The 57479-nt window shown below is 69.3% G+C and carries 51 protein-coding genes and 3 tRNA genes (2 of these 54 running past the window's edge); 14 read left to right on the forward strand and 40 right to left on the reverse strand.

Annotation, left to right across the window (positions count from 1 at the left end; all coding sequences use genetic code 11):
• The 11 genes from ABD708_RS18560 to ABD708_RS18610 form a co-directional block, all read right to left on the reverse strand.
• On the reverse strand, positions 1–362 hold the start of the coding sequence (locus ABD708_RS18560) for a MetQ/NlpA family ABC transporter substrate-binding protein (protein ID WP_344757277.1). The gene continues 619 nt to the left of window position 1, outside the view; the window shows 362 of its 981 coding nt (coding positions 1–362); the start codon lies at positions 360–362; the stop codon falls past the left edge of the window.
• Between the two features lie 126 nt (positions 363–488).
• On the reverse strand, positions 489–1616 hold the full coding sequence (locus tag ABD708_RS18565) for an LLM class flavin-dependent oxidoreductase (protein ID WP_344757279.1): 1128 nt from the start codon (positions 1614–1616) through the stop codon (positions 489–491).
• Positions 1613–3277, reverse strand: a complete 1665-nt coding sequence (locus ABD708_RS18570; protein WP_344757281.1) for a dipeptide ABC transporter ATP-binding protein — start codon at positions 3275–3277, stop codon at positions 1613–1615. Before ABD708_RS18570 ends, ABD708_RS18565 begins: the two co-directional genes overlap by 4 nt.
• Positions 3274–4095, reverse strand: a complete 822-nt coding sequence (locus tag ABD708_RS18575; RefSeq protein ID WP_344757404.1) for an ABC transporter permease — start codon at positions 4093–4095, stop codon at positions 3274–3276. The genes ABD708_RS18570 and ABD708_RS18575 overlap by 4 nt, the downstream gene beginning before the upstream one ends.
• 114 nt (positions 4096–4209) lie before the next feature.
• Positions 4210–5163, reverse strand: coding sequence for an ABC transporter permease (locus ABD708_RS18580; RefSeq protein WP_344757283.1), 954 nt, complete (start codon positions 5161–5163; stop codon positions 4210–4212).
• Between the two features lie 24 nt (positions 5164–5187).
• On the reverse strand, positions 5188–6807 hold the full coding sequence (locus tag ABD708_RS18585) for an ABC transporter substrate-binding protein (protein WP_344757285.1): 1620 nt from the start codon (positions 6805–6807) through the stop codon (positions 5188–5190).
• Between the two features lie 98 nt (positions 6808–6905).
• Complete coding sequence (locus ABD708_RS18590) at positions 6906–8303, reverse strand: NtaA/DmoA family FMN-dependent monooxygenase (RefSeq protein ID WP_344757287.1); 1398 nt, start codon at positions 8301–8303, stop codon at positions 6906–6908.
• The gene (locus tag ABD708_RS18595; protein WP_344757289.1) at positions 8303–9556 is read right to left on the reverse strand and encodes an LLM class flavin-dependent oxidoreductase; all 1254 of its coding nucleotides are present in this window, start codon (positions 9554–9556) and stop codon (positions 8303–8305) included. Before ABD708_RS18595 ends, ABD708_RS18590 begins: the two co-directional genes overlap by 1 nt.
• A 169-nt stretch (positions 9557–9725) precedes the next feature.
• Entirely contained in the window at positions 9726–10232 is a 507-nt protein-coding gene (locus ABD708_RS18600) for a GNAT family N-acetyltransferase (protein ID WP_344757291.1), read from the reverse strand.
• Positions 10229–11233, reverse strand: coding sequence for an ATP-grasp domain-containing protein (locus tag ABD708_RS18605; RefSeq protein ID WP_344757293.1), 1005 nt, complete (start codon positions 11231–11233; stop codon positions 10229–10231). The genes ABD708_RS18600 and ABD708_RS18605 overlap by 4 nt, the downstream gene beginning before the upstream one ends.
• Positions 11230–12579 carry a M20 family metallopeptidase gene (locus ABD708_RS18610; RefSeq protein WP_344757295.1) on the reverse strand — a complete coding sequence of 450 codons (1350 nt, stop codon included), beginning with the start codon at positions 12577–12579 and terminating at the stop codon, positions 11230–11232. Before ABD708_RS18610 ends, ABD708_RS18605 begins: the two co-directional genes overlap by 4 nt.
• Positions 12580–12688: 109 nt before the next feature.
• Between ABD708_RS18610 and ABD708_RS18615 the strand changes: the two genes are divergently transcribed.
• The 3 genes from ABD708_RS18615 (at position 12689) to ABD708_RS18625 (ending at position 14939) form a co-directional block, all read left to right on the forward strand.
• On the forward strand, positions 12689–13213 hold the full coding sequence (locus ABD708_RS18615) for a GNAT family N-acetyltransferase (protein WP_344757297.1): 525 nt from the start codon (positions 12689–12691) through the stop codon (positions 13211–13213).
• A 109-nt stretch (positions 13214–13322) separates the two neighbouring features.
• Positions 13323–14693 carry an HNH endonuclease signature motif containing protein gene (locus ABD708_RS18620; RefSeq protein WP_344757299.1) on the forward strand — a complete coding sequence of 457 codons (1371 nt, stop codon included), beginning with the start codon at positions 13323–13325 and terminating at the stop codon, positions 14691–14693.
• A gap of 75 nt (positions 14694–14768) precedes the next feature.
• A complete protein-coding gene (locus tag ABD708_RS18625) occupies positions 14769–14939 on the forward strand; it encodes a hypothetical protein (RefSeq protein WP_344757301.1) in 171 nt (56 codons plus the stop codon).
• 19 nt (positions 14940–14958) lie between these two features.
• On the opposite strand, the gene ABD708_RS18630 is transcribed toward ABD708_RS18625, so the two are convergent.
• The 3 genes from ABD708_RS18630 to ABD708_RS18640 form a co-directional block, all read right to left on the reverse strand.
• On the reverse strand, positions 14959–15453 hold the full coding sequence (locus ABD708_RS18630; RefSeq protein ID WP_344757303.1) for a Dps family protein: 495 nt from the start codon (positions 15451–15453) through the stop codon (positions 14959–14961).
• 24 nt (positions 15454–15477) lie between these two features.
• A complete protein-coding gene (locus ABD708_RS18635) occupies positions 15478–15936 on the reverse strand; it encodes an SIP domain-containing protein (RefSeq protein ID WP_344757305.1) in 459 nt (152 codons plus the stop codon).
• A gap of 61 nt (positions 15937–15997) precedes the next feature.
• Complete coding sequence (locus ABD708_RS18640) at positions 15998–16954, reverse strand: NADP-dependent oxidoreductase (RefSeq protein WP_344757307.1); 957 nt, start codon at positions 16952–16954, stop codon at positions 15998–16000.
• A gap of 96 nt (positions 16955–17050) precedes the next feature.
• Between ABD708_RS18640 and ABD708_RS18645 the strand changes: the two genes are divergently transcribed.
• The gene (locus ABD708_RS18645) at positions 17051–17620 is read left to right on the forward strand and encodes a TetR/AcrR family transcriptional regulator (RefSeq protein ID WP_344757309.1); all 570 of its coding nucleotides are present in this window, start codon (positions 17051–17053) and stop codon (positions 17618–17620) included.
• A gap of 16 nt (positions 17621–17636) precedes the next feature.
• On the opposite strand, the gene ABD708_RS18650 is transcribed toward ABD708_RS18645, so the two are convergent.
• From ABD708_RS18650 to ABD708_RS18680, 7 genes are read right to left on the reverse strand one after another with little or no spacing between them, the layout of a single operon-like run.
• Positions 17637–18893 (reverse strand): hypothetical protein, encoded by a 1257-nt coding sequence (locus ABD708_RS18650; RefSeq protein ID WP_344757311.1) that lies wholly within the window; start codon positions 18891–18893, stop codon positions 17637–17639.
• Positions 18883–20046, reverse strand: coding sequence for an acetylornithine deacetylase (argE, locus tag ABD708_RS18655; protein ID WP_344757313.1), 1164 nt, complete (start codon positions 20044–20046; stop codon positions 18883–18885). The genes ABD708_RS18650 and argE overlap by 11 nt, the downstream gene beginning before the upstream one ends.
• Complete coding sequence (locus tag ABD708_RS18660; RefSeq protein ID WP_344757315.1) at positions 20043–20408, reverse strand: RidA family protein; 366 nt, start codon at positions 20406–20408, stop codon at positions 20043–20045. Before ABD708_RS18660 ends, argE begins: the two co-directional genes overlap by 4 nt.
• A 5-nt stretch (positions 20409–20413) precedes the next feature.
• Positions 20414–21511 (reverse strand): alpha-hydroxy acid oxidase, encoded by a 1098-nt coding sequence (locus ABD708_RS18665; RefSeq protein WP_344757317.1) that lies wholly within the window; start codon positions 21509–21511, stop codon positions 20414–20416.
• Positions 21508–22311 carry an ABC transporter ATP-binding protein gene (locus tag ABD708_RS18670; RefSeq protein ID WP_344757319.1) on the reverse strand — a complete coding sequence of 268 codons (804 nt, stop codon included), beginning with the start codon at positions 22309–22311 and terminating at the stop codon, positions 21508–21510. Before ABD708_RS18670 ends, ABD708_RS18665 begins: the two co-directional genes overlap by 4 nt.
• Positions 22311–23243 carry an ABC transporter permease gene (locus ABD708_RS18675; protein WP_344757321.1) on the reverse strand — a complete coding sequence of 311 codons (933 nt, stop codon included), beginning with the start codon at positions 23241–23243 and terminating at the stop codon, positions 22311–22313. Before ABD708_RS18675 ends, ABD708_RS18670 begins: the two co-directional genes overlap by 1 nt.
• The gene (locus tag ABD708_RS18680) at positions 23243–24265 is read right to left on the reverse strand and encodes an ABC transporter substrate-binding protein (RefSeq protein WP_344757323.1); all 1023 of its coding nucleotides are present in this window, start codon (positions 24263–24265) and stop codon (positions 23243–23245) included. Before ABD708_RS18680 ends, ABD708_RS18675 begins: the two co-directional genes overlap by 1 nt.
• Before the next feature lie 151 nt (positions 24266–24416).
• On the opposite strand from ABD708_RS18680, the gene ABD708_RS18685 reads away from it, so the two are divergent.
• Complete coding sequence (locus ABD708_RS18685; protein ID WP_344757325.1) at positions 24417–25052, forward strand: TetR/AcrR family transcriptional regulator; 636 nt, start codon at positions 24417–24419, stop codon at positions 25050–25052.
• 24 nt (positions 25053–25076) lie between these two features.
• Here ABD708_RS18685 and ABD708_RS18690 read toward each other — a convergent pair whose 3' ends face one another.
• From ABD708_RS18690 to ABD708_RS18710, 5 genes are all read right to left on the reverse strand, one after another.
• On the reverse strand, positions 25077–26567 hold the full coding sequence (locus tag ABD708_RS18690; protein WP_344757327.1) for a glycoside hydrolase family 43 protein: 1491 nt from the start codon (positions 26565–26567) through the stop codon (positions 25077–25079).
• A 78-nt stretch (positions 26568–26645) separates the two neighbouring features.
• The gene (locus ABD708_RS18695; protein ID WP_344757329.1) at positions 26646–27662 is read right to left on the reverse strand and encodes a LacI family DNA-binding transcriptional regulator; all 1017 of its coding nucleotides are present in this window, start codon (positions 27660–27662) and stop codon (positions 26646–26648) included.
• 86 nt (positions 27663–27748) lie between these two features.
• The gene (locus tag ABD708_RS18700; protein WP_344757331.1) at positions 27749–28657 is read right to left on the reverse strand and encodes a carbohydrate ABC transporter permease; all 909 of its coding nucleotides are present in this window, start codon (positions 28655–28657) and stop codon (positions 27749–27751) included.
• A complete protein-coding gene (locus tag ABD708_RS18705) occupies positions 28657–29601 on the reverse strand; it encodes a carbohydrate ABC transporter permease (protein ID WP_344757333.1) in 945 nt (314 codons plus the stop codon). Before ABD708_RS18705 ends, ABD708_RS18700 begins: the two co-directional genes overlap by 1 nt.
• Positions 29602–29663: 62 nt before the next feature.
• Complete coding sequence (locus ABD708_RS18710; protein ID WP_344757335.1) at positions 29664–30938, reverse strand: ABC transporter substrate-binding protein; 1275 nt, start codon at positions 30936–30938, stop codon at positions 29664–29666.
• A 272-nt stretch (positions 30939–31210) separates the two neighbouring features.
• On the opposite strand from ABD708_RS18710, the gene ABD708_RS18715 reads away from it, so the two are divergent.
• The 6 genes from ABD708_RS18715 to ABD708_RS18740 all read left to right on the forward strand — a co-directional run bounded on the left by ABD708_RS18715 (position 31211) and on the right by ABD708_RS18740 (position 38774).
• Complete coding sequence (locus ABD708_RS18715) at positions 31211–32227, forward strand: glycoside hydrolase family 43 protein (protein WP_344757337.1); 1017 nt, start codon at positions 31211–31213, stop codon at positions 32225–32227.
• Positions 32227–34032: a beta-L-arabinofuranosidase domain-containing protein gene (locus ABD708_RS18720; RefSeq protein ID WP_344757406.1), complete on the forward strand. Its 1806-nt coding sequence runs from the start codon at positions 32227–32229 to the stop codon at positions 34030–34032. The genes ABD708_RS18715 and ABD708_RS18720 overlap by 1 nt, the downstream gene beginning before the upstream one ends.
• The gene (locus tag ABD708_RS18725; protein ID WP_344757339.1) at positions 34029–36458 is read left to right on the forward strand and encodes a glycosyl hydrolase family 95 catalytic domain-containing protein; all 2430 of its coding nucleotides are present in this window, start codon (positions 34029–34031) and stop codon (positions 36456–36458) included. Before ABD708_RS18720 ends, ABD708_RS18725 begins: the two co-directional genes overlap by 4 nt.
• A complete protein-coding gene (locus tag ABD708_RS18730; RefSeq protein ID WP_344757341.1) occupies positions 36455–37753 on the forward strand; it encodes a glycoside hydrolase family 27 protein in 1299 nt (432 codons plus the stop codon). Before ABD708_RS18725 ends, ABD708_RS18730 begins: the two co-directional genes overlap by 4 nt.
• 292 nt (positions 37754–38045) lie before the next feature.
• Positions 38046–38507, forward strand: coding sequence for a hypothetical protein (locus tag ABD708_RS18735; protein WP_344757343.1), 462 nt, complete (start codon positions 38046–38048; stop codon positions 38505–38507).
• Positions 38508–38510: 3 nt separating this feature from the next.
• Complete coding sequence (locus tag ABD708_RS18740; protein ID WP_344757345.1) at positions 38511–38774, forward strand: hypothetical protein; 264 nt, start codon at positions 38511–38513, stop codon at positions 38772–38774.
• Between the two features lie 16 nt (positions 38775–38790).
• Here ABD708_RS18740 and ABD708_RS18745 read toward each other — a convergent pair whose 3' ends face one another.
• The 3 genes from ABD708_RS18745 to ABD708_RS18755 form a co-directional block, all read right to left on the reverse strand.
• Positions 38791–40011 (reverse strand): Fic family protein, encoded by a 1221-nt coding sequence (locus tag ABD708_RS18745; protein ID WP_344757347.1) that lies wholly within the window; start codon positions 40009–40011, stop codon positions 38791–38793.
• 204 nt (positions 40012–40215) lie between these two features.
• Positions 40216–40289, reverse strand: a tRNA-Met gene (locus tag ABD708_RS18750).
• A gap of 13 nt (positions 40290–40302) precedes the next feature.
• A tRNA-Thr gene (locus ABD708_RS18755) sits at positions 40303–40374 on the reverse strand.
• A 161-nt stretch (positions 40375–40535) separates the two neighbouring features.
• Here ABD708_RS18755 and ABD708_RS18760 point away from each other — a divergent pair.
• Complete coding sequence (locus ABD708_RS18760; RefSeq protein ID WP_344757349.1) at positions 40536–42197, forward strand: glycoside hydrolase family 13 protein; 1662 nt, start codon at positions 40536–40538, stop codon at positions 42195–42197.
• A gap of 6 nt (positions 42198–42203) precedes the next feature.
• On the opposite strand, the gene ABD708_RS18765 is transcribed toward ABD708_RS18760, so the two are convergent.
• From ABD708_RS18765 to ABD708_RS18795, 7 genes are all read right to left on the reverse strand, one after another.
• A complete protein-coding gene (locus tag ABD708_RS18765) occupies positions 42204–43547 on the reverse strand; it encodes an MBL fold metallo-hydrolase (protein ID WP_344757350.1) in 1344 nt (447 codons plus the stop codon).
• Positions 43544–44374 carry a carbohydrate ABC transporter permease gene (locus ABD708_RS18770; RefSeq protein ID WP_344757351.1) on the reverse strand — a complete coding sequence of 277 codons (831 nt, stop codon included), beginning with the start codon at positions 44372–44374 and terminating at the stop codon, positions 43544–43546. The genes ABD708_RS18765 and ABD708_RS18770 overlap by 4 nt, the downstream gene beginning before the upstream one ends.
• A 21-nt stretch (positions 44375–44395) precedes the next feature.
• Complete coding sequence (locus ABD708_RS18775; protein ID WP_344757352.1) at positions 44396–45721, reverse strand: ABC transporter substrate-binding protein; 1326 nt, start codon at positions 45719–45721, stop codon at positions 44396–44398.
• On the reverse strand, positions 45718–46662 hold the full coding sequence (locus tag ABD708_RS18780) for a carbohydrate ABC transporter permease (RefSeq protein ID WP_344757353.1): 945 nt from the start codon (positions 46660–46662) through the stop codon (positions 45718–45720). Before ABD708_RS18780 ends, ABD708_RS18775 begins: the two co-directional genes overlap by 4 nt.
• 142 nt (positions 46663–46804) lie before the next feature.
• Positions 46805–47707 carry a M23 family metallopeptidase gene (locus ABD708_RS18785; RefSeq protein ID WP_344757354.1) on the reverse strand — a complete coding sequence of 301 codons (903 nt, stop codon included), beginning with the start codon at positions 47705–47707 and terminating at the stop codon, positions 46805–46807.
• Positions 47708–47831: 124 nt separating this feature from the next.
• Complete coding sequence (locus ABD708_RS18790; protein ID WP_344757355.1) at positions 47832–48647, reverse strand: inositol monophosphatase family protein; 816 nt, start codon at positions 48645–48647, stop codon at positions 47832–47834.
• 41 nt (positions 48648–48688) lie between these two features.
• Positions 48689–51904: a lamin tail domain-containing protein gene (locus tag ABD708_RS18795; RefSeq protein WP_344757356.1), complete on the reverse strand. Its 3216-nt coding sequence runs from the start codon at positions 51902–51904 to the stop codon at positions 48689–48691.
• A gap of 394 nt (positions 51905–52298) precedes the next feature.
• On the opposite strand from ABD708_RS18795, the gene ABD708_RS18800 reads away from it, so the two are divergent.
• Positions 52299–52799 carry a DUF805 domain-containing protein gene (locus tag ABD708_RS18800; RefSeq protein WP_344757357.1) on the forward strand — a complete coding sequence of 167 codons (501 nt, stop codon included), beginning with the start codon at positions 52299–52301 and terminating at the stop codon, positions 52797–52799.
• A gap of 53 nt (positions 52800–52852) precedes the next feature.
• On the opposite strand, the gene ABD708_RS18805 is transcribed toward ABD708_RS18800, so the two are convergent.
• The 3 genes from ABD708_RS18805 to ABD708_RS18815 form a co-directional block, all read right to left on the reverse strand.
• A complete protein-coding gene (locus ABD708_RS18805) occupies positions 52853–54649 on the reverse strand; it encodes a cell wall-binding repeat-containing protein (protein WP_344757359.1) in 1797 nt (598 codons plus the stop codon).
• A 187-nt stretch (positions 54650–54836) separates the two neighbouring features.
• Positions 54837–54918 (reverse strand) — tRNA-Tyr (locus ABD708_RS18810).
• 87 nt (positions 54919–55005) lie between these two features.
• On the reverse strand, positions 55006–55521 hold the full coding sequence (locus tag ABD708_RS18815) for a DUF805 domain-containing protein (protein ID WP_344757361.1): 516 nt from the start codon (positions 55519–55521) through the stop codon (positions 55006–55008).
• 88 nt (positions 55522–55609) lie between these two features.
• Between ABD708_RS18815 and ABD708_RS18820 the strand changes: the two genes are divergently transcribed.
• Positions 55610–56098: a YajQ family cyclic di-GMP-binding protein gene (locus tag ABD708_RS18820; protein WP_344757363.1), complete on the forward strand. Its 489-nt coding sequence runs from the start codon at positions 55610–55612 to the stop codon at positions 56096–56098.
• Positions 56099–56195: 97 nt separating this feature from the next.
• Here the strand turns inward: ABD708_RS18820 and ABD708_RS18825 are convergent, their stop codons facing one another.
• Positions 56196–57479: the 3' portion of an FAD-dependent oxidoreductase gene (locus tag ABD708_RS18825; protein ID WP_344757365.1), read on the reverse strand. 90 nt of this gene lie beyond the right edge of the window; the window shows 1284 of its 1374 coding nt (coding positions 91–1374); the start codon falls outside the window, past its right edge — the gene reads right to left on this strand; its stop codon occupies positions 56196–56198.

Here is a 57479-nt window from a genome sequence, read left to right on the forward strand (position 1 = left end):
ATGTGCTGGAACTCGTTGAGGTCGAGCTGCTTCTGCCTGAGCGCCGGATTCGGCTGGCTGTAATCGGAGAAGTTCACGAGCTTGACCGTGACGTTGTACTTCTTCTTCGCGAGGTCGGAGTAGATCTTCCAGTACGGCTGCGAGGCATCCGTCACCCCGATCGAGACGGTCTGCGGCTTGCTCGCCGCTGCGCCGCTCGCACCGCCGGAGGCCGCGTCATCGGCCTTTGGCTTCGCGACATTGACGACGATCAGGACGACCGCGACGATGACGACGACGGCTGCGATCACGATGCCCGTGATCAATCCGGTGCGACGTGTGGGCTTCTCGGGAAGCCGCGGAGGCAATGACGGCTCGGACATGGGTGCTCCTTCTCCTCGTGGGGTGAGCGTCCATCGTCACGGGCCGTCGGCGGGTGGGCCAATTCATGTTGCGCCGCGTTGAGCGATGTGACGTCACACTGCGACAGGGCAGGGGTCGGGGCCGGCTCAGGCGACGGCGACGGATTCCCGAGCCGGGGTGCGCGTGATGGCGAGCGTCGGCTCGGGCCACTCTGGGTCGGGGATCGACACGCGCAGCTCAGGCAGCACCTCGGCGGCGAACAGCTCGAGGCTCTCGCGCAGCGCGCTCTGCCCCAGCTCGCCGCCGTGCCCGCTGATGTGGATCACGGTGTTGCCGAACGCCTCGTGATAGCGGTGGATCTTGTCGAGCACCTCCTGCGGGCTGCCGACGAGGGCCGAGCTCTGGGCGAGGTACTCGTCGTAGTCCGCGTAGTTCGTGAAGGTGCCGGGCAGCTGGTGGCCGCCGGTCTCGCGCAGCGAGGCGGCGAGCTTCTCGTAGGACGGACGGAACGCCGCCCGCGCGTCCTGCGAGTTGGGTCGCACGACGAGCGCGATGTGGCCGGCGCCGACCGTCGCGTCCCTCGGGTCGCGGCCGAACTCCTCCCACTTCCGGCGGTAGTGGTCGATCAGCCGGCCGTAGTGCTCGAGCGGGTTGAAGCCGTTCGCCGAGAAGATCGGATCGCCGTGCTCCGCCGCGAGCTCGACAGAGCGCTCGGCAGAGGCCGAGCCGTGCCAGATGCGGACCTTCGGCTGCAGCGGGCGCGGCCAGATCTCGGCATCGCGCAGGGGCGCCGTTCTGATGCTGGGCACACCGGCCGGGGCATCCCACGTCACCTTCTGCTCGCTCCAGATGCGGCGCAGCAGCAGGTAGTTCTCGCGGATCGTGCCCCACGCGTCGAGCCGCCCGATGCCGAACAGCTCGGCCTGCTCAGGCCCGTTGCCCTTGCCGATGATGAGCTCGAGGCGGCCGCCCGAGAGGTTGTCGACGGTCGCGTAGTCCTCGGCGACACGCACCGGGTCGAGCACCGAGAGCAGCGTCACACCGGTGAAGAGGCGGATGCGCCGGGTGAGGGCGGCGAGGTGACTCAGCACCACGGGTGGCGCGCTCGACAGGAACGGCGGGTGGTGCCGCTCCCCCACCGCGAAGCCGTCGAAGCCGAGCTCCTCGAAGAGGATCGCGCTGTCGACGGTCTGCGTGAGGCGCTCGGCGGGCGTCGGGACGCGCCCCGAGGCATCCGGCGTGTTCGGGATGATGTCGAGGCCGATGACCTTCACTGCGCGCTGCTTTCTGGCGTGGTGGTGAACTCACGGCCCGGGATCGCCTCGAGCAGGCGGCGGGTGTACGCGTCGCTCGGGGATTCGAGGATGCCTGCCGCCGCGCCCGTCTCGACGAGGCAGCCGCCCTGCATCACGCCGACGCGGTCGGCGACCTGGCGCACGACGGCGAGGTCGTGCGTGATGAAGAGGTAGGCGAGCCCGAGCTCCGCCTGCAGGTCGGTGAGCAGCTGCAGGATCTGCGCCTGCACCGACACGTCGAGGGCCGAGACGGCCTCGTCGAGGATCAGCAGCTCGGGTTCGAGGGCGAGCGCGCGGGCGATGGCGACGCGCTGGCGCTGCCCACCGGAGAGCTCAGCGGGGCGGCGGCTCGCGAACGAGGCAGGCAGCGCGACGAGGTCGATGAGCTCGGTGACGCGCCGCGCGCGCTCGACCCGCGGGCGGCCGAAGGCGCGCAGCGGCTCGTCGACGGCATCGGCGACCGTGAAGCGCGGGTCGAGCGAGGCGTACGGATTCTGGTAGACGAGCTGCAGCCGGCGGCGCAGCTGCCGCAGCCGCTCGCCGCGGGCGTGCGTGTAGTCCTGCCCGTCGAGCACCACGGTGCCGTCGCTCGCCGTCTCGAGGCGCGCGACCAGCCGGGCGGTCGTGCTCTTGCCGGAGCCGGATTCCCCGACGAGGGCGAAGGTCTCGCCGCGGGCGATCTCGAAGCTCACGGCGTCGACGGCGCGCAGGCGGTCGCGGCCAGAGCCGAAGTCCTTCGTGAGGTTCGTAGCAGTCAACAGCGGCGGGCGTGGGGTCCGCGGTGCGGCATCCGTCTCGATCCGCTCCCTGACGCTCGCCGAGGGCTGGAGCCGGCCGCTCGCGAGCGCGGGAGCCGCGGCGACCAGGGCGCGGGTGTACGGATGCCGTGGCGAGCCCAGCACCTGGGCGGCAGCGCCCTGCTCGACGATCTCACCGCCCTGCATCACGAGGATGCGGTCGGCGCGGTCGGCGGCCACGGCGAGATCGTGAGTGATGAGCAGCACGGCGGTGCCGCGCTCGCGCACGAGGTTCTCGAGGTGATCCAGGATCTGCTTCTGCACCGTCACGTCGAGGGCGCTCGTGGGCTCGTCGGCGATGATCAGCTCGGGCTCAGGGGCGAGCGCCGCCGCGATGAGCGCGCGCTGCTTCATGCCGCCGGAGAGCTGGTGCGGGAACTGCTTCGCGCGCAGCGCCGGCTGCGAGAGCCCGGCGAGCTCGAGCAGGGCGACAGCCCGCTCCCCAGCGGCGCGCCGGCTCGCCAGCTTGTGCACGCGCAGCGCCTCGGCGACCTGCTCGCCGATCTTCTTCACGGGGTCGAGCGAGACGACCGGGTCCTGCGGGATGAGCCCGATGCGCGCGCCGCGCACCTCGCGCCACTGCCCGCGGCTGAGCTTCGTCAGCTCGATGCCGTCGAAGGCGAGCTCGTCGGCGCCGACCCGCGCGGTCGGGTCGAGCAGGTGGATGACCGCCTGCGCCGTCGTCGTCTTGCCACTGCCGGACTCGCCGACGATGGCGACGACCTCGCCGCGGGCCACCTCGAAGTCGACACCCCGCACCGCCTCGACGCGGCGGCCTGCGGCTTCGTAGGCGACGCGGAGGTTCTTGACGCGCAGAAGGGCGTCTGAGGCATCCGTCGTCATCGTGCTGCTCCGTTCTTCTCGAACGCGCGGCTGACCCGGTTCGCAGCCAGCACGACCGCGACGATGATCAGGCCGGGGAAGGTCGTGAGCCACCACGAGGTCGCGAGGTAGTTGCGGCCCTCTGAGATGAGGGCGCCCCATTCCGGCGCGGGCGGCGGCGCCCCGAAGCCGAGGAAGCTCAAGCTCGAGATCGCGAGCACGGCGGTGCCGAACTCGAGCGCCGAGAGCGAGAGCACCGGGCCGAGCGAGTTCGGCAGCACGTGTCGGCGCAGCACCGTGTACCAGCGCACGCCCGAGGCACGGGCGGCCTCGACGTAGAGCGCGGTCGAGATCGTGATGACCTCGGAGCGCATGACGCGCGCGAAGCTCGCGGCGCTCGCGAAGCCGACCGCGATCGCGACGTTCACGGTGCCGAAGCCGAGCGCCGTGATGATCGCGAGCGAGAGCAGCACGGTGGGGATGGCGAGCACGACGTCCATCACGCGCATGATGACGTCGTCGACCCAGCCGCGCAGGAAGCCGGCGAGCAGGCCGAGCACCGACCCGACGACGAGGGCGAGCACGACCGCGAGGAACGTCGCGGCGAGGGACTGCGCCGAGCCGTAGACGACGCGCGCCCAGAGGTCGCGGCCGAGGTTGTCCGTGCCGAAGATGTGCCGTGCGCTCGGCGCCTGCAGGCGGTCGGTGACGTTGCCGACGAGCGGGTCCTGGTGGGTGAACAGGCTGGGCGCGAGCGCCCACACGATGACGAGGGCGATCACGAGCACCGAGATGACGAGGCCCGGTCGCTTGCCGGCCGCGATGAAGAAGCGGGTCACGGATGCCGGGCGCCGGCGCGCCTCGCCGGTCGGCTCGCCCTCGTGGCGGGTCTCGGCCTCCGGGCCGCTGTCGGTGAACCGTTCGTTCAGGATGAGCTCTGACACGGTGACCCCCTAGGCGGTTGCGGCGGCGCGGCCGAGCACGATGCGCCGGTCGATGAGCGGGTAGACGAGGTCGACGGCGAGGCTGGAGACGACGAAGACCAGGGCGGCGAAGACCACCACGACCTGCACGACCGGAAGGTCGCGGTCGCCGACGGCCTGCACGACGAGCCGGCCGACGCCGGTGCGCGAGAACACCGTCTCGGTGACGACCGTGCCGGCGAGCAGATTGCCGATCAGCACGCCGACCATGGTCAGCGTCGGCAGCACCGCGTTGCGCAGCGCGTGTGCGAAGTGCACCCGCGCCTCGCCTGCGCCCTTGGCGCGCACCTGCTCGATGTAGGGCCGGCCGAGAGTGAGGCGCAGGCTGCGCGAGAGCAGTTGCGCGATGTAGGCGCCCGTCGGCACGGCGAGCGTGACGGCGGGGAGCACCAGGCTGCGGAATCCTTGGTCCCCCAATGACGGGAACCAGCGCAGGTGGAAGGAGAACCACTGCAGCAGCAGCAGGCCGATCCAGAACACCGGCACCGCGGCGCCGAGCGGCGGCAGCGCGCCGAGCGCCTGCCGCAGCCACGACGCGCGCGGGAAGGTGCTCGCGATCGCGAGCAGGAAGCCCACCACGACCGCGAGCACCAGCGCCGATGCGGCGAGGCCGAGGGTGTTCGGCAGCACCTGGGTGACCTCGTGCAGCGCGGGCTGCCCGGTCTGCGGGTTGCTGCCGAAGTCGCCGCGCAGGGCTTTGCCGAGCGCGTGCAGGTACTGCAGCCAGAGCGGCTGGTCGAGGCCGTATTCGTGGCGCAGCTGCTCGACGAGCTTCGGGTCGACCGTGCTGGTGTCACCGCCCCCGGCGGCCGCGACCGTGGCCGCGTCGCCGGGGAGGGTGAACAGGATCAGGAACGACAGCGTGTACGCAGCCCAGAGCACGAACACGCCTTGCAGCAGCCGTCTGGCCAGGTATCTGAGCATCGCCGATCCGTTCGCCTGAGTCGCCTACTTGCTGAGCCAGGCGTCGTAGAAGTCGAGACGGCTGGAGGCCTCGAACTTCAGATCGTGCACCTTCTCAGAAGCCGCGATCGTGGTCGAGAGCTGGAACACCGGGATGGACCAGGCCTCCTTGATCAGGGTCTGCACGGCCTGGTCGACGAGCTTCTGACGCGTCGCCTTGTCGGTCGTGGCGGCCTGCTGGTCGAGGACGTCGTCGACCGGCTCCACCGCTCGGTGGTTGTTGTTCTGCGTGCCGCGGGCCGAGAACACGGTGCGCACCACATCGGGGTCGGCGCGGGTCAGGTTGCCCCACGACAGCGCCTGGGTGCCGTTGTTGGTCGCAGTCGCGTCGGCGATCGTCGTCTGCTTGAGCTGCAGGTCGATGCCGACCGCCTTGAGCTCCTGCTGCACCAGCTGCAGCTGGTCGTTCGTGTTCTGCCAGTAGACGAGCTTGAACGACAGCTTCTGCCCGTCCTTCTCGCGGATGCCGTCGCTGCCGACCTTCCATCCGTCGTCGTCGAGCAGCTTCTTGGCACCCGAGACGTCCTGCGTGAGCAGACTCGACTGGTCGCTCCAGTACGGCGTGGAGGACGACAGCACGCTCTTCGCCGGCTTGTCCCACTTGGTGAGCAGCTTCGTCACGGCGCTGCGGTCGATGGCCTTCGAGATCGCCTGGCGAACGCTCTCGTCCGCCAGAATCGGGTTCTTCGCATTGGGGTAGAGGTTGTACACGACGCCCGGGTTGGTGCGGTTCTGCACCCAGAATCCGTTGCCTTCGAACTGCGACAGGTCGGTGACCTGCACGTCGGCCGACGCGTCGACCTGCCCGCTGGACAGTGAGCCGGTCAGCGTCGACGCCTCTGGGACGACCTTGAAGGTCACGCTGTCGAGGTACGCCTCACCGGTGTGCGCGTTCGTCGACGGGCCCCAGTTGTAGCCGTCCCGCTTGACGAGCACCGCCTGCTGGGCCGGGGTGAAGCTCTTCACCGTGAACGGGCCCGAGCCGACGAACTTGCCCGCGCAGCGATCGGCGACGGAGAGCTTCGTGCTCGCGTCGGAGACGAGGCCCAGGGTGAAGGTCGAGGTCGCCTGCAGGAACTGCGCGCTCGGGCCGTTGAAGTCGACCTCGACCGTCTGCGGGTCGATGACCTTGACGTCCTTGAGGCCGCTCAGATACGTCGAGCCGAGCGACGCCTTGGCGCCGAGGGCCTGGATGCCCGCGAAGTTCTCCTTGACGGATTCCGCGTCGATCGGCGTGCCGTCGGCGTAGCTCGCGCCCTTGCGCAGCGTGAAGGTGAAGCTCGACGCGTCGGCGTTGACCTTCCACGAAGAGGCGAGCCACGGCTTGATCTCGCCGGTCTTCGGGTCCTGCGAGGTGAGCGAGGCGACGGTCTGGCGCGCAATGGCGATGTCGTCATTGTTGCCGACCTGCTGCGGGTCGATGCAGCCGTTCTCACTGGAGATGGCGAAGGTCAGGTTGCCGCCGGAGACGGGCTTGTCGCTGCTCGCGGCCGAGCCGGTCGAGCCGGTCGCGTTGGAGCCGCCCGAGCAGCCGGCGAGCGCGAACGCGAGCGCGGCGGCCCCGGCGACGAGCACGGCGAGGCGCGCGCTGGTGCGTGTGGTCACTGTGAGATCTCCTGGTCGAGGGGGTCGAAATGGGGTGTGCTTCGACGCTAGGCACGGGCCGAGCGGCCCGCCCGCGTATGAACTAGTGGGTCCCTGCGTTACGAAGATGACGTCACGAGGTCCGCGGCCTGTGCGACCGGCGGCTTGACGCCGAGCAGTTCGCGCAGCGTCGCACCCTCGGGGTATTCGGTGCGGAACACGCCGCGCTCCTGCAGCTCGGGGATCACCCGATCGGCGAACTCGTCGAGCCCCGTGGGGCTCAGGTGCCCGACGACGACGAACCCGTCGGAGGCATCCCCCTGCACATAGCGGTTGATCTCCTCCGCGACGTGCTGCGGCGTGCCGACGAAGGAATGCCGGCCGGAGACGCGGATGACCAGCTCGCGGATGCTGAGGTTCTCGGCCTCGGCCAGCTCGCGCCACTGCCGCGCGGTGGCCGCGACGTCGCGATCGTGCCGCACGCGCCCGCGGGTGACGGATGCCCCGGAGAGGTCCGGCTCGACATCGGGCAACGGCCCCTCAGGGTCGTACGCCGTGAGGTCGCGGCCCCACACCTGCTCGAGGAAGGCGATCGCCGTCTGAGGGCTGACCTGCTGGTGCTGGATGAAGCGGCTGCGCTCCTCGGCCTCCTCGGCCGTATCGCCGAGGACGAAGGTGACCGCCGGCAGGATCTTGAGGTCGTCCCGGTCACGCCCGTTCGCCTCGACGCGGGCCTTGACATCGGCGTAAAACGCCTGGCCGTCCTCGAACTCCGAGTGCCGCGAGAAGATGACCTCGGCGTCCCGCGCCGCAAAATCGCGGCCGTCGCTCGAGTCGCCCGCCTGCACGATCACGGGGTGGCCCTGCGGCGAGTGCGGCAGCGTGCCGTAACCCGTCACGTCGAACTGCGGCCCGTGGTGGTCGACGAGGCCGAGCGCATCGTCGGCGAGGAACCGGCCGGCGGCCTTGTCCGCGACGACCGCGCCGTCGGCCCAGGAGTCCCACAGCTCGCGTGCCGTGGCGATGAACTCGCTCGAGCGCAGGTAGCGGTCGGCGTAGTCGAGGAAGCCGCCTCGACGGAAGTTGGCGCCGGTGAAGGCATCCGAGGTCGTCACGACGTTCCACCCGGCGCGGCCGCCGGAGAGCACGTCGAGGGTCTGCAGCTGACGCGCCAGCTCGTACGGCTCGTTGAACGTCGAGCTGAGCGTGCCGACAAGGCCGATGTGCTCTGTGATCGCGGCGACTGCGGCGAGGATCGCGAGCGTGTTCGGCCGGCCGACGACGTCGAGGTCGTGGATGTGCCCGCGGTGCTCGCGCAGGCGCAGGCCCTCGGCGAGGAAGAGGTAGTCGAACCTGCCGCGCTCGGCGGTCTTCGCGAAGTGCTCGAACGAGTCGAAGTCGATCTGGCTGCCTGAGGCCGGGTCGCTCCACACGGTCGTGTTGTTGACACCGGGGAAGTGCGCGGCGAGGTGGACCTGCTTGATCGGCTTGCCGGTGGTGGGGTTCGTTGCGCTCATCAGGCGATTTCCTTCTCGTAGCTGGCCGTCTCGTATCGGTTGGGGGCGACGGGCAGCCCGAGGCGGGCGCGCAGGGTCGCGGCGGCCTCGTCGGTGCGCGGCGTGCGCACGCCCGCCTTCTCGAGCAGGGGCAGCACGCCGGTCACGATGCGGTCGAGGTCGAGCGGCAGGCGGGCAGGGCGCAGACGGATGCCGTCCACACCGGCCGCGTGCCAGGCGAGCAGCCGCTCGGCGACACCCGCCGCGCTGTCGGCGACGATGAGCGCGTCGCTCGTGAGGGGCTCGCCCGCGAGCTCGTCCAGTCGGGCGAGGGCGGCCCGCGCGGCATCCGTCGTCTCCTCGATCAGCACCACGACGTCGGCCCAGACGCGCAGGGGCTCACCCACGCGCTCGACCCGCGTCTCGGCGTCGCGCACCTCGGCGGTGATCGACGCGAGCTGGGCCTCGTCGTGCGGGGTGATGAAGACGACGTCGCCCTGACGGGCGGCGAGCTCGTAGGGGATGCGCTGGTGCGCGAGCAGCGCGACGACCGGCTGGCCCTGCGGCGGGCGGGGCACGATCGACGGCCCCTTGACGCTGAAGTGCTCCCCCTCGAAGTCGATGTAGTGCACCCGGTCACGGTCGATGAAGCGGCCGGTCGCCGTGTCGCGGATGATGGCGTCGTCCTGCCACGAGTCCCACAGCCGGCGCGCGACCTCGATGGCGTCGGCGGCCTCGCCGAACCACTCGCTGATGAGCGCCTGCGCCTCGGGGCCGGCGAAGTCCGAGCGGTCGATCTCGGGGAAGGTGCGGCGGCCGACGTGGCCGGCCTCGTGCGGCTTGGCGCTCGCGACGGGGCGCACGCCCGCGCGGCCGCGGCTCGCGTAGTCGAGCGTCGCGATCGCGGTCGAGACGTGGAAGGGCTCGGTGTGCGTGGTGCTCACCGTCGGGATGAGCCCGATGCGGCTCGTCACCGGGGCGAGCCAGTTCGCGAGCAGCACGGCGTCGAGGCGGCCGCGCACGTCGCGCGTCTCGGCGGGGTCGACGGCATCGAAGGGGTGGCGCGTCTGCAGGCCGAAGGCGTCCTCGATGGTGAGCAGCTCGAGGCCCGCCTCGTCGGCGGTGCGGGCGAGATCGGCCCAGTAGCGCCCCGTCAGCAGCTCGGTGGGGCGGGCGGATTCCTCGCGCCAGGCGGCCGGGTGCCAGCCGGCGTCATTCAGCGCGACGCCGAGGTCGAGGCGCCGCGCGGCGCCCTGCGTTGGTGAGGGGGTCATGGCGGCGACGGTACGCAGGGACGAGGTGGCGGCGCACGCTCTGTTACGGCGGCAGACTCACAACTTCACGCGGCGTAACGCGGAAGGCGCATCGAGTACGGAGTCGTCGCCCCATCAGCCGTCGGATGAGTGCAGCGACTCCGTACTCACGGTGAGGCAGGCGCGAGACTCACGCCTCGACGAGCCGCGCGAAGGTGAACACGGTGTGGGGGTGCTCGCCCTCGAAGACGACGTCGCGCTCGGGAATCCGCTCGAATCCCAGGCTGCGATAGAGCGCATGCGCGCCCACCATGTTCTCGCCGCTGTTGAGCGCGACGGCGCGCAGCCCACGCTCGCGCGCCAGGTCGATCGTGTGCGTCGTGAGCCGGGCGCCGATGCCGCGTCGCCGCGCGGCGGGCGCGACCGCGAGCAGGCGGAAGTAGAGCTCGTCGGCGAGCGCCCTGCCGCGCGACTCGGGCACGCCGTGACGCAGCGTCGATGTCGTTCCGAGCAGCTCGCCGGTTGCCTGCTCGGCGGCGACCCAGATCTCGTAGTCGGCCGCGCGCAGTTCGGGGTGCCTCAGCGTATGCCCGTAGTCGTCGCCGATCTCGTAATCGGCGGCGTAGGCCGCATAGCTGAGCTCGCCGATGACGGCGTACTCGTCGGGCCGGGCGAGCCGCACCTCGACGCTGCTCATGCGTGGACCTCACGTCGCAGCAGGCGGCCGAGGTAGCGCGCGATCGCGCGCGGCCCCGAGTTCGGCGCGACGGCCTCCACGCCCGCGTTGTAGTTGGTGTTGGTGTTCACGTCGTACGTCACGACGCGCCCGTCGGCGGTCTCGATGAACTCGATTCCGGCGATCTCGATGCCGTTGGCACGCGTGAAGGCCAGATACCGCTCGATGATCGGATGCCGGAACCCGTCGCGCAGCGAGAAGAGCTGGTCCCCCGGCTGGGGTGCGATGGTCGCGCCCGGCGGGGTGATGAGCTTCCCGGTCGCGGGGTCGACGGCGCAGGCATCCGCCGGGCAGAGCTGGAAGCCGCCGCGCGCCGTGTCCGCGCGGATCGCGTAGACGAGTTCGCCGCCCACGATCTCGACGCGCGTGATGAACGGCTCGGCGGGCTGCACGTACTCCTGCACGAGGGTGATGCCGTCCTGCGGCTCCTCGAGCTGCCCCGCGGCGAGCGCGGCCTCGAGCTCGTCGGCCGCGTCGAAGCGCGCGACCGACAGCCCTTTCCCGCCCTGGTTGTGCTTGACGACGAACGGCCCGGGGCTCTGCCGCTCGAAGGCGCGCGCGACGTCGAGCAGGTGCGGCGTGCCGATCGCGGCGACCGTGCGCGGCACCTCGATGCCCGCGCGCCTGAGCGCCGCGAGCTGCGCGACCTTGCTCACCTCGAGCTCGAGCACCGCGCGGCCGTTGACGGTGCGCCGCCCGTTCGCCTCGAGCCACGCGAGCACCGCCCGGGCATATTCCTTCGAGAGAATATGCCCGCGGGTGTGGCTCGACGCGCTGATGCGCGACCAGAACACGCCGCCTGGCGGCACCGCGAGCGGGTCGAGCTCGCCGTCGACGAGCAGCCACTCGACGAGCGGCACGCCCTCGGCCGCGAACGCGTCGCGGAAGACGCCGAACCACTCGGGGTTCTCGTGGATGGCATAGACGGCGGGGCCGTCGGCGAGCGACAGGGTGGGGCTCATGCGAAGTACTCCTCGACGTCGAGAACGCCGCCTTCTGCATCGAAGTCGGCGCGGGCGGCCTCGCGCAGCGCGGCGTCGGCGAGGAAGTCGAGGGCCGTCAGGGCGAGGCCGTATGCGGCATCCGTCGCCGCTCGATCGCCTGCTTCTGACCGCGCCCAGCTCGCGAACTCGGCGGTGTGCAGTGCGATCTCGGGCGGGCTGACCTTGATCACGGGGTGGATGCCCGGCACACGCACGCTCACGTTCCCGAAATCGGTGGAGGCGGCGAGCTCGGTGGGCACGACAGCGCTCGTGAGCGCCTTGCGGCCCCGCGCCGCCTGATGCACCGCCCACCGCTCGGACAGCGGCCGGTTGAACCGCACCGGCAGCGTGCCGGGCTTCGGGTCCCAGTACAGCGTCACACCCGTGCCGGTCGCGAGCGCGGCGCCGTGGGCAATGTCGTCGAGGCGGCGGCTCAGCTCCTTCAGAGTGTCCGCCGCGTGCGAGCGCACGTAGAACTCGAGCACCGCGCGCCGCGGGATCACGCTGGGGCGCTCACCGCCCTCGGTGACGATGCCGTGCACGCGGTCGCTCGGCGGCAGGTGCTGGCGCAGCAGCCCGACCGCCTGATAGGCGAGCGTCGCCGCGTCGAGCGCGTTCCGCCCGAGGAATGGAGACGCCGAAGCGTGCGCGGGCACGCCCTCGAACTCCATGCGCAGAATGCGCCGCCCGATGAACGCGTGGTCGATCGCGTCGTAGCCGAAGCCGTGCGCCATGACCGCGGCGTCCAGTCGATCGAACGCGCCGTGGCGGGCCATGAGCTCCTTGCCGCTGTTGCCCTCCTCGGCGGGCGTGCCGAGCAGCACGACGCGGCCCGGCAGCCGGTCGCCGAGGCGCGCGAGCGCCGCGAAGGCGCCGACCGCCGACGCCGCGATCAGGTTGTGCCCGCAGCCGTGCCCGATGCCGGGCAGCGCGTCGTATTCGGCGAGGATCGCGACGGTCGCGCTGCTGCTGCCGCTTTCGGGCGCAGGACCGACGGATGCCTCGACCGCGGTCTCGAGCCCATAGACGCCGGTCGTCGCCCGCGCCCCGGAGAGTCGCTCGACCGCCTCGGCCACCGCGGCCGCGCTGCGCACCTCTTGGAACGCCTCCTCGGGCGTCTCGAAGATGCGGTGCGAGAGGGCGACGATCTCAGGCGCCAGGGCGTCGACGTCGGCGCCGACCTCTGCCGCGAGCTCTGCCGGGGCGCCGGCGAAGGGCGAGGTGACGTAGTCCGCGGCATCCGCACGCCTCTCGGTGCGTGCCTGCAGGGCGTCGGCGTACGAGCGGTCAGGAGTCTCCGGCTGGGAGAGATCGCGGCTCGACATGCCTGCCACGCTACGTGGCCGGGGGCCGCCGCGCGCGGCGATGTTGCCGCATGTGACCATGGCCGGCCGCGCGCCCGGTTCTCTGCCCGGCCCCTGCGACACTGGCTTCATGAACCAAGCCGCGAGCGCCGAGCAGACCGTCCGCATCGAGCGCGTCGAGTGGGATGATCCGCGAGCTGCCGCCCTGCGCGCCGAGATGGATGCCGAGATCGCCCCGCGCTACGCGTATCTGAACGACGCGCTCACCCCCGAACAGCTGGCGGTGCGGGCCGAGGCCTTCGTGCTCGACCCGGCGACGCTGCGCGGCGTCTACCTCGCCCTCGACGCCGACGGCACGCCGCTGGGCCACGCGGCGCTGCGTCGGCTCGAGGCCGGCGGCGCCGTCGAATGGGAGCTCAAGCGCCTCGTCACGGTGACTGCGGCCCGTGGGCGCGGGGTCGGCAGCCTGCTGATCGAGGCGGTCGAGACGGATGCCGCGGCAGCAGGCGCCTCGCGCGTCGTGCTGCAGACCGGCGTCAAGCAACCCGAGGCGATCGCTCTCTACGAGAGGCTCGGTTACCAGCCGATCGCCGCCTACCCGCCCTACGCCGGGCGCGTGCCGGAGGGCGTGTACTACGCGAAGGAGCTTGGCTGACAAGGTTGGGATTCGTACAACAGTTCGATTATTGTAACAATTTTGGAGCATTTTTCCCCTTAACTATCGAAACTATGATACACTCGTTTCACGTTGATCGGGGGGTCGCATGGCAGAGGCGGAGCAGGAAGGGTGCGCGGCGTTCGCACGCCTGACCGCGATACTGCCGACCAGCCCCCAGCTGCTGACCGACGACCAGCTCGTCGAGTACGCGGGCGTGGTCGAGGCCGCGGGCCGCTTCCTTGACGGCTTGAGGCTCGGCGTCGCGCGCGAGTTCGACCGTCGCTCCGATGAGACCCTCGGCGAGGATTCGCTCGCGCGGAAGCTCGGGGCGAGGAAGCCCTGGGGCGCTCTGGAGACGGTGACGCGGACCTCGGCCGGTGAGGCCAGGGCGCGGGTGATCGAGGCCTCGAACCTCGCGAAACTGCCGGTGTTCGAGCAGGCCGTCGCCGACGGGGTGCTGGGTCGTGCGCAGGCGGAGGTGATCTGCGCGCCGATACTGAAGGCCGTCTCCGTGGCTGACCCGGTTGCGGTTGAGATCGCCTGCACCGAGCTCGTGAACCTCTCTGCGGCGCTGCCCGCCTCCGCTGTGGCCGAGGCCGCGAGGGTGTGGGCGGCGGTGCTCGACCCCGACGGCATCCAGCCGCAGGAGAAGGCCGCCGTCGAGAAGCGCTTCCTCACCCTCGGCCGCGCCCGCAACGGACTGGTCAAGCTCACCGGACTGCTGCCGGTGGAGCAGGCCGCCGCAATCCGCGCTGTGCTGGACGCGTACGTGAACCCCCGGGCAGGGTCATCGGTGGCCTTCTCCCCGACGGGTCCGGCCGCAGACGGCATCGACCCGGACGGCTCGAAACCGGCACTGACGGCCACTCTCGAGGAACCGCCGGTGGACAGCCGTAGCGCGAAGCAGAAGCGGGCTGACGTGCTCCACGCCGTGTTCGCCGCCGCGGCCCGGGCACCGGAGACCCCGACCATGGGCGGGGCGCACCCGAGCATTCTCGTCACCGTCCCGAAGGACGTACTCGAAAGCGGGCGGGGCGCCGCGTGGATCGACGGGGAAGCCGATCCGATCAGCAGCACAGCCGCTCAGCGGATCGCCGACAGCGGCGGCTACCAGGAAGTCGAGCTCTCACCGACCGGCGAGGTGCTGAATCTCGGCCGCACCGAGCGCTGCTTCACCCCCGCGCAACGACGAGCGCTCGCCGCCCGCGACAAGGGGTGCGTGATCCCCAACTGCGACGTCCCCGCCCGATGGACCGAAGCACACCACCTGAAAGCCTGGCGCGACGGCGGCCCGACCGATGTGATCAACGCCGCCTTGCTCTGCTGGTGGCATCACTTCATCATCGACGACGGCCCGTACCAACTCCGCATGGGCGACGACGGCGTCCCCGAAGTCAGATGGGTGTTCGGTTCCCACGCATCACCGTGGGTGAAGGCCGTGCACCGACCCGCACCCGAACTCACCCGGGCAGCCTGAGGTTCCTGGAAGAAGTCTGTCTTCCGCGCGAATCAACCGGTGCCGCCGTGCACAAACGGGCGTAGACCGGAGCACATGAACCAGATCGTGCACCATCACCACACGCTGGACGCGGCGGAAGGCCCAGACCTCGACGACGAGCTGGTCGAGGGCGCAGGCATCGCCGCCGAGGACAGCGAGGACGACACCCCGATCACCGGCACCGACGCCGTCGCAAATCCCGACGCCGAGGATCCGTTCGACTAGAACCCGATCGCGCCCGCGCTCAGGCGGCGAGGTGCGACTGCAGCAGCCAGCGGTCCTTGACGAGGCCGCGCTCGACGCCGATGACGATGTCCTGGCTGTTCAGGTCGACCTCGTCGAGGCCCTCGACGGCCGCGCGCACGGTCACGAGTGCGGCGTCGATCTGGGCGACGACCTGCGAGACCGTGTCCTTCCAGTCCTGGAAACCGTCCTTCAGCTCGGGCAGGGTGGTCTTCGCGGCGACCGTCGCCAAGCGGGAATCCACGGGAAGTCCTAGAGCGACGATGCGCTCGGCCGAGTCATCCGCGAACTCCTGGGCATGCGCGACCAGCTGGTCGAGCAGCTCGTGGATCGCGATGAAATCGGCGCCGCGTACGTTCCAGTGCGCATGCTTGCCGTTCACGACAAGCGCCTCCATGTCGAGGACGACCGGGGCGAGGAACTGCGCCACCCCGGCGGCGAGCTCGGGCGTCGTGGCGCCGACTGCCTGTGCGGAAAGGGGCGTCTCGGTGGACATCTGGTCTCCTTCGTTCGACTTCGTTCAGCTCAGATGGTGCGTCAGATCAGGCAGTGCGTTCAGCCCGGTGAGCCGGGGCTGCAGCACGTCGTAGAGGGCGGCGATGTGGGCGCTGCCTGCGCAGCCGATCCACATGATGACGGGCTGATCGGATGCCGCGAGCTCACCGTTCTCGCCGAAGGCGGTACCCGGCATCCACTCCCCCAACCACCCGGCGATCGCGCCGGCGAGCGCCTCGCCGTGCGCGGCGAAGGCGAGCGGCCGGACGGCGCTGGTGCGCATGACCCGCGGCAGCCAAGTCACCGTGACGCGGCTCGGGGCGTCGAGGGGCACGATGTCGCGCTCGTCGAGGATCTCGATGTACACCTGGCCGTACGCGTCGTCGGGGAGCAGCGCGAGCACATGCTGGATCGCCGACAGGTCGGCGAGGTCACCCGCGATGAAGACGCGGTCCTGCGTGTGCTTGCGGTGACGGGAAGCCATGTACATGAGCATAGGTTAGGCAACCCTTACTGTGAAGGGGCTTATCCGTGGCGCCCCGGTGTCACAGCTCGACGACGACCTTGCCATGCACGTGTCGCCCGGCCTGGAGCTCGACCGCCGCCCGGAACTGCTCGACCGGGAAGCTCGCCGCGATGGGCACGCGGAGCCGGCCCTCCGCGGCCAGGCGCGCGATCTCCTCGATGGCGCCGGGGGCGGCGTTGGCGCCGTTCGCGGGGGTGATGCCGTGGAGCTGCGCGGCGATGGTGGTGATGCGCCCATCGGGCACGCCGAGCTCGCGGGCCGCCAGTGCCGTGTCCGTCGCGTACAGATCGATGGCGGCGGTGATGCCGTCGGGGGCGAGGGCACGCACCCGGTCGACGACGCCGTCGCCGTAGACGACCGGCTCGGCGCCGAGCGCGCGCAGGGCCTCCGCCGATGACGCCGAGCCCGCTCCGATGACCCGCGCGCCGGCGAGGCGGGCGAGCTGGACGGCGAATACGCCGACTCCGCCCGCGGCCCCGCCGATGAGCACTGTGTCCCCAGGCCCTGGGTCGACGACCGCCAGGGCGGCCGCTGCGGTGCTGCCGGCGATGGTCAGCACGGCAGCGGTGCGATCGTCGACACCGTCGGGCGTGTGGTGAGCCTGGCCGCCCGCGGCGATGGTCCCCGTCGTGTCGATGAGCACATAGTCGGCCACCGCGCGGGACATGGCTCCGCCGAACACCCGGTCTCCGAGCGCGAAGCCGGTCACGCCGTCGCCGAGCTGGTCCACGACGCCCGCGTAGTCGGTGCCGAAGCCAACAGGCAGGCTCAGACCGAAACGCGCGGCGGTGGCGGCGTCCGAGGTCATGTACCAGTCCATCGGATTCAAGCCCGCCGCAGCGACTCGAACCCGGATCTGCCCTGGGCCGGCCTGCGGCGCGGGAACCTCACGCAGTTCCAGGTTCTCGCGTCCGAATGACTCGGCGAACTGGACCGCCCGTGCGGTCTCTGACGTGGTGACGCGCGCCTCCGACATCCCTCGCTCCTCTTCTCCATCGGCGATCTCCGGAGCAGAAGTGGACTACGCTCCGTTTACGAAGGGAACCGTAACACAATCGGAGCGTGATCCGTTTTGCCGGAACCAGAGACCCGCGAATTGCGCGCGGACGCGACGCGCAATCGCAAGCAGCTCCTCGAGGTGGCGACGCGCGTGTTCGTCTCGGCCGAGAGCGAGCCGTCGATGCGCGCGATCGCCCGCGAGGCCGGCGTCGGCATCGCCACCCTGTACCGCCACTTCCCCACCCGAGAGTCGCTCGTCGACGCGGTATATCAGGATCAGGTCGCCCGGCTCACCACCGGCGCCCACGAGCTGCTCGCCGAGCTTCCGCCCACGGCGGCGCTGCGGCGCTGGATGGACCTGTTCGGCGACTGGATCGCGACCAAGAACGGAATGCTCCACACGCTGCTCGCGATGATCGAGGCCGGCGAGATCGCTCACGCCCAGACCCGCGCCGAGCTGCTCGCGGCGATCGAAGCGCTGCTCGCGGCCGGGCGTGAAACAGGCGAGCTTCGAACGGATGCCTCAGCCGAGGACATCGCCGCAGGCCTCATCGGCGTCTTCACCGTGGCGCACCCCTCCGACCCCGGCCGGGCCGCCCGGCTGCTGGACCTCATGATCGACGGGCTGCGATACATCCCCTGAGCCGGCGCCGTCGGCCTCAGGCATCCATTCGCTCGCTCCTCCGGCGATCCCCCGGAAGCACAGCTCGCGTTCCGATCAGCGCCGTGACCGCTGTGGCCGAGATGAGCATGGCCAGGATCCCCGCGCTCGTGACAAGCGCCGCCACCTCTCCGCCTCCGCCGCCGATGAAGCTCGCGACGACGACGATCACGACACTTCCCCCGTATGAGACGCAGGCGTAGGCGGAGGCGCGCGCACCCTGCGAAGCCGGGTCGAGTCCGACACTGACGAGGCGCAGCCCGATACGGTAGCCGCCGCCCTGAGCACCGCCGAGAGCCGCGCAGCCGATGAGCACCAGCGGCAGCGCGCCGGCCAGGATCCCGATGGTGAGCATCGGCAGGCCGACGGCGGTCAGCGCGATCGCCGCCCACACCGTCCACCGGGACCTCGTGAACATGAGCGCGAACTGCCCGATGCTCGCGGCGACGAGCAGGACGAGCGTGCCGACGCTCGCGAGCAGCAGAGACGCGCTTCCGAGGTTGTGCGTGATCGCGCTCGGGACGAATGCGATCACCAGGCTCGCGGTGCCCCACGCGGAAAGGCCGGCGAGGAAGCCCAGGGCGAGGCGCAGCGACGACCCGGGCGGGTGCGGTTCGAGCGACGCCTGCGGTGCCCCGGCAGCGGGTCCGGCGTCCCGGGCGCGCGCGAGCGCGCGCACTCCCGCGGTCGCGAGGAGGATGAGCATGACGGCGGTCGCGGCGGCGTGGATGACATATCCCAGCGTGAGCCCGCCGCTGAGCTCAGCCGCGACCGCTCCGAGAAGAGTGCCCACGACCGCCCCGACCACGTTCCCCGTCGCGGTCACGGTGCGCCCGCGCTCGCCGATCAGCGTGACCGCCGCGGCCGCGGCCGAGCCGGTCCCCAGCCCGACGGCGACGCCCATCAGCGCGCGCCCGGCGAGGAGGGCGGGCAAGGAGCCCACCAGCAGAGCACCGTCACCGCAGATCGCCACGAACGCGGCGATCACCAGGTTCAGCACGGGCCGGCGCTGCAGCACCGGCCGCGACATCACGATCAGAGTGACGACGAGCGCGGCGAGGTAGATGCTGAACACGATCGCGAGCCCCACGGCTCCGAGCCCGAGCCGGCGGTCGTATTCCGGCAGGAGGGCGTTCGGCACATTCTGGCCCGCGACGACGAGGGTGAAGGCGAGCGAGGGGATCGCCGTCGCCGCCCGGGCAGCGCGGCTCATCGCGGGACCGGCGAGCCCGCTCGCCGCGCTGTCACTCTGCATCGTCGGTGAGCGCGTCGATCAGCCGGATCAGGCTCTCACGACATTCCTCGAGCTGCGAGATCTCGACGTATTCGTCGGCGATGTGCGCCTCCGAGATGTTGCCGGGACCGCAGACCACCGCAGGGATGCCGGCGGCGCAGAGCAGTCCCGCCTCTGTGCCGAAGGCGACATGCGGGCTCGACTCTGCGTCGATCGCGTCCTCGAGCCACGGCGGCAGCGCCGCCGGCTGCAGGCCCGGAACGTGGGCGGACACCTCGTGGGCCAGCCGCGCCCCCGGGTGGTGCTCGCTCAGCCGCGCGTTGACGGCGGCGACGTGGCCCTCGACGGCATCGAGCACCTGCCGCACGTGCTCGGGTCGCACGGTCCGTAGCTCCCAGCTGAGCTCGCAATCCGCGGCGACGATGTTCGTCGCGATGCCGCCCGCGATCGTGCCGACGTTGATGGTCGAGAACGGCACGGCGAAGCCGGGCTCGGGCTCGGCCCGGAGCTCGCGCGCGAGCCGCTCGAGGAGCTGGACGAAATCGGATGCCACGCCGATCGCGTTCACGCCGGCATCCGGGTCGGACGAGTGGCCGGCGATGCCGGAGACGCGGAGCCTGCCGACGGTTCCGGATTTGTGGGCGCGCACGAGGCGCATCCCGGTCGGCTCGCCGACGAGGCACAGCTCGATCGGGCGGTCCTCCGCCGCGAGCACCGGCACCAGCTGCGCCGCGCCTCGGCACCAGAGCTCCTCGTCGTAGGACAGCACGACGCGAACCGGCTCCCGCAGTCGCATCGTGGCGAGACGCGGAAGCAGCGAGAGGGCGCAGGCGAGGAATCCCTTCATGTCCGCCGTGCCACGGCCGTAGACGCGCCCGTCGGCGAACCGCGCCTCGTAGGGATCGCTCGCCCAGGGCTGCCCTGTCGTCGGCACCGTGTCGGTGTGACCCCACAGCACCGCGCCGCCCGTGCGGCGCCCGTGGACGTCGGGGGCGGTGATGATGAGATTCGCCTTCTGCCCCGCCGGGCTCGGCTGCACCGTGGTGGCGAGGCCGAGCGGGTCGCACAGGCCGCGCGCGAAGTCGATGAGCTCGAGGTTCGAGCCGGAGCTGGTCGTGTCGATGCCGATGAGCTCGGCCAGGAGGGCGGTGACCTCGTCGGCTGCGGCGCTCACCGTGCCCGGCCGCCTGTCACCGCGATGGCCTGGACCTCGACGAGCACACCGGGCACCGCGAACCCCGCGACGAGCGTGGTCCGCGCAGGTCGGGCGGCCGCTTCGGGCCACGCCGCGCAGAAGGCGCGGTCCCACGCGGCGAAGTCCCGCGGGTCCGCGAGGAAGGCCTCAAGCCGCAGCACGTCGTCGAGCCCGGCCCCCGCGTCCGCCAGCACCGCGGCGAGCTGCGCCAGCACAACTTGGGCCTGCTGCGCGAAGGCGAGGTCCTCGCCGACGAGCACGGCGGGCGCCACGATGCCCGAGGTGGCGATGACGCCGTCGGCGCTCGTGGCCCCGGGGAACCGGGGCGACTGCCCTGCCACCCGGATCATCGCTGGGCCCGCATGACGGCGTCTGCGCCGAGATCGGTGATGGATCCGCGGCCGAGCAGCGTCAGCACGGTCGTCTGCTCCTCGCGCAGCAGGCGGAGCACCCGCCGCACGCCCGCCTCGCCGCCTGCGGCCAGCGCGGCGGCGGCGAGTCGCCCGATGATCACGGCGGTGGCGCCGAGCGCGACGGCCTTCACGACGTCCGCTCCGCGCCGGATGCCGCTGTCCAGCAGGATCTCGGTCTCCGGCCCGACGGCGCCCCTGACCTCCGGCAGCTGCGCGAGCGACGCGGGCGCGCCGTCGAGCTGCCTGCCGCCGTGATTCGAGACGACGAGCGCGGATGCCCCGGCCGAGGTGGCGGCGACGGCGTCCTCCGCCGTGAGTATGCCCTTGGCGATCCACGGCAGCTGCGTGTCGGACATCGCGTCCGAGAGCTCGCCCCAGCTCCACACCCCGGCCTCGTTCCGATCGAAGAGCTGGCCGAAGACGTCGGAGAGGTCGCTGCTGCCCCGCCCCGGGTAGTTGCCGCCGACGACGCGGGGGTCGATGTCGAAGCGGTTGCGCAGGTTCCTCTCGCGCCAGCCGCCGGTGGGGCAGTCGACCGTGAGGCAGATCGCGCGGTACCCGGCATCCTCGATCCTGCGCAGCATCGTGCGGAAGTTGCGCCGATCGCCCATCGGGTGCAGCTGGGCGATCCTGGCCGCCTCGGGGGCGGCCGCGGCGACCTGCTCGAGCGAGTAGGTGCCCGCCTCAGGAACGATGCCGACGACGCCTTCGGCCCGGTCGGCTCGCACGACGGCGCGCTGGCCCTCCGGGTCGAACAGGCCGTCCGCCCCGAACGGGGCGGTGAGCACGGGCATGCTCAACGGCATCCCCAGGAACGAGGTCGCCGTGCTCGGCGACGGCAGCCCGCTCATGACCCTCTGCCGGAACCGCCACGCCTCGAACTCCGCCCGGTTCTCGCGGAGGGTGGCCTCGTCCCCCGCGCCGCCGTCGAGGAAGTCCCACACCTCAGGGCTCAGGCGCTCGCGCGCGACGGCGAACGCCTCGCCGGTCGTCTCGAACGGAACGGCAACGGCGGGGTGCTCGAGCGTCATTCGGCAGTCCTTTCGACGAGCAGGGTCCGGTCGGCGAGGGATTCGCCGACGCCGGCGATCGTCGCGATCACGGTGTCGACGTCGAGCTCGCGCTTCGCGTCCCCCATGAAATCGGCGATCACCGCACCCTTGCTCATGACGAGCAGACGGTCGCCGAGCGCGAGCGCGTGCTCCATGTTGTGGGTGATCATCAATGTCGTGCAGCCGAGCTCGCGGACCAGCTCGGTGGTGATTCCGAGCACGGTCCGGGTCGTGTGCGGGTCGAGGGCGGCGATGTGCTCGTCGAGCAGAAGCACGTCCGGTGCCGTGAGCGAGGCCATGATCATCGTGAGGCTCTGCCGCTGGCCTGCCGAGAGCAGTCCGGCGCGGTCGTCGAGCCGGTTCTCCAGCCCGAGCCCGAGGCCGGCGAGATGCTCTCGCATTGAGGCGCGGCGCCGACTGGTGAGCGCGAGCCGCAGCCCGCGTCGCTTGCCGCGGGCCAGTGCGAGGGCGAGGTTGTCGGCGATCGACAGCTCCGGGGCGGTCCCCGCCCGGGGGTCGTCGAAGACGCGCCCGATCAGGCCGGCACGCCGGTGGTCCGGCATCCGTGTCACATCCTTGCCGCCGAGCCGCACCCTCCCGCGGGTCGGCCGCGCCGTGCCCGCGATGGTCTGGATCATGCTGGACTTGCCCGCACCGTTGGTGCCGACCACGGTCGCGAACTGCCCGGCCGGCATCGTCAGGGAGAGGTTCTGCAGGGCGACGACTTCGTCCGCGGTGCCGCGGTTGTAGGTGAGGTTGATGGATTCCAGTTCGAGCATCAGCGTCCTTCGGCGACGATCGCGGTGCGGCGCCGGTCCAGTCCCCTGGCGCGCGCCATCCGGCTGAAGATCCGGAGATAGCGCTCCGCAGCGATCGCGATGATGAGGGTGAGGGCCGTGACCGCCTTGAGGTCCCCGGCAGGCAGCCCGTAGCGCAGCGCGCTCACGAGCACGAGGCGGTACAGCAGCGTTCCGAGCAGGACGGCGAGGAGCATCCGGACCGTCGTCGATCCGGTGGGGCGTAGGAACAGCTCGCCGAGCATGATGGCGCCGACGCCTGCGACGAAGGTGCCGACGCCCATGTTGACGTCCGCGTACCCCTGGTACTGCACGGCGAGGCTCGCTCCGAGGCCCGCGAGCCCATTGGCGAGCGCGAGGCCCGTGACGGTGATGACCTTGTCGTCGATGCCGAGGCTGCGGGCCATCCGCGCGTTGACCCCGCTTGCGCGCATCGCGAGCCCCGCCTCCGACTTCATGTAGTAGCCGAAGGCGACCAACACCACGAGGACCACGGCGGCCATCAGCGCCGCCTGCGCCAGATCGGCGCCTGGGGAGCCCAACCCGGTCAGGCCGCTGAAGACGGTCTTGTTCATGCCGAGGCTGACCGTGGGCTGGCCGAGGATCGCCAGGTTCACGCTGAACAGCCCGATGCTCATGATGAGCCCGGCGAGCAGCACGGGAACGCCGAGCAGCAGGTGAAGTCCGGCAGTGCACAGGCCCGCGAGGACGCCTGCCACGACGCCGAGCACGACGGCGAGCCACGGCTGGACGCCGTGCGTGATCGCCACGGCGCACGCGGCGCCGCCCGTCACGAAGCTGCCCTCCACGGTCAGGTCGAAGTCGGCTCGGATGCGGAAGACGGTGTAGATCCCGAGGAAGACGGGGACGAGCGGAAGCCCCGTCACGAGCATGTCAATGAGAATGCGGTCCATTACTGCACCGTCGCCGTCTTCGCGAGGTCGCTCGGAAGGGTGATGCCGAGCTTGCCCATCGTCGCCTTGTTGACGTTGATCAGGACCCCCGTCGGCTTGGCGAAGGGCGTCTTCGCCGCGTCGGCGCCGTCCAGGACCTTGGCGGCCACGTCCGCTCCAAGCTTCCCGGACACCGAGTAGTCCGGCCCGATGGAGGCGAACACCCCGCTGACGGTCGCGTCCCCTCCGCTGAGATAGACCGGGATGCCGTTGCTCGCCGCCGCCGCTCCGACGGCGTCGGCCGCCGCGAGCACCGTCGCGTCGGGGCCGATGAGCTCGGCGTCGACCCGCCCGACGAGCGACCGCGCCGCCGTCGACACGTCACCGGAGCCCGTGATGGTCGCCTCGACGATCTTGAGCCCCGGGTATGCCTTCGCCGCCTTCTTGAGCGCCTTGACCCAGACAGTCAGGTTCTCGTTCGAGGGGTCGTAGACCGTTCCGAGCCGGGTGACGTCGGGCGAGATCTCCATGAGCGGCTTGAGCAGCAGGGCAGGGTCGACATAGTCGACGCTGCCCGTCACGTTGCGGCCGGGCTTATCCAGACTGTCCGCAACCCCGGAGCCCACCGGGTCGCCCATCGCCAAAGCGAAGATCGGCTTGTCGCTGACCTTCTGGGCCATCGCGATGACGGCCGGCGTTCCGATGACAGCGAAGGCATCGTCGTCCGAGGAGGCCATCGTGCTCGCGATGCTCGCGATGAGGCTCTGGTCGCCCTGCGCGTTCTGGGTGTCGAAGGTGACCTTGGTCGGCGCGAGCTTCGCGGTCAGCTCGCTCTCGAACGATGTGGCAATCTCGTCGAGAACGGATGCCTCGGCGATCTGGAACACGCCGATCTTCAGTGTTTTGGTCGAGGTCGAGGTCGAGGTCGACGCCGCCGGGGCGGTCGACGCGTTGCATGCGGTGAGGCCCAAGGCGATCGCCGCGGCGATCAGTGCCGTGCCGAGTCGTCGCACGCTGCGGTTCCGGAGTGCGGGGTGTGCCATTTCTCCTATGCTCCTTGAGGTAGGTCTCACGTCGGGGGAACGGACATGAGAAAAAGTTCTCGTTATTGCAGGAGCGTAATGTCCGCCTGAGTCGGAATTGACCTCGGTAACATGAACTTAATTTCTCGTGTATTTGCAACATGGAGGAAACATGCGCAAGCCTGAGCAGGCGGCGACGGATGCCGGCGCGGGCGGCAGGCTGCGGCGCGACACTCAGGCGACCCGCGACCGGCTGCTCGACGCCGTCGGGCGGCTCGTGACCACTCAGGGCCCGACCTTCGGCCTTCCCGATCTCGCGCGCGAGAGCGGCATCTCCACCGCAACCGTCTACCGGCACTTCGGCACGATCCACGACGCCTTCGACCAGTTCCTGCTGCGGCTCGGTCACGAGCTCGCCGGACAGCTCAACGCCACTCGAGGCGGCGACGGCATCGCGCGCTTCCGGGCCGCGTGCGTGACCTGGGTCGACGTGGTCGAGGAGTGGGGCATCGCCGCGACCCGGATCCGCAGCACCGAGGGATACCTCACCCGGGTGCGCCGCGGCGAAGCGCTCACCACGGCGCTGCACGAGGCGCTCTCGGGCATCCTGGTCAGGCTCATCGCCGACCAGCGCATCCCGCCGGTCGACCTGGACTACGCGATCCTGCTGTGGACCACCCTCTTCGACGAGCGGGTCCTCATCGACCTCCGGCTCGCGAAGGGGTGGTCGAACGAGCACATCGCCACGCAGCTCGGCTCAGCCGTGCTCGCCGCGATCACCGGCTCGGCGGAGGCCGAGATGGCGTAAGCCTCTCGGCCTTCCGGATCCGCGTCAGGCCATGTACGTGAGGCTGCGCACGAATGCCGTCGCCGTGCCGGCGTGCCCTTCGACATACGGCCCCCACACCGTTCCGACGAACCCACCGGCCACCTCGGTGCTCAGCACGTCGGTGGCGACGGGTGCGCTGACGCGCCCGTCGACGACGAATGAGACCGACGAGCCGGAGAACTGCGCGATCACGTGATGATCCCGGCCATCCGCCAGCCACTCGTCTGCGATCTCGTCGAGGCCCGACTGGCGGCGGATGACACGCGCTCTTCCGTTCGCAAGCTCCAGCCTGATGGAGAAGCGAGAACTCTGCCGCAGGAGCACGCCCGCGACGGCATCCGCGTCGATCCGGCCGAACGTCACTGCCACCTCGGCGTCGTGGTGCCGCAGCCGGTAGAGCAGCGCGGCGGGATGCCCGCCTCCGACAACGGTCTCGCCCGTCGACCTGAGAAGAATGCCCTCCCCCGTCTCGTGCGCGAAATCCACCGGGCCGCGCACGGCCAGCGCGTCCCCGATAACGGCCGGGTCGACGATCTCCGTCAGCGGCCGGTCTCCGACGTCCGCGATCGCGCCGCGGCCCGGATTCACGACCGGCCAGTCCTCTTCCCAGACGACCTCCGCGAGGAAGGTCTCCCGACCCAGGATGTGCTGCTCGTCGATCGTCCGGACCGCGAGCAGCACGGCTGCCCAGCTGCCGTCGGAGCGCTCCACGAAGTCGGCATGCCCGACGTTCTGAACGGGATATTCGCCACCGAGATGACGGTGGGTGAAGATCGGATTCCGCGGGCAGTTCTCGTACGGCCCGGTGAGGGAACGGGACCGCGCGATCACGATCGCGTGGTCCCGAAAGGTGCCTCCCTCGGCTGTCAGCAGGTAGAACCATCCGTTGCGCTCGAAGATGTGGGGAGCCTCGCTCCACGTTGCGTCACGCAGAGCCGACTGCCAGATCACGGTCTCGGCGCCGAGGAGCTCGCCGGTGGCCACGTCGATCTCACGCACCCACACCTCGCACTGGCCTGGGTAGTCGCCCGGTTGGACGATGCGTGTCGCGCACCAGTACGCGCGTCCCTCGTGGAAGAGCAACGACGGGTCGAAGCCATCGGCTCCGTGCACCCACACGGGCCGCGACCATGGTCCGGCAGGATCGGTCGCTGTCACGATGAACCCGGAATCGGGTCCGTCGCCGACCAGGGTGCACACTATGTAGAACGTGCCCTCGTGGTAGCGGATGGTGGGCGCATAGAGCCCCTTCGAGTCCTCGATCGATCCGAAGTCGACGGCATCGGCCGCCGACACGGCGTGGCCGATCGGCGTCCAGGACACGAGATCGTCGCTGACCTGGACGGGAAGGCCGGGGAAGTACTCGAACGTCGAGTTCGCGAGGTAGTAGCGGCCTTCAGCGCGGCAGACCGACGGATCGGGGTAGAAGCCCGCGACGACAGGGTTCAGGGGCACGGGCGCGGCGGTGTCGGGCAGGAAGCTGTTTTCGGACACAGGAGACCTTTCGAAGTTGGGCGGCGACGCCGCACGGCCGGCCGGCGGCACGCGCGAGATCAATCGGGTGGATGACCGCTAGAGACGGGAGCGCGTGGATTTGCGCTCGATGAGCGAGAAGGCGACCTCGCGGAACGCGACCGGCGAGGTCGGGGATTCGATCCTGGACAGCAGCATGTCCACGGCGATGTCGGCGATCTGCCGTCGGCCACCGTCGACGGTGCTCAGCGTCGGTGTCGTGTACCGACCCTCGACAAGATCGTCGAAGCCGAGCACGGAGACATCGCGCGGCACGTCGAGGCCGGATGCCTGAAGCTCGTGCAGTGCACCCATCGCAAGCACGTCCGTCGCCGCGAACACGGCATCGAATCCGACGCCGGCGCTCAACAGGGAACGCACCGCGGAGACGCCGTCTTCATATGCCCACGAGCCCGCCGAAAGCTCCAGCCGGGGGTCGTGCTCGATTCCCTGAGCAGCCAGGCCCTGCCGATAGCCCTCTGTGCGCAGGACCGAGGTGCCCACCGAGGCGCCCTCGGGATCGGCAAGGCCGATGAACGCGATCCTGCGGTGCCCCAACCCGATCAGGTACTCCGTTCCTGCTTGCGTGGCGGCGACGTTCTGCATTGTCACGTGATCGACCTTGTGTGAGAACACGTTCTCGCCCAAGAGCACGACCGGGCGCTCGGTCTCGAAGATCGTCGCATCGTCGGAGGTCAGCGCCAGCGGGTTGATCAGCAGGCCGTCGGTCATCTGACGGCGGGCACCCTGCACAGCATCCAGTTCCCGCTCGCGGCTTGAGTTCGTCTGCTCGGTCAGCACGGTGTAGCCCCGATTGCGTGCGACGTCGATGATCTCGGATGCCAGTTCGCCGAAGTATCCGATGGACAGCGTCGGGACGGCGAGGCCCAGCAGATTGCTCCGGCCGAGGCGCAGGCTGCGCGCCGAGTAGTTCGGCTGATAACCGAGCTGGGCGATCGCCGCCTCGACCTTGGCTCGCGTCGCGTCGCTGACGTACTGATAGCCGTTGACGACGTTGGACACGGTGCGGAACGACACTCCGGCGAGGCGTGCGACGTCTCGAAGCGTCGCGGCCATGGGCTCTCCCTTTCGGTGGTTCGATTCAGAATTCCTCGGCACACCCTATGGGGGCGCGGCTCTGTGGGCGTGGCACGGCACCGCAGTCATCCCTTGAACGCCCCGTCCATGATCCCGGCCACGAGCCGCCGGCCGACGAAGAAGAAGACCACGAGCAGCGGCAGCGTGGCCAGGAAGGACCCCGCCATCGCGAGCCCGAGGTTGACGGTATAGCTCTTCTGCAGCGCCTGAATGGCGATCTGGACCGTGTAGTTCTCGGGCGACTTGAGCACGATGAACGGCCACAGGAAGTCGTTCCAACTGCTCACGAAACCGAGCAGGCCGAGCACGAAGGCGGCTGGGCGCACGATCGGGAACGCGATCCGCCAGAAGATCTGCCAGCTGTTGGCACCGTCGATGCGTGCCGAGCCCATGAGGTCGTCGTCCATGGTCGAGGCCAGATGCTGCCGCATCCAGAAGATGCCGAAGGCACTGGCCAGCCCGGGGAAGATCACCCCCTGCAGGGTGTCGACCCAGTTGAACGCGCTGATGATCATGTACTGCGGAATGATCGAGAGCTGGGCCGGAACCGTCATGGTCAGCAGCACGACCAGGAAGAGGACGTTGCGGCCGCGGAAGCGCAGTTTTGCGAACGCGAAGCCGGCGAGCGCGCACAGCACTGCCTGACCGCCGCCGATCGCCACGGCGATGACGATGCTGTTCAGGATCGACCGGGCGAACGGCACCGTCGAGAAGACGACCCCGACCATGTGGAAGAAGTTTCCGCCGGGGATCACCCGCGGCGGCAGCTGGGTGGCCGCCGCGGTGCTCGTGGAGGAGACCACGAACATCCAGTACAACGGAAACGCGCTGCCCAGAGCCGCGAGGATGAGGATGCCGTACACCCACCACCGCACGCGGCCCGAGTGGCGCCGCCGTGGAGCCCCCGGCTGCGATGAGCTTCTCGTGCCGGGCGTCTTGGCCGCAGCACTCAGATCGACCGTCGATCCGGACATCAGTGCGACCCCTTCAGCCGAGTGGAGAGGGCGAAGTTGATCGCCGCGATCGCCACGACCATGACGAAGAGAGCGACGCCGATCGCCGCACCGTACCCGAACTTGTAGTCGCCGAACGCCTGCTCGTAGAGGTACAGGGTCAACGTCTGGCACTGTCGCGCCGCCCCGCAGGTGAGCGCCGGCGTGGGATTCACCAGCAGCGGCTCGGTGAAGATCTGCAGGCCGCCGATCGTCGAGGTGATGACGGTGAAGATGATGATCGGGCGCAACGAGGGCACCGTGATCGACGTGAACTGGCGCCACCCGCCCGCGCCGTCGACCGACGCCGCCTCGTACATCTCGCGCGGGATCGACTGCAGCCCGGAAAGGTAAAGGAGCGTGGTGTAGCCGACCCAGCGCCAGATGACCATCAACGCGATCACGAACTGGCTCGAAAGACGGCCGGCCAGCCAGTTGACCGGGTCGCCTCCGATCAGGGTCAGCACCCAGTTGACGAGGCCATAGTGCGTGTCGAACAGCTGCGCGAAGACGATCGCGGTTGCTGCGACCGAGGTGATGTACGGGATCAGCAGCGACATGCGGAAGAAGTTCGCGAAGCGGAGCCGGGCGGCGTGCAGCAAATGCGCGAGGCCCAGCGCGATGATCAGCTGCGGCACCGTCGACATGACCCAGATCGACAGGGTGTTCCCGGCCGCGTTCCAGAACCGCGGATCGGTCAGCAGGGTGGAGAAGTTGTCGAATCCGACGAACGTCTTCGTCCCGATCGGATTCCACTCGAACAGGGAGATAACGAAGGTGAACGCGAGCGGAAAGAGCCCGAACACGGCGAAGAGGAGGAAGAACGGCGCGACGTAGGCGTAGGGGGCGAAGCGCTCCGGGATGCTCTCACGGATGCGCCCGAGCGGCCGCGGAAGCCGCGCGAGGGAAGAAGTGGTGACAGTCATGATGAGTCTCGTCAGTCCGTCGCTGCGGCCGGCTGCCGCCGGCCGCAGCGAGACGGGCCCTGCTACTTGGCGACGTCCTGTTTGATCGAGCTGAGGGCACTCGACCAGGCTTGATCGGCCGAGACCTTCTTGTTCTCGAGGTTGATGATGGCGTTCTGGAAGTCCGTACCGATCTGGGCGGAATCCGGCCCGACATAGAACGGCTTCAGACCCGCGACCGACTCGGTGAAGATCTTGCCGATCTGAGCACCCGAGAAGAAGGAGTCCGTCTTGGCGAGCAGCTTCTCGTTCGTGTAGTTGGCAACCGTCGTCGGCAGCGACCCGCTGTCGAGGAAGTGGTTCAGCTGCGAAGTGGGCGACTGCGAGTTCTTGATGTAGTCCCAGGCAGCCTGCACGTGCGCCGCTCTCTTCGGGATCGCGAGGTAGCTGCCGCCCCAGTTGCCGGACGAGCCGGGGATCTTCGCGATGGCCCAATCGCCCGACGTATCGGGCGCGTTGCTCTTGATGGAGCCGAGCATCCAGGATGGCGTCGCGATGGTGGCGAAGGCGCCCTTCTGGAGTCCGGCACTCCACCCCGTCGAGAACGACGTGAGGTTGGCGCTCAGGCCGTCTTCCACAGCCTCCACCGAGGTGTTGAATGCGGTCTTGATGGTGGCGTTGTCGTAGTCCAGCTTGCGGGTCTTGTTGTTGTAGAACTGCTGCGACCCCTGGCCGATCATCTGGTAGAAGATGGAGGTCTCCGCGTTGTCCAGGAACGGCTTGCCGGTCTTCTCGGTGTACTCCTTCCCGACCTTGAGGTAGTCCTGCCAGGTCGGCATGAGCGCGCTCACGGCGGCGGGGTCGGTCGGGAGGCCCGCTGCGGCGAACAGGTCTTTGCGGTAGGACAGGGCCATGCCGCCGACATCGGTCGGCACGCCCAGCACCTGGCCGCCGGACGCAACGGACTGCGACCAGATCGCCGGGGCGTAGTCACTCTTGATCTTCTTCGCGCCGAGAGTGTTCAGGTCGACGAAGTTATCGGGGTTCTCGACGAACTTCGGCAGATCTGCGCCCTGGATGAGCACCAGGTCCGGCACCTTGCCTCCGGCCAGTGCGGTGGTCAGGGCCTGGGCCGTGTCGGTGGAGCTGCCGACCTCGGTGAGCTTGATGTGGACACCGGGGTGGGCCTTCTCATAAGCCTGCACGTCAGCCTTCGCATTGATGCCGGTGAACGACCAGAACGTGAAGTCTTTGCTCGCAGACGCTCCGTTCGAGTCGTTGGACGAACAGCCGACCAAGGCTGCGGTGATGGACAGTGCCACCGTCGCTACAGCGACGAGACGCGACTTGCTTCTCACAGTGATTCCCCTTCTATGCGGAATGTGTCGGGTCCGCACCGTTGCGGACCCGAAGTCGACGACCGCCCCTAGAACGGCGGCTCCTGCCACGCAGGACGAGCCGGGCATGGACGTCGTGCAACGTTGCAAGCACAGGAAAGCACAGCGCCCGAAGCCCTGGCAAGCGCAGCGGCGAATTTTCCTGCAACGTTGCAACATCGTGTCCGGGACTCGTAGTCTGATCTCCGTTTCGTTGACAAGCGCCCGGCGACGCCGCCGGCGACGGAGGCCCCATGCGACCCGAGCCCTACGGCTACCTGTTCGTCCACTTCGTAGAGGAGCCCCGCGGGGGCGGAGAGAACGTCTTCTTCTCGCTCAGCGAGGGCGACGACCCGACAGTGTGGAACCGGCTGCGCGGCGGGCGCCCCGTGCTGACGTCCGCCCTCGGGACAACCGGTGCGCGCGACCCGCACCTGGTGCGCGGCGACGGCGAGTTCTATCTGGTCGCGACCGACCTGCTCGTGTGGAGCGGCGACGACGCAGAGCACGACCGCACGGGCGACTGGGAACGGTGGCAGCGCCAGGGCAGCCGTTCCATCGTCGTGTGGCGCTCAGAGGATCTGGTGCATTGGTCTCAGCCGTGGCTGGCCCCGGTCGCGCCGCCGACGGCAGGCATGGCGTGGGCACCCGAATCGATGTTCCTGCCCGAGACCGGCGAATATCTCGTGTACTGGTCGTCGAGCCTGTTCGATCCCGCCGACGCCGATCACCGCGCGGATTCGTACAGCCGCATCCTCGTGGCGCGCACACGCGACTTCCGCACCTTCTCAACCCCTCGCACCCTGATCGACGAGGGGACCTCGGTCATCGATGCGAGTGTGCACCGGGTCGGGACCGCGATGGTCAGGTTCGCGAAGGAGGGCTCGCACAACGACGGGTCGCCGAAGCTCTATCAGCAGGTCGGATCCTCGTTCTTCGCCGACGATTTCCAGACCGTCGCCACCCGCCTCGGGGACGAGCGCTCCCCGCTCGTGGAGGGGCCGCTGATGTTCAAGCATCACCATGAGGAGCGCTGGTATCTGCTGGTGGATCAATACGCCCGGCATCCGATGGGCTACCTGGCCTATACCTCGACCGACCCGCTCTCAGGCCGATGGGAGGCACTCGACGATCGTCAGTTCCGCCTTCCGCCGAGCACGAAGCACGGCAGCGTGCTTCCGCTCGAGGGCGACGAATGGGCGCGCGTGCACGCGGCATTCGCCTGCGACGAGCGCATGACCGAGCCGAGCGCGAAGGCGGTGTGCGCGTGATGCGGCACGCGTTCGAGCCGCACGAAGCGGCGCTCGCACCGGGGCTGTTCGAGGACCGTCGGGCGCTGAACCGGCGATATCTGCTGAGCCTCTCTGTCGAGAATCTCGTTCAGAATCACCGGCTCGAGGCGGGTGTCGGGCGCTCAGGCATCCTGCGCGGCGACCAACCCGCAGGCGACGACCGGCACTGGGGCTGGGAGACGCCCGGATCCCCGATGCGCGGCCACTTCGTCGGCCATTGGCTGTCGGCGGCGGCGAGGGAGGTCGCCATCACCGGCGACGCCGAACTGCGCGCCAGGGTGGATGCCGTCGTGGAGGCTCTCGAGGAGTGTCAGGCCGAGAACGGCGACGGCTGGGTGTTCGGCATATCGCCGCGATTGTTCGAACGCCTCGCCGCGGGGCGGCCGACCTGGGCTCCGCAGTATGTGGCGCACAAGACGCTCATGGGGTTGGTCGACACCGCACGAGACCTCGGACATGAGCGTGCGCTTGCCATCGCCGTCGCGGCGGCGGGATGGATCGACCGTTGGAGCTCGGGCATCCCCGAGGAGGTCTTCCAGGACATTCTCGACACCGAGACCGGCGGGATGCTCGAAGTGTGGGCCGAACTGCTCGCTCTCACCGGCGATGTGATGTTCGCCCGCCTCTTGCGGCGATACCGCCATTCTCACTTGTTCGACCCGCTGCTGGCCGGAGCCGATGTGCTCACGAATCAGCACGCGAACACGACGATCCCGGAAGTGCTGGGGGCGGCCAGGGCGTACGAGGTCACGGGCGACGAGGAATGGCGATCGATCGTCGTGGCGTACTGGCGGCAAGCCGTCACCGACCGCGGCACGTTCTGCACGGGCGGCCAGACCTCTGGGGAGATCTGGACGCCGCCCTTCGAGTTCGCAGCACGGCGCGGCGAAAAGAACCAGGAGCACTGCACCGTCTACAACATGATGCGCTTGGCCGACGTGCTCTTCCGCTGGACAGGACACGCCGAGTACCTCGACTACATCGAGGCCAACGCATACAACGGCATCCTGGCTCAGCAGCATCCGCGCACCGGAATGGTGTCGTACTTCTTGCCTTTGCACGGCGGAGCCCAGAAGAACTGGGGGTCTGCCACCGAGCACTTCTGGTGCTGCCACGGAACGCTGGTGCAGGCGCATACGAGGCACTCGGCCGACATCTACTATCGCGCCGATGCGGAGATCACGGTCGCGCAATACCGTCCGTCGAGCCTTCGCACCACCGTCGACGGCGTCGACTTCGCCATCGACCTGCGTCTGGCGGACCAGACGACCGTCGTGGGGCCGGACGCGAACAGCGGCCCCGCCGGCCACCGGCACCGCGTGAACGAATGGCACGTCGCGCTCCACGTGCGCGCCTCGGAGCCCATGCGCGCCACGCTGCGACTTCGTGTTCCCGCCTGGGCGACCGCATGCTCCGTGACGGTCGACGGCGTGGCAACACGGGCCGAGCCGGTCGACGGCTTCGTCGAGATGCGCCGCACCTGGAACGCGTCGGTCGTCGAACTGCACCTGCCGTTCGATGTCCGCACCGTTCCCATCCCCGACGAACCGCAGACCGTGGCGTTCACCTGCGGGCCGGTCGTCTTGGCGGGCCTGTGCGAGGCCGAGGTCGCTCTGGATGTGCGGGGCGGCGATGCCGCTGCGCTGCTGCGCCCAGACAACGAGCGGCAGTGGGCCGAGTGGCTCCGCGGTTGGCGCATCGGGGGCCAGCCGCGCACCATCCGGCTCGTGCCCCTGCACGAAGTGACCGATCAGGCCTACAGCGTCTACTTCCCAACCCGATGACGGCCATGCAGCACGAATACGACGAGGCAACCGATGTCATCGCTCTCGATGCGCCTGCTGACGGCTTCATCGACTCCTTCCTTCTCGGCAACGGGTGGCTGGGGGCGGCGCTTCGAGGCGGGCCCGGCACCGAGCGCATCGATCTGAACGCCGACACGCTGTGGTCGGGCGGGCCGGAGTCGAGCTCCGGCGACCCCGTCGACCCCGGCCTCGTCGAAGCGCTTCGTGCTGCCGTCTCCCACGGTGATGATGCGCGAGCCGAGCGGCTGGCCGCCCGTCTGCAGGGCGTGCGTTTCGCGCAGTCGTACCAACCGGTCGGGTGGCTCGAATGGAGCTACGCCGGCGCCTCCGTCGGCGACTACCGGCGCGCGCTCAACCTGGCGACGGCCACGTCGACGACGGCGTTCTCGACTGCCGACGGGGACGTCGAGGTCACTGCGTTCTGCAGCCACCCGGCCGGAGTCTTCGTCGGTGAGGCACGAGGGGCGGTGGGTGCGCTCGAGTTGTCGTTCCGGAGCGAGCATCCGAATATCGACGTGCGTCGTGAGTCCCTCGACGGGTGTGAGTGGCTGATCGCCACCGGCAGGGTGCCGGCTCGTGTCGACCCGAACTATGTCGCTTCTCCGGTCGAACATGTCGTCTATGCGCAGGATCGACCCGACACAGACGGCACCGTCGCAGCCGGGATGGGCTTTGCCGTGGCGGCCATGCTCGAACGCACCGCCGCCGACTCCGTTCGCGTGATCGCCACTGTGGCAACCGGATACCGGGGATGGGATGCGCGGCCCTCGGCCGATGCGGCCGCCTTGAGCGCCGAGGCCCGGAACCGCGTTGCGGCCGCAGCCGGGTCGACGACGCGAGAGCTCGCAGCCGAGCACCGCGAGGATCATCGCCTGTGGTACGAGAAGGCGAGGCTGCGCCTGGGCGGTGACGACACGAACACGGATTCCGACGAGTCTCTCCGGCGACAGGTGCGGTATTTCAACCTCGGCCGCTACCTGCTCATCTCCAGTTCGCGACCCGGCACGCAGGCGGCGAACCTGCAAGGGATCTGGAACGTCGACGTGCGGCCGGGGTGGTGCTGCGGGTACACCACGAACATCAATCTGCAAATGAACTACTGGGCGGCTCCCCGCACCGGGCTCGACGATCTCATGGCGCCGCTAGCCGAGCTGGCGACCGACCTGGCGGTGCGGGGTGAGGCGGCGGCCCGGCGCTACGGCGCCCGGGGCTCTGCGGTGCACCACAACAGCGACCTGTGGCGGTTCGTCGATTCGATTCCGGGGCTTCCGCAATGGTCCAACTGGCCGTCCGCTCTGCTCTGGCTCGCCGACCAGCTCAGACAGTCCAGCGCCACCTCGCCGCATGCCGCGCGCGCCTTGCGCTCGGTGTTGCCGCGCGCCGTCGATTTCGTGCTCGACATGCTCGTCGAACACGACGACGGCGCCCTCGTCGTCAGCCCGTCCACCTCGCCAGAGCATTTCTTCCTCATCGACGCCGCCGACGGCGCTGCGGAGCACGGCGCGACGGCAGCGGTATCCGCCGGAGCCACCATGGACCAGGAACTGGCGAGAGCCGCGCTGAGCGCGTATGTCCGGGATGCAGGCGGCGACCAGGACGGTCGCGATGGCCGAGAGCGCCGCGACCGCGCGCGGCACGCACTCGCGCGCCTTCGAGCTCCCCGCAGCGGGCGAGACGGCGCGCTCCTGGAATGGGCGAATGAGCGCACTCCGGGGGAAGTCGGCCACCGGCACCTGTCACACCTCTACGGCCTCTATCCGGGCGACCGGATCACGGAGTCGGGTACGCCCGGAGATTTCGCCGCCGCGCGCGAGGCGCTGCGCAGGCGGCTCAGCGCCGGTAGCGGCTACACGGGCTGGAGCCAGGCATGGATTCTCTGCCTGGCGGCTCGGCTCGGCGACGGGGATCTCGCAACGAGGTCGTTGCACATCCTGACCACAGAGCTGTGCTCACGATCGATGCTGGACCTTCATCCGCATGACGATTGGCCGGAAGGGGCGGTCTTTCAGATCGACGGGAATCTCGGTGCCGTCGCGGGCATGGTGGAACTGCTGGTGCAGGGCAGCGGGCAGGAGCTCACGCTGTTGAACGCCCTCCCGTCGCAGTGGCGATCCGGCCGGGCCACCGGCCTTCGCGATGCCGCGGGCCGGTGGGTGGAGTTGAGTTGGTCGCACGGTCGCCTGGAGCGACTCACCGTCGAGGCATCCGCGACGGGCCCGATCCGCTTGGATGTGCCGCAGTCCGGTCTCTGCACAATCACGGACAGCGCAGGGCGCGATATCCGCAGCGACACAACGCCCCATGCCCTACGCCCTGAGCGGCAATGGATCACGTGGTCGGCGACCGCCTCCACGCGCTATATCGCGACATGGTCGCGAACACACGACAGAATCGAGGAACCGTGAAGGCGCTCGCCGCCACCCCGCCCATGGGGTGGAACAGCTGGGACTGCTACGGCACCACCGTGACCGAGGCCGAGGTGATCGCCAACGCCGAGTTCCTGCATCGTCGGCTGCTTCCGGCCGGCTGGGACACCGTCGTCATCGACGCGGGCTGGTTCGACCCCTACGCCCGTGCCCACGGCTACAACGAGCCACTGCAACCCGTGCTGGACAGCTGGGGGCGCCTGGTTCCCGTGGTCGGCCGCTTCCCGTCTGCGGCCGACGGCGCCGGGTTCGGCCCCCTCGCCGCTCGCGTCCACGAGCTCGGCCTGCGTTTCGGCATCCACGTGATGCGCGGCATCCCCCGTCTGGCCGTGGAGAAGGATCTGCCCGTCTTCGGAACCGAGTACACGGCGCGCGAGATCGCCGATGTCGACAGCGTGTGCCCCTGGAACCGCGACAACTTCGGACTCGACGTGACCCACCCGGGGGCGCAGGCCTACTACGACGCGCAGGTGCGGCAATTCGCGCGCTGGGGCGTGGACTTCATCAAGCTCGATGACATGCTGGCGCCCTTCCACGGCGAGGAGATCCGCATGTACGCCCGCGCCATCGCGGCATCCGGGCGTCCGATCTCGCTCTCCCTCTCGCCTGGCACGCACCTGTCGACGAGGCACCTCGAGCCGCTGCGGGAAAGCGCACAGCTGTGGCGCATCTCAGACGATCTGTGGGACCGCTGGGAGGACGTCCACGCACAATTCGCGCGACTGGCGCGCTGGGCTCCGCTGCAGGCCTCCGGAGCTTGGGCGGATGCCGACATGCTGCCCCTGGGCCGAATCGGCCTGCGCGCCGAACGCGGCGAGCCTCGCGACAGTCTTCTGACCTGGGAAGAGCAGCGCACGGTCCTCACCCTGTGGGCGATGGCACGGTCTCCCCTGATGGTCGGCGGGGACCTGCCGACGAGCGACGAACGCACGATCGAGCTGCTCGCGAACCCCTGGCTGGCACGCGTACTCGGTGCGACGCGCGACAACGGCGAGATCATCCGCGAGCCGCACGGGGACGGCGAATGGATTGTGTGGGCCGCGCGGTCGAGTTCTGCCGACGGCGAGCACTTCGTCGCCGCGTTCTGGACCGGCACCGGCCATGCCGACATTCGAGTGCCGATCTCCTCCATCGTGGGTCACCAGGACGGCGGCAGCTGGAACGCACGCGATCTCTGGAGCGATGACGACGAAGCTCCGGTCGAGGGCGAGCTCAGCGCATCGGTTCCCGAGCACGGCGTGCGGTGGTTCGCGCTCCGGCGCGCCGACGCATAGCCCCGAGCGGAGCGCCCGAGAGCCGGTCAGCCGCAAAGCTGCGCCGCACGATTCCCACGATCTGCGACAGCTTCCTTCAAGAAAGCTAATCGACGATCAGGGAAGGGCCGGGCTGACCGTGAGCATCGCGGCGGCCGTCCGCTCGGACTTCTCGCTCGGCTCGTTCGCGATCTGCCTCGGCGGCGCGGGACTCGCGGGCGCGTGATCCGCGGCGCAGGCCGAGCTCGGCACCGACTTCCGCGACCCGGTCGCGGGGCCGGCCCTTTCCTTCCTGCCGGTCGTCGGCATCCTCGTGCTGTCCTTCGACGGGCGCGAATGGGCGCCGCTCATCGCGAAGTGGCCGGTCGCGGCGCTCGTCGTCGTGCAGTTGCTGCTCACGGCGCGGCTCATCGCGCACTGGCTGACCACCGAGTTCGAGACCCTGCTCGCCGGGGTGCTCGGCATGATGCTGCTGATCCAGCTGATGCTCGTCGGGCACTTCCGCCGCGCGGGCGCGGGCTTCCGGCTGTGGACCTTCACCTTCCCCATCGCCTCCAGCGCGAACTTCGCGCTGCGCTGGTCGGCGGCGGCGGACTGCCCGGGCTGGCATCCGGTCTCCTGGGTCGTGCTCGCGCTCGCCAGCGCCGCGTTCCTCGCGATCGTCGCCGTGACAGCCACGCAGTGGACCCGGCGGCTGCGCGGCGCGCGCTGGAACGATAGAGCGGAAGAAGAGGGAGGAGATACGGATGCCCCTGCGGTCCGACTGGTCGGCTGAGCCGTGCCCCATCGCCCGCGGCATCGCTATGAGGTGACGGATGCCGGCCGCGAAGCGCTGCCTGTGCTGCATTCTTTCGCCGCCTGGGCGCGGAAGCACACGCCGACGACGCCGGGCACCGACCTCGAGGTGTACTGCCGCGGCTGCGGCGCCGTCGTGACCGGCGTCGAGCTGCGGATCGTGCGGCAGGCCGGTGGACACCGCGAACACCCGCTGGGTGCGCAACGGGAAGTGGGCAGGGCGCTCCTTCGAGCTGGGTGTCGGTAGCTGAGGAAGCAAAGGATCAATATGCCGCGGAGCGACGTCTGCGCCCGGCACGCGCCGCAAACTCGTCCAGCGCAGCGATCACCTCGTCGTTGACCCAGATTCGATTGCGGCGCTTCGAGTTCGCGGCGCGCAGCACGCCCCGCTCAGCGAGGGCCTCAAGCGCATTTCCCGCCGCCGGCTGGCTGACGCCGAGCTTCTCCGTCACGACACGCGTGTGGAGAACGGGGAACTCGATGGAGAGTGCGGCGACGCGACGTGCGCTCGCATCCGCGCGCAGTCCAGACATCCTCGTCGCCCACTCCTCTTGCATGCGTGCGATATCGCTGGCCAGAGTGCAGGCGTTGCTCACTCCGCTCAGCGCGGCCTCCGCGAACACGGTGATGATCGGCGCGACGTTTCCGGCACGGTAGTCATTGAGGGCATCGAAGTAGCCGTCGATGTCGGTGAGGAGACCGCTGCTCACCGGGATCGTCATGTTCTTCAAGAGGCCACCGTTGCGCAGCATTGCCTGAACCAACGCTCGACCCGTGCGGCCGTTGCCGTCGGGGAAGGGATGGATGGTCTCGAACTGCGCGTGCGCGATCGCGGCCTGAACAAGCACTGGCAGGTCGGTTCTGTGCGCGAACTCGACCAGGTCGTCCATCGCCGCAGGCACTCTCTCGTGGTGCGGCGGCACGAACTTCGCGTCCTGCGGGAGGCTACCGCCGATCCACACCTGCTCGGTGCGGTACCGGCCGACGTACTCGGGGTGGGAGTCCTCGAGCAGCTGGCGCTGCATCTCGATGATGGTGTCGTTGCTGATGTCGTTTGCGAGGGCGATGGCGGCCTCCATGGCGCGAACGTTGCGCACGATCAGGGCAGCGTTGCCTTCTCGCCGCTCGTCGATCTCCGCTTCGGCAATGGCGCGCGCGCTGGAGGTCAGGTTCTCGATCTGAGAGCTCGACGCCGACTCGCTGCGCAGAAGAACGGCGGCGAATGGCGCCGGAAACAAGGCGAACTCGGCGTCGAAGCGCGCGATCGCCTGAGAGGCGTCGTCCGCGACGGCGACGACCTCGGATTTCAGGTCGAAGTCCAGGGTCGAGATCGGGGCAGGAATGGCCGCGAGATACGGCTGTCTCCGCAGCACTGACTTGCGACGACTGGACATCTCGGTCCCATCGGCGTCCGGCAGGCGCCGGTCCTCGAAGGCGAGCATCGTCCCCCGCGAGTCACTGCCTCCTGTGGGCGCAGTCATCATGCAAGCCTTTCCTAGGCCTCTCCGTTACTTAACGATATGCGTCATCCTTAAGTAATCAGCACTCATCGCAAACCTAGTTGGATTTTGCGACGCCGACTTGCCCCATCAACCGAGACGGCTGACCGAGCCTCCGTCGGTCACTGCCTCGGGCAACAAAGAAGAAGGCCCCGTGAGGGGCCTTCTTCCCGATGTTTTCATGGACTGTAGCTGAGGCGGGACTCGAACCCGCGACCTCACGATTATGAGTCGTGCGCTCTCACCAACTGAGCTACTCAGCCAAGAGAAGAACAGAGCCCCGAGTCAGGATTGAACTGACGACCCCTTCCTTACCATGGAAGTGCTCTACCACTGAGCTATCGGGGCGTTCGCCGCTGTGCCCCTGAGAGACATGCTGGCAACCTGCACGAGCATATCAGAGCGACCCTGCGCGCTTGAAATCGCGCAGAGCGTTCGAACGGATGCCTTCGCCGGACGCGCGACGCAAGCCCTCGGCATCCGTCGCCCACCCCGATAGCGTGAAACTCATGGCTTCTGAGTGGTGGCGCAGCGCAGTGATCTACCAGGTGTATCCGCGATCTTTCGCGGACTCGAACGGCGATGGGATCGGCGACCTGCCGGGCATCACCAGCCGCCTCGGAGCGATCGCGGATCTCGGCGCCGACGCCATCTGGCTCTCGCCGTTCCAGCCGTCGCCGCAGCACGATGCGGGCTATGACGTGGCCGACTACGTGGGCGTCGACCCCCTGTTCGGAACCCTCGACGACTTCGACGCGCTCATCGCCCGCGCCCGCGAGCTCACCTTGAAGGTCATCATCGACCTCGTCCCCAACCACACCTCGAGCGAGCACGAGTGGTTCCAACAAGCGCTCAAGGCGGCCCCCGGCTCCCCCGAGCGTGACCGCTACCTGTTCCGCGACGGCAAGGGAGAGGGCGGCAACGAGCCGCCGAACAACTGGGAATCCGTCTTCGGCGGCGGCGCCTGGACGCGCGTGACCGAAGCCGACGGCACGCCGGGGCAGTGGTACCTGCACCTCTTCGACGAGAGCCAGCCCGATCTCAACTGGCGCTCGCCCGTGGTGCGGGCGGCGTTCCGCGACATCCTGCGGTTCTGGCTCGACCGCGGGGTCGACGGATTCCGCGTTGACGTCGCCCACGGGCTCATCAAGGCCGACGGGCTGCCCGACTACAACCCGCCCAAGCACCAGGCGTCGATGGGCGGCCACACCGGCGCCGAAGACCTCGAGGACGAGCCGGAGCCCGCGCCCTACTGGGGCCAGGAGGGCGTGCACGAGATCTTCCGCGAATGGCACGAGGTGCTCGCCGAGTACGACGGCGACCGCGCGCTGTGCGGCGAGGCGTGGGTCGAGCCGCTCTCGAAGCTGGCGAAGTGGGTGCGCCCCGACGAGATGCAGCAGACCTTCAATTTCAGCTACCTGCTCACCGAGTGGCAGGCGGAGGCGCAGCGCGAGGTGATCCAGGAATCCCTCGAGGCATTCGCCTCGGTCGGCGCCCCCTCGACCTGGGTGCTCTCGAATCATGACGTGCTGCGGCACGCGACACGGCTCGCCCTCGCGTTCGACAGCGCGCAGGGGTCGGGGATCGGCCCGCGCGACATCCCGAAGCTGCCCGAACGGCACTTCGCCCTGCGGCGCGGTCGCGCTGCGACGGCGCTCATGCTCGCGCTGCCGGGCTCCGCCTACCTCTACCAGGGCGAGGAGCTCGGCCTGCCCGAGGTCGCCGACCTGCCCGACGACGCACGCCAGGATCCCACCTGGTTCCGCACGGGCGGGGAGAAATACGGGCGCGACGGATGCCGCGTGCCGATCCCCTGGGAGGCATCCGCCCCTGCCTACGGGTTCAGCCCGAGTGGCGCCTCGTGGCTGCCGCAGCCGGCGGAATGGGCCGAGCTGGCACGCGACGAGCAGGAATCCGACCCGGGCTCCACGCTCGCGATGTACCGCGAGCTGCTCGCCGTGCGCCGCGAGCACGCGCTCGGCGAGGGCTCCGTCGAGTTCATCGACGGCCTCGGCGAGGACATCGTCGCGCTGCGCAACGGCGACGTCACCGTGATCGCGAACCTCGGCGGCTGGGACCTCTACCTGCCCGACGGCCGGGTCATCGCCGCGAGCGCGCCCGTCGGCCGCAACCTGCCGCCGGACACCACCGTGTGGATGGTCAGCGAGTAAGCCCGCTCAGAGCTCGGCGAGGGGGTACTTCACCCCGTACTCCGCGATCACGCGGCGCACGCCCGACGGCACCTGCAGCCGGCGCGGGCTGAAGGTGTGGATCGGGAAGACCACTCGCGGCGCGATGCGCTCCACCATGGCGTGCAGATCGTCGGCGCTCGCGTGGCCGCCCGAGCCGGCCGAGCGCAGCTCGACGCCGAGCTGCCCGAGCCACGCGGTGAACGGCCGCCACCACGTGTCGAAGTCGCCGAGCGGCTGACCGTTCGAGTGCAGCAGCATGTCGCCCGGAACCAGCGGCAGGTCGAGCAGGCTCGGCAGGTCGTGCGGATCGGGCATGACGACGTAGCGGCCGGGCTCGGCGCGCACGGCGTCGAGCGAGACGGTTGAGAACCGGAATCCGTCGGCCTCGGCGCGCGCGATCGCCTCGAGATGATCGGATGCCTGCGGTCGGCTCGCATCCCATGTGACGACGTCGCCGCAGCCGAGCCGCGCGAACAGCGCGGCGACGCGGCCCGGCCATACCAGCGTGCGCCCGGCCTCGCGAGCGGCCTCGGCGAAGCGCGCCGCGCGCAGGGTGTTCCGCGGGTAGAGCGCAACAAGGACGAGACCGGACGCCTCGTCGAGCGCGGCCCGGAAGCGCTGCGCGGCGTCGGCCTCGGTGACCGGCGCGGGCAGCGGCTCCCACGACAGAGTCGTGCCCTCGGTGATCAGCACGTCGACCCCCGCGACGGCGGCGGCGAAGTCGCGACTCAGCTGCGCCTCGGAGCCGTGGAAGCGCAGGTCACCCGTGAAGGCGATGCGCCCGTCGGGAGTAGTGACGAGGAATCCGCACGCGCCCTGCACGTCGTGGTCGACGGGCAGTGCCTCGACCGTGATGTCGCCGACGGTCACCGGCACGCCGGGCGAGATCACCCGCCACGCGGGCTCGGCACCGAGCACCGGCTCGCCGCTCAGCTGCAGCGCGCGCAGCAGTTCGACGGTCTGCGCCATGGCGTACACGGGCACCGACGGCCGCACAAAGCCAACGAGCCCCATGTGATCGAGGTGGGCGTGGCTGATGAAGAGGGCGTGCAGCCCCGGGGCATCCGTCAGCAACTCCTCAGAGGCCACGTCGGCAGGCAGCCAGCGCGGGTCGTACAGTCCGGGCACCCGCGGCGCCGCGCCGATGCGCAGCAGATCGGCGAGCTCGCGACCGCGGCGCGAGTCGAGACCGACCGGCGCGGCCATCAGGTCCTCGCCGCTCGGGATGTCGAGGCCCATGTCGAGCTGGACCCGGGAATTCCCCTGCGAGATCACGATCTTCGACGAGCCGATGACGCCGAGGCCGCCGAAGAATTCAATGGTCGTCAACGAACAGCTCCCGAAGTCGAATACAGGCCGGTTACGAAGTACTTCTGCAAGAAGAGGAAGAGCACGACGATGGGGATCGTCGTGAAGACGACGGCGGCAGAGAGCGTCGTCCAGTCGGTGCCGTTCACGCCGTAGAAGGCGTTCAGCCCGACCTCGATGGGCCGGATCGAGTCCTTCGTCGTCATGATGTAGGGCCACACGAACGAGTTCCACGCGCCCATGAAGGTGTTGAGCCCCACGAGGATCAGCGACGGCCGGGCGAGCGGCCCGGCGATCTGGAACGCCATGCGCAGCGGCCCGGCCCCGTCGACCTGAGCCGCGTCGAAGATCTCGCTGGGGATCGAGAGGAAGAACTGCCGCAGCAGGAAGATGCCGAAGACGGATGCCCCGAACGGCAGGATCTGGATCCAGTAGGTGTCGAGCAGGTGCAGCCGCGACGCGATGACGTAGTTCGGGATGATGAGCACCGTCTGCGGCACCATCATCACGGCGAGCACGAGCAGGAACAGCGGCGTGCGCCCGAGGAAGCGCATGCGGGCGAAGGCGAACCCGGCGAGCACCGACGTCACGAGCACGAGGGTGACTGTGCACGCGCCGATGAACACCGTGTTGAGGAAGTACCGCACCCACGGCGCCGCCGACCAGGCGCGGGCGTAGTTCGCCCACTGCCAGTCCGGCCACAGCGTCGGCGGGAAGCGGTAGACGTCGCCGCGGCTCGACAGGCTGGTCACCAGCACCCACAGCAGGGGTGCGAGGAACGCCAGCCCGACGATGACCGCGACGACGGCCGCGATCGTGCGGCCCCGCCGGGTTCGCCTTCTTTTCATGAACGGATGCCTGAGCCGGTCCTACTTGTCCGCCGCCATGGCCTTCTCGGCCTTGTCCTGCGCGTCCTTCAGCGCCGCCTCGGGGGTGGCATTGCCGGCGAGCGCCGACTGCAGCGCGGCGCCGAGGTCGCCGAGGCTGTCCTGCACCCAGGCGTAGGGCGGCAGAGCCGAGGAGTTCGCAAGATCCTCGCTGGCGAAGGTGACGTACGGGTTCTTCTGGATGTACGTCTTCATGTCGGCGAGGTCGAGGGTCTTCGGGTTCACGGGGAGGTAGCCGGTCGCCTGCGCCCACTCGCTCTGCGTCTCGGCCTCGGTCAGGAACTGCATGTACTTCCAGGCGGCCGCCTTCTGGGCATCCGTCGCCGAAGAGAACATGGCCACGTTGGTGCCGTTGATCTGGTTGACCCGCTTGCCGTCCTTGCCCGCGGGCACCGGCGCGATGCCCATCTCGAACTTGCCGCCGACCGCCTGCTGGTCGTAGTAGACGCTCGTGGTCGTCGAGATGTCGAAGGCGCCCTTCTCGGCGCCGAGCGCCGTCTCGCCCGGGTAGTTCGTTCCGGTCTGCAGTGCGCCGGCCTTCTTCAGGTCGACGAGGGTCTGCAGCGCGGCGACGGCGTCCTTCGAGTCGAGCTGCGGCGTGCCGTCATCCGCGAAGACGGGGGTGCCGTTGGCCTGCGCCATCAGCTCGAAGACGGTCGTGCCGCCTGCGGGGCCGGACGACGAGCCGGGGTCCATCGGCAGGGCGACGACGCCGTCCTTCGAGACCGCCTTGGCGACCGTGACGAAGTCGTCCCAGGTCTTCGGCACCTCCTGGCCGGCGGCCTTCAGCATCTCGGGGTTGTAGAACACGGCGACGGCGCTCGCGTTGAACGGCCACATGTACAGCTTCTTGTCGATGTAGAGGCTGTTCTTGATACCGGTGTAGAGGCCGTCGGTCGCCGAGGGGTCTGCGGCCGCGTAGTCGGTGAGCGGCTCGATCACATCCGAGCTCGCGTACTCGGCGGCCCACTCGCCGTAGACCTGTGCGATGGTCGGGGCGTTGCCCGCGGTAAGGGCCGCGTCGATCTTGGTCTTGAGCGTGTTGTAGTCGGGCTGCGCCTGCAGCTCGACCGTGATGTTCGGGTTCTTCTTCTCGAACTCGTCGGTGACCTTCGCGAGCTCGGTCTTGAGCGCGCCGGAGGCCATCGCCTCCATGAAGGTGATCGTCACCTTCTTGTTCGGGTCGAGGGTGGGCACGCCCTTCGACGAATCGCCGGAAGAGGAGGTGCTGCCCGAGGAGCAGCCGGTCAGGGCGAGGGCGGCGATCGCCGCGCCCGCGACGACCGCGCTGAGGGTGGAGCGCTTCATGAGTTGGCCTTTCTCAAGGAACGTGTGACAGGTCGGGGATGAGATCGCGATGAGGCGCCGGCGCCGCCCTGCAGCCGGAGTTGCAGGATGCTGAGCGCGGCGGTGACGAGGAAGAGCACGACCGCGAGTGCGGCCGCGTAGCCCGTGTTCGAGAACACGAACGCCTGCTGGTAGAGCTGGAAGCCGAGCGTCGCCGTCGTGTAGCCGGGGCCGCCGCGGGTCAAGACGAAGAACTGGGTGAACGCCTGCAGGCTGCCGACCGATTCGATCAGCAGCACGAGGGTCACAACGGGCCGCAGCTGCGGGAACGTGACGTGCCAGAACTCCTGCCAGGCGTTCGCGCCATCGAGCTTCGCCGCCTCGGCGAGCTCGGTCGAGATGGTGGTCAGCCCGCCGAGGAACACGATGGTCACGAAGCCGAGCTCGTGCCACAGCGAGTAGATGAGGATCGCCGGCATCGCCCAGTTCGAGTCGCCCAGCCAGTCGATGTTCTCGTGGCCGGTCGCGTGCACGACGAGGTTCGCGAGGCCGAACTGCGGGTTGAAGATCCACACCCACACGAGCGACGTGGCGACGATCGGCGTGACGTGCGGCAAGAAGATCATGGTGCGAGCGGATGCCAGGGCGCGCCCGCCGCGCGCGAGAAGCAGCGCCAGCGCGAGCCCGATCGCGGTGCCGCCGATGACCATGCCCGCGACGAAGTAGAACGAGATGCCGAGCGTCGACCAGAAGCTCGGTGTGCCCTGGCCGGTGAACACCGTGCGGTAGTTCTCGAGGCCGATGAACGTCGAGAGCGCCGGGTTGAACTTGTTCCACTTGAACAGCGAGAGCGCGAAGGTGTAGACCGTCGGGCCGATCGAGAACACGAGGAAGATCAGCAGCGCGGGCAGCACGAAGAGATAGGCGATCGGGGAACGCAGCGTTCCCCAGCTCTTTCGCACGGTGGTTCCTCGAGGCTGTGGCGGCGGCGCTCGATGTCGGTTCGGCGCCCCTGGCCCGCGGCCAAGATTAGACCGTACCGTGCGGCGCGTTACGGGCGTAAGACCTGCCCGTGACTCAGAGGTGAACTCTGCGAAGGTCGGGCTACGGCTGGCCGGCGTGCGCCGTGAGCCAGGCGATCGGGTCGACGGGCTTCCCGTCGAGGTGCAGCTCGAAGTGGAGGTGCGCGCCCGTCGAGATCCCGGAGACGCCGACGTTGCCGACGATGTCGCCGAGCTTCACCTTCTGCCCCTTGGCCACCTTGATCGAGCCCGGCGCCATCTCGCAGTACCAGCTCTCGACCTCATGGCCGTCGATCATGCCGTGGTCGACGATGACGTGCACGCCGAGCCCGTCGTGAACGTTCGTGACGACCTTCGTGACGGTGCCCGCCCCGATGATCTGGATGGGCGTGCCGTTGCCCGGGTCGAAGTCGACGCCCTGGTGGAAGGTCGACGCCCCTTCCATCGGAGCCACGCGCGGCCCGTAGCCGTAGGAGATCGGCGAGGCGAACGGGAACGGCCAGGCCAGTTGCCCGTCGCCGGGAGCCACGACCGCACCCACCGTGGACAGCTCGGCCGAATACGCGTCCCGGGATGCCTGGGGGCCGCTCGCCGCGAGCGACGCCTTCCACGCCTGAACCTTGCCCGCGCTCTGCGCGCCGGTGGCAGTCGCCGCCGCGGCGGTCGCGCTCTGGCCGAGCGCCAGCATCGGCACGATGCTCGTGATCGCGAGGCCGATGGCGAAGACGAACGCGGCGGCGGTGAGCGGCCACCGCGACCTGCGCTTCGCGCCCGTGACCGGCGTCGCCGGAGCCGGCCTCACCGCGCTGACCGGAGCAGGCGGAGGAGCGGATGCCGGAAGCGGCGCGGCCACCTGCAGCCAGCTCTGCTGCGCCCCGCGCTGCGGCACGGTCTCGTGCCCGCGAGCACTCCGTCGCCGCCCGCGAGCGCGCTCGAGCTCGCGCAGAGCACGCCGCGTCTGCGGCTGGGAGGCGGTTTCTGGCACGGGGGTGACTACTTCTTGACGCAGGGGTTCGGGCAGGCATCCGATCGCCGGGACGATCAAAAACCGATTTCGTTACCCTACCGTGATGATCCTGGGAGGACGCAACCCCCGGCTGGGGGACGCCTCAGAACGCCGCGCCGAACTCGTCGAGCAGCGGCTCGAGCTGGGCGAACAACCCCGGCTCGGCGGCGAGGGTGAACAGCGCGCCCGCGGGTGCGCCACCAAGCCCGGCCACTCTGGCTCCCGCCTCCGCGGCGATCAGCGCGCCGGCCGCGTGATCCCACGGGTTCAGGCCGCGCTCGTAATACGCGTCGACGCGACCTGACGCGACGGCGCACAGGTCGAGCGCCGCCGAGCCGATGCGGCGGATGTCGCGGATCAGCGGGATGAGACGGACGAGAGCGGATGCCTGACGCTCGCGCCGCTCGGCCGTGTAGCTGAACCCGGTGGCGACCAGCGCGCGTGCCAGCTCTTTGCCGGGCGCCACCCGCAGGCGGCGGTCGCCGAGGAAGGCTCCCCCGCCGCGCGTCGCCGTGTAGACCTCGCCGAGCACGGGGTTGACGACCACCCCGGCGAGCGCCGTCCATTCCGCCGGGTCGTCGCCGCCCTCGACGGCCGCGATGGACACCGCATAGTCGGGGATGCCGTAGAGGTAGTTGACCGTGCCGTCGATCGGATCGACGACCCAGGTGACCCCGGTCGTGGAGGCGTCGCCCGTTCCGGACTCCTCCCCCAGGAATCCGTCGCCGGGCCGTGCGTCCGCGAGCAGCGAGCGGATCAGCTCCTCCGACTCGCGGTCGGCCTCGGTGACCACGTCGACCGGCGACGACTTGAGCGCCGCGACCGAGACGCCCGCCGAGCGCTTGGTGCGCACCAGCTCGGCGGCGGCGACAGCCGTGGAGCGGGCGATCTCGAGCAGCTCGTCATTCGCGTTCGGCACGGTTCGAGCCTATGGCCGATAGCGGGCGGCAGATAGCCGCCTCACGCGCTCCGGCCGCGCAGCAGTCGCCGCGCGGTGAGCGCGCCCGCGCCCAGGAGCAGCAGGACGGCTGCGGCCAGCGCCCACGGAAGAGCATCGGTTCCCGTGGCGGCGAGGTCTGCCGAGACGGCCGCTGCAGCCGCGGCGGCGGTGACCGTCAGCGGGGTCGAGGCGAGCACCGTGTCGGGGTCGGAGGCGGCGGCGACGGTGATGGTGTGCGCGCCTGCCGGGGTGCTCGCCGGGATGGTTCCGGTGATGGCAAGCGTGCCGTCGGCACCCGCGACCGCACGGGAGAGGAGGACCGGGGTCGAGTGCAGCACCGTGAGGTAGCTCGCGCCCGGCACGAGCCCACTCGCCGTGATGGTGATCGTGCCGCCTGCCGTGACCGTGGACGCGCTGATGCTCAGGGTCACCGTGCCGTCGCCCGAACCGCCCGAGTCACCCGAGCCGCCCGAACCGCCCGGCGGCGTGGTGCCCGCCTCGACCGTGAGGGTGCCCGCCCACAGGGAGTAGCCGAAGCGGTTGCCGTCGTCGGTCCAGAGCACCTGGCGCTGGCCGTTCACCGCCGTGGAGGCCGGCGCCACCGCGAAGCCCTCGAGGTTGTAGTTCGGGAGATTCGCGGGGCGCGCGTAGGTGTGCTGGACCTCGAAGTGGCCGCCGCTGCCGATGCCGAGGAACGCGGTCGCGTTGCCGCAGGTGTTGTCGCAGTGCGCCCAGATCCCGCCGAGGTCCGCGTCGAACGAGTCGTCCATGACGCCCACGAGTCCGCTGTCGATGTCGGCGACGCGCGTGTATGTGTGGTCGGTGTTCAGCACGTAGGCGCGCAGGTGGCCGGTCTTCTCGACGGCGCCGAAGAACAGGCCGTCGACGGCCTTCTTCGGGTAGTCCGCCGGGTTGTACAGCGCTCCGGCGTCGGTGCGGAAGCCGTGGGTCGTGAGGTAGCTGTCCGGAACGAAGGCGACGCCCTCGAATCCCAGGTTGGCGTCGGCGGCATCCGTCGGCGCGTAGCCGAGGTCATCGGTCAGCACCCACTGGTCGGTCGCCGAGATCGTCGTCGCCGACGTCGTCGGGTCGAAGCGCAGGATCGAGTCCAGCGGCACGTTCGAGGCGTCGTTGTCGCGCTCGGTGGTGATGTAGAGCGCCCCGTCGGGCCCGACCGTGAGCCCCTCGGAGTCGGGGGCGCCGCCGCCGTTCGGGAAGCGGATGTCCTTGCCGTTCGCCCAGCCGTTCGCGGTGTCCTTCACCCACGTGCCGTTCTCGTTCAGCAGCCGCCACACGTGGCTCTTGTTCTTGACCGCGTAGAGCACGTCGGGATTCTTCGGGTCGAACGCGAGACCGCTCAGATCCTGACCCGACTCGCTGGTCACCCAGGAGCACTGGGCGTCGATCGTCACGGGGGTCGCGCTGCCAGGCCAGGTCGCGGCGTCAGCCGGGACGGTTCCGGGCGCGTCGCCGGAGTCCTCGGTCTGGCACGGAGCCTCTGGGGCGGAGCCGCTGGTCAGCGGCGGCACACCCGTCGCGCATGCTGCGTCGTTGGAGGCGCCGAAGCTCGCCTCGGCCACCTCGAGGAACGTCGCCGCGCCGTCGCCACAGCGGGCCAGCGCCTTGTAGGCGTGGTCGCTGTTCACGGTCTCGTCCACACCGGCCTGGCCGGCGGTCCAGCTCACCTGGTCGACCAGCGTGCCGTCCGGAGTGTAGATCTTGACGGCGTCGCCGCCGCTGGACAGCCCCTTGGTCGAGCCGAACACGCCGAAGCCGCCGGCCGGGATGGTCGTCGACAGCACCCCGTTCACGTACAGGCCGCCCGAGAAGTCGGCTGCTGCGGAGGCGCCGCCGCTGTCGACCTGCTTCCAGCCGGCCACGCTCACCGCGTGCGTTCCCTTGTTGTAGAGCTCGATGCCGTCGGAGAGGGTGGGCAGCGGGGCGAAGCCGATGCCGTCGTTGTCCGAGGTCACCTCGTTGATGACGATGTCGGCCCAGTTCGGGTCGGTCGGAGGCGTGCCGCCGCCACCGGTGGGCGCGGTGTGAACGAAGGCGGCGTCATGGATGCCGAAGCTCGATGCCCCCGGCGAGCCGACCGAGCCTGTGGCGCTGGTCCAGCTCTGCTGCGCATCGCCGGCCGTCGAGAAGGTCCACCCGGCGGTGTCGGACTTCGCCCCCACGTGTGCCGCGTCGACCCACGCCGACTGTCCCTTGCCGCCGGACAGGAAGCCGGAGGCGTACGACACCGAGTCTGTCGTGTTGCCGGCGGCATCGAAAAGGTACATGGTCTTGGGACCCTTGTTGAGGGTCGTGTCGCCGTCGTTCACGATCTTCACGGCATCCGTCAGTCCCCAATCCGAGCGGAACTCGGCGGCGGTGACGTCGGTGATGATCGCGGACTCGCCCGGCGCGAGCATGCCCACACCATCCAGCGACACCGGGCCGGGCGCCGTTGCGGCCGTGCCGTAGGACCAACCGGTCAGATCCACCGGGGTGCGTCCGATGTCGGTGACCTCGACGTACTCGCCGTCGCCGCTCGTGGTCGAGCCGCTGATGCGGCCGCCATAGGCGAACTCGGTGATCGCGACGCTCGGGGCCGCCTGCGCCTGCGCGGCGAGCGACGAGACGCCGGGCGAGCCGATCGAGCCCGTGACGCTGGCCCAGCTGCCCTGCTGATCGCCGGCCCGGGAGATCGTCCACCCGGTCGTGTCGGACTTCGCGCCGACGTGCGCGGCGTCCACCCAGGCCGAGACGCCCTTGCCCGAGAGGAAGCCGGAGGCGTACGACACCGAGTCGGCCAACGCGCCGCTCGGGTCGAAGAGATGCATGGTCTTGGGGCCCTTGTTGAGGGTCGTGTCGCCGTCGTTCACGACCGGCACGGCATCCGTCAGTCCCCAATCCGCGCGGAACTCGGCGGGCGTGACATCCGTGATGATCCCCGACTCGCCTGGGGCGAGAGACCCGAACGCCGACAGCGACACTGCACCGGCCGTCGCCGTCGTCCCGTACGACCAGCCGGACATGTCCACGGCGGTCGACCCCAGGTTCGTGATCTCGACGTACTCGCCGTCACCGCCCGCGCTCGAGGTCGTGATTCCGCCGCCGTAGGCGAACTCGGTGATCTTGACCTCGGGCGCGGGGCTGTCCGCAATGGCGGCGGGAGCGACGGTCAGGCCGGCGGAGGCGAGCGCCAGCACGGAGGCGGCAACGACGAAGGAACGGGCAGCAACACGCACGCACTTCACGATTAAGTCGCCGCTGAAACGGAAAGTGAACAAACGCCCACGCGCAGACGAACTGTCCTGAGTTTTGTTCAGCATGGCCCGCAGTCGGGGGGCGGCCCTCGGGTTTCCTTAACACGGGATTCATAGGCGAGGGCAACGTCACTGCCAGTCACGCGCACCAACGTAGATCGTGATGTCGGTGTGCGTGACCGACCCCGCTCCTTAGAGGGTGGGCCTCCATAGCGGGCGGGCCCGGTGAGATGTGCGACTCACTCGGGCCCGCCGTTCTTTGCTCCTGGCGCCTTTTCGCGACACATCCTCGCGTGCCGCTGGCGCGCGGGACGACGGAACCCCTAATCTGGCGCGGAACACCCGCTTCATCGGGGGAAAAGTATGGAGGTTCTCGATGACTGACGTCCCACCGCCGCCACCGCCCGCACCGCCGACCCCGCCCGTGCCGCCGCCACCGCCGGGATACGGCGGATCGGGCTATGCGACCGCGGGCGAGCCGCCGATCGATCAGCCCTACTACGGGGCACCGCTGTCTGCCGCCGTCCGCCGATTCTTCACGAAGTACGTCGTGTTCTCGGGACGCGCGAGTCGCGCCGAGTTCTGGTGGTGGGCGCTGATCTCCTGGCTGATCAACGTCGTGCTCGGGTTCTTCCAGAACCACCACAACGCCGACGGCAGCCTCACGGGGCTCTCGATCACCTTCTCGACGATCTCCGGCCTCTGGGGTCTCGCGATCCTGATCCCCTGGCTGGCGCTCTGGTTCCGTCGTCTGCACGACGCGAACCACAGCGGCTGGAACCTGTTCTGGTGGTTCTTGCCGATCATCGGCTGGATCATCCTGCTGGTCTTCGTGATCCAGGGCCCGAAGCCCGAGGGCGCGCGCTTCGATCGATGATCTGAGTCACATGTGCCGGTCACCCGAGCCCGGGTGGCCGGCACATTCAGTTCTCAGGGCAGGTTCTCGCAGGCGATCTTGTCGCCATCGCTGTCGAGGTGTGCCACGTCGCCGTAGTAGGGGTAATAGGTGTTGAACCACGCCTGAGCCGCAGCGTGCGTGGCGAAATCAGAGCAGTTCTTCGAATCGCCAGGGTTCGCCGGCTTGCTGGGAGTCGGTTTGCTCGGAGCGGGGGCCGGCTTCGGCGCGAGAGCACTGCACTTCGTTCCTGCAGCCACCGCCGATGACAGCGCACTGGTGCCGCCGAGGATCAGGCGCTCGACAACACCCTTCGTGGACATGTCGCTCGCGATCGCGTCGGGCACGCAACCCGGCTGGATCACGAACAGAGGTGCGTCATAGCGCCCGGCGACCGCGGCGCCGGCGAGGGCATCGGGGAACACGACACCGCTCGCGAGATAGGCCTGTTGCGCCTTCGGGAAGAAGGCGTCGTTGATCAGCTTCGAGGTCGCGAATCGGTCGGCTCCGCCGTAACGGGTGACGCTGCCAAGCGATCGAAGCCCGGTCTGGATGCCGGCGCTGACGGCGCTGGCTCCGCCGGCGATGACGATCTTGCTCGCCCCCATCGAGCGGATCACCTTGCTCGTCGTCGCGTCGAGGCTGCCCGCGCCGCCATTGACGAGGATCACCGGGGCGCCGACAGCGCCTGCAGCCGCCGACGCCGAGAGCGCATCCGGGAAGTTCAGCCCACTCGCCACGAAGACGGTGCCTGCTGAAGGGAACGCCGTGGATGCGATCGCCCGCGAGGTCGCGAAGCGATCACCGCCCGAATAGCGGACCACGGTCGGCGCATACGCTGCCAGCGACTTCTGCACAGACTGCGAGACCGACGCAGTCCCCCCGACGACGACGATCGACGCAGGCTTCAGCCGCTTGAGCTCCGCCGCCACATCAGACCGCAGTGACCCGGGCGCCGTCAGCAGCAGCGGGCCGCCGGCCGTGGCCGCAGCGGACGCGGCGGACAAGGCATCCGGATAATTCAAGCCGTCGGCCACGTATGCCACCGACACACCGGGCGAGAAGGACGCCTTCGAGATCGCGACTGCGGTTGCGAACCGGTCAGAGCCGGAGATCCGCTTGGTGCCGGGTGTGACGGCGACACCCGCCTCGACGGACGTGCCCGCTTTGGCCGGCAGCGCCAGCGTCTGTGCGCCACAGCCGTTCTGGGCCAGCTGCGTTGCGATCGCGGCTTTCTCGGCGGCATCGACCGTCAGATTCCACTTGTACTTGACCAGCACCCAGTCCTGGTCGTACTGGCAGGCCGCCGCAGCCGCGGGCGGCATCCAGGCCGATGGATCGCGGTCGCCCTTGGATTCGTTCACGCTCGACGTCACCGCTTGCAGCGAATACCCGGTCGAGATGTCGTTGGCGTAGTTCTCGCGCTGCTGCGCCGTCCACGCCCACGCGCCGGATGACCAGGCCTCCCCGAGGGGTACCAGATGATCGATCTGGAGATCGGATGCCAGCGACCAGCTCGCACCGTCGTACCACGACGTCCACTGGCCAGTCGCGAGGGTGCAGCCGGTCGATGTCGTCATGATCACGGGAACGGACGATTGTGCCTTGAGCACGTCTGCGCGCGTGTTGCAGCCATCTCCGAGCGGGTCGGACCACGTGTAGAAGTCCGCATCTCGGCTGTAGCTCGACGCGTGCGACGGCTGAGCCACGGTCAACGAGTTCAGCAGCTCCGTCGCCGTCGCGTTCGAGGCTGCCGACGCAGGTGCAGCGGTGCCGATAACCACAGCGGTCGCCGCAAAGAGAACGACCGGGATCAGGAGGGCGCGCTTCATGAAAGCTCCATTGCAGGGTGCAAGTTGAGACAGGCTCAACGGTATTGAGCAGCGCCCAGAGGAACTCCTCCCAGTTAGGGGGCCTCCCACGCCGACGCCGGAGCCGCCCGGGCGATGAGAACCTCAAGCGTGGAAAATCCCGGCAGGAAATGCATCCTGACCGGGATTTTCTCTGTGATTCGGAAAGTGGCGAGTGAGGGATTCGAACCCCCGAAGGCTAAGCCGGCTGATTTACAGTCAGATCCCTTTGGCCGCTTGGGTAACTCGCCGTTGACGCTTCCGACCGCGTGTATTCACCCGATCGAAGGCGCCTGCCAATGTTACCCGGGCGTTGCCGATCCCACGAAATCCGGTGCTCAGTGCACGTCGAACCTCGCACCCTCGAGCTTCGGCGTCAGGCATCCGATCACGATCAGCCACACCGTGCCGGCGTACGGGAAGAGCGCGAACAGCGCGAAGGGGCCGGCGAGGTTCGCGTCGTGCAGCCGCCGCCACAGGATCGCGTAGGCGGGCACGACGGCGGCGAGGACGAACGCCAGCATGACGAATGATCCCGTGAGCACCAGGGCCTGCGAGCCGTTCTGCGTCGCGATCACGGCGCCCGGCACATAAAGCGCGCCCGTCAGGATCAGAAAGCAGATCGCGTTGCCGAGGAACGCCCACCAGAACTCGCTGCGGCTCGCGCGGCCCGAGAAGGTGGCGTACTTCTGCCAGTAGCGCTTCCACCCCGCGAAGAATCCGATGCCGTAGTAGGGCTGATCGAGCGGCGTCGACGGATCAGACCGCGGCGGCCTGTAGAGCATCGGCGGTGTCGCGGAGTACTGGGGTGGCGGAGGCGGCGGAGGCGGGGTCTGCCCGTGTGGATCGCTCATGCATCCGAGTGAAGCGAACGGTCGGTTCTGGGACAATGGTGCACAGTCCCCATGGTCGGGGCTCGGGCACGTTGAGAAGGAGACCAAGGTGGCAGACAGCAGCTTCGACATCGTGAGCAAGGTCGACAAGATGGAGGCCGACAACGCCGTCAACCAGGCCAAGAAGGAACTCGACCAGCGCTACGACTTCAAGGGCGTCGGCGCCTCGGTCGAGTGGTCGGGCGAGGCCCTGCTGCTCAAGGCGAACTCGGAAGAGCGGGTCAGCGCCGTGCTCGACGTGCTGCAGTCGAAGCTGATCAAGCGCGGCATCTCGTTGAAGTCGCTGGATGCCGGCAAGCCGTTCCCCAGCGGCAAGGAGTTCCGCATCGAGGCGAAGCTCAAGAACGGCATCGAGCAGGACGAGGCGAAGAAGATCTCGAAGATCATCCGCGACGAGGCGCCCAAGTCGATCAAGAGCCAGATCCAGGGCGACGAGCTGCGCGTCTCGTCGAAGAGCCGTGACGACCTGCAGGCGACCATCGCCCTGCTCAAGGGCAAGGACCTCGAGGTCGACCTGCAGTTCGTGAACTTCAGGTAGTCCGATCGTTGAGGAGCGCCGGAGGTGCGTCTCGAAACGATCCCGCGGACTGGTTTCGAGACGCCGCTCCGCGGCTCCTCAACCAGCGGGACTTCAGCTAGCTTTCCCGGCGTGAGACGCGCACCATCTCGTCGCGGTCGACGACCTTGATGCGCGCGCGGCCCTCGGGCTCACCGAGGGCGATCTCGTGCGCGTCGAGCGCGTGCCAGCCGTCGAGGGTGGTGTAGCGGATGCCACGCGACTCGAGCAGCTCGACGATCGACGCCTCAGAAGGCGACTCCGGCGCCCACCAGTTGCCGAGGTCGTTGATGATGTGCTCGACCGTCTCCATGGCATCCGACTTGGTGTGCCCGATCAGACCGACGGGCCCGCGCTTGATCCAGCCGGTCGCGTACACCCCATAGACCTGCTCGTTGTTATCGGGGTTGACGACCTGCCCCTCATGATTCGGAATCACCCCATGCTTCTCATCGAACGGCACGCCCGGCAGCGGCGAGCCGAAGTAGCCGACCGCCCGGTACAGCGCCTGCACCGGCACCTCGCGCAGCTCGCCCGTGCCGACGACCCCGCCCTGACCGTCCGGCCGGGTGCGCTCGTATTTGAGGGCCGACACGCGGCCTGAGGCATCCGTCACCACTTCGACCGGCTTGGCGTAGAAATGCAGATGCAGGCGGCGGCTGGCCTGGCCCGTCTCGCGCTTGCGCCACGACTGCAGCACGCGGTCGATGACCATGATCTGCTTGTTGCCCGCGACGGATGCCTGCGCGTGCTCGTCGTAGTCGAAGTCCTCGTCGGCGAGGATCATGTCGACGTCGCGCAGCTCGCCCAGCTCACGCAGCTCGAGCGGGGTGAACTTGACCGAGGTCGGGCCGCGGCGCCCGAAGACATGGACATCAGTGACCGGGGATGCCTTGAGCCCCTCGTAGACGTTCGCGGGGATCTCGGTCGGCAGCAGGTCGTCCGCGTGCTTCGCGAGCACACGTGCGACATCGAGGGCGACGTTGCCGTTTCCGATGACGGCGACGGATTCCGCGTCGAGCGGCCACTCGCGCGGATAGTCGGGGTGGCCGTCGTACCAGCTGACGAAGTCGGCTGCGCCGTACGACCCCGCGGCGTCGATGCCCGGGATGCGCAGTTCGGCGTCGTGCACGGCACCCGTCGCGAAGATCACCGCGTTGTAGTGCCGCTTGAGGTCGTCGAGCGTGAGGCCCTCTGCGGGGTCCGCGCCGAAGCGCACGTTGCCGAAGATGCGGATGTCGCCGCGGTCGAGCACGTCGCGCAGGGCCGTGATGATGCCCTTGATGCGGGGGTGGTCGGGCGCGACGCCGTAGCGGACCAGCCCGTAGGGGGCCGGCAGGTGGTCGAACAGGTCGATCGACAC

It is taken from the genome of Gryllotalpicola koreensis (genome assembly GCF_039538185.1).
GTDB classification, from domain to species: domain Bacteria; phylum Actinomycetota; class Actinomycetes; order Actinomycetales; family Microbacteriaceae; genus Gryllotalpicola; species Gryllotalpicola koreensis.

Coding starts and splice junctions, on each gene's coding strand:
- ABD708_RS18570 (WP_344757281.1), bottom strand. CDS start 3,277: ATGACGACGGATGCCTCAGACGCCCTTCTGCGCGTCAAGAACCTCCGC.
- ABD708_RS18580 (WP_344757283.1), bottom strand. CDS start 5,163: ATGCTCAGATACCTGGCCAGACGGCTGCTGCAAGGCGTGTTCGTGCTC.
- ABD708_RS18590 (WP_344757287.1), bottom strand. CDS start 8,303: ATGAGCGCAACGAACCCCACCACCGGCAAGCCGATCAAGCAGGTCCAC.
- ABD708_RS18595 (WP_344757289.1), bottom strand. CDS start 9,556: ATGACCCCCTCACCAACGCAGGGCGCCGCGCGGCGCCTCGACCTCGGC.
- ABD708_RS18600 (WP_344757291.1), bottom strand. CDS start 10,232: ATGAGCAGCGTCGAGGTGCGGCTCGCCCGGCCCGACGAGTACGCCGTC.
- ABD708_RS18605 (WP_344757293.1), bottom strand. CDS start 11,233: ATGAGCCCCACCCTGTCGCTCGCCGACGGCCCCGCCGTCTATGCCATC.
- ABD708_RS18610 (WP_344757295.1), bottom strand. CDS start 12,579: ATGTCGAGCCGCGATCTCTCCCAGCCGGAGACTCCTGACCGCTCGTAC.
- ABD708_RS18615 (WP_344757297.1), top strand. CDS start 12,689: ATGAACCAAGCCGCGAGCGCCGAGCAGACCGTCCGCATCGAGCGCGTC.
- ABD708_RS18620 (WP_344757299.1), top strand. CDS start 13,323: ATGGCAGAGGCGGAGCAGGAAGGGTGCGCGGCGTTCGCACGCCTGACC.
- ABD708_RS18625 (WP_344757301.1), top strand. CDS start 14,769: ATGAACCAGATCGTGCACCATCACCACACGCTGGACGCGGCGGAAGGC.
- ABD708_RS18630 (WP_344757303.1), bottom strand. CDS start 15,453: ATGTCCACCGAGACGCCCCTTTCCGCACAGGCAGTCGGCGCCACGACG.
- ABD708_RS18635 (WP_344757305.1), bottom strand. CDS start 15,936: ATGGCTTCCCGTCACCGCAAGCACACGCAGGACCGCGTCTTCATCGCG.
- ABD708_RS18640 (WP_344757307.1), bottom strand. CDS start 16,954: ATGTCGGAGGCGCGCGTCACCACGTCAGAGACCGCACGGGCGGTCCAG.
- ABD708_RS18650 (WP_344757311.1), bottom strand. CDS start 18,893: ATGCAGAGTGACAGCGCGGCGAGCGGGCTCGCCGGTCCCGCGATGAGC.
- ABD708_RS18665 (WP_344757317.1), bottom strand. CDS start 21,511: ATGACGCTCGAGCACCCCGCCGTTGCCGTTCCGTTCGAGACGACCGGC.
- ABD708_RS18670 (WP_344757319.1), bottom strand. CDS start 22,311: ATGCTCGAACTGGAATCCATCAACCTCACCTACAACCGCGGCACCGCG.
- ABD708_RS18675 (WP_344757321.1), bottom strand. CDS start 23,243: ATGGACCGCATTCTCATTGACATGCTCGTGACGGGGCTTCCGCTCGTC.
- ABD708_RS18680 (WP_344757323.1), bottom strand. CDS start 24,265: ATGGCACACCCCGCACTCCGGAACCGCAGCGTGCGACGACTCGGCACG.
- ABD708_RS18685 (WP_344757325.1), top strand. CDS start 24,417: ATGCGCAAGCCTGAGCAGGCGGCGACGGATGCCGGCGCGGGCGGCAGG.
- ABD708_RS18695 (WP_344757329.1), bottom strand. CDS start 27,662: ATGGCCGCGACGCTTCGAGACGTCGCACGCCTCGCCGGAGTGTCGTTC.
- ABD708_RS18700 (WP_344757331.1), bottom strand. CDS start 28,657: ATGTCCGGATCGACGGTCGATCTGAGTGCTGCGGCCAAGACGCCCGGC.
- ABD708_RS18705 (WP_344757333.1), bottom strand. CDS start 29,601: ATGACTGTCACCACTTCTTCCCTCGCGCGGCTTCCGCGGCCGCTCGGG.
- ABD708_RS18715 (WP_344757337.1), top strand. CDS start 31,211: ATGCGACCCGAGCCCTACGGCTACCTGTTCGTCCACTTCGTAGAGGAG.
- ABD708_RS18720 (WP_344757406.1), top strand. CDS start 32,227: ATGCGGCACGCGTTCGAGCCGCACGAAGCGGCGCTCGCACCGGGGCTG.
- ABD708_RS18725 (WP_344757339.1), top strand. CDS start 34,029: ATGACGGCCATGCAGCACGAATACGACGAGGCAACCGATGTCATCGCT.
- ABD708_RS18745 (WP_344757347.1), bottom strand. CDS start 40,011: ATGATGACTGCGCCCACAGGAGGCAGTGACTCGCGGGGGACGATGCTC.
- ABD708_RS18760 (WP_344757349.1), top strand. CDS start 40,536: ATGGCTTCTGAGTGGTGGCGCAGCGCAGTGATCTACCAGGTGTATCCG.
- ABD708_RS18770 (WP_344757351.1), bottom strand. CDS start 44,374: ATGAAAAGAAGGCGAACCCGGCGGGGCCGCACGATCGCGGCCGTCGTC.
- ABD708_RS18775 (WP_344757352.1), bottom strand. CDS start 45,721: ATGAAGCGCTCCACCCTCAGCGCGGTCGTCGCGGGCGCGGCGATCGCC.
- ABD708_RS18800 (WP_344757357.1), top strand. CDS start 52,299: ATGACTGACGTCCCACCGCCGCCACCGCCCGCACCGCCGACCCCGCCC.
- ABD708_RS18805 (WP_344757359.1), bottom strand. CDS start 54,649: ATGAAGCGCGCCCTCCTGATCCCGGTCGTTCTCTTTGCGGCGACCGCT.
- ABD708_RS18815 (WP_344757361.1), bottom strand. CDS start 55,521: ATGAGCGATCCACACGGGCAGACCCCGCCTCCGCCGCCTCCGCCACCC.